Origin of the sequence: Azospirillum baldaniorum (assembly GCF_003119195.2) — a bacterium.
GTDB classification, from domain to species: domain Bacteria; phylum Pseudomonadota; class Alphaproteobacteria; order Azospirillales; family Azospirillaceae; genus Azospirillum; species Azospirillum baldaniorum.
Map to the genome: position 1 here is coordinate 1,252,725 of NZ_CP022253.1, position 55,602 is coordinate 1,308,326.

At 68.7% G+C, this 55,602-nt stretch carries 54 protein-coding genes and 2 tRNA genes (2 of these 56 running past the window's edge); 33 read left to right on the forward strand and 23 right to left on the reverse strand.

What is annotated here, in order from left to right; translation table 11 throughout:
- The 5 genes from Sp245p_RS05860 to Sp245p_RS05880 all read left to right on the forward strand — a co-directional run.
- Positions 1–737 carry the 3' portion of an N-formylglutamate amidohydrolase gene (locus Sp245p_RS05860; protein ID WP_014241016.1) on the forward strand. The gene continues 136 nt to the left of window position 1, outside the view, so the window shows 737 of its 873 coding nt (coding positions 137–873); the start codon falls outside the window, past its left edge; the stop codon is at positions 735–737.
- Between the two features lie 6 nt (positions 738–743).
- On the forward strand, positions 744–1,874 hold the full coding sequence (locus Sp245p_RS05865; protein WP_014241015.1) for a carboxylate-amine ligase: 1,131 nt from the start codon (positions 744–746) through the stop codon (positions 1,872–1,874).
- A gap of 172 nt (positions 1,875–2,046) precedes the next feature.
- The gene (locus Sp245p_RS05870) at positions 2,047–3,357 is read left to right on the forward strand and encodes an O-acetylhomoserine aminocarboxypropyltransferase (protein WP_014241014.1); all 1,311 of its coding nucleotides are present in this window, start codon (positions 2,047–2,049) and stop codon (positions 3,355–3,357) included.
- 10 nt (positions 3,358–3,367) lie between these two features.
- The gene (locus Sp245p_RS05875; protein ID WP_014241013.1) at positions 3,368–4,165 is read left to right on the forward strand and encodes an alpha/beta fold hydrolase; all 798 of its coding nucleotides are present in this window, start codon (positions 3,368–3,370) and stop codon (positions 4,163–4,165) included.
- 98 nt (positions 4,166–4,263) lie between these two features.
- The gene (locus Sp245p_RS05880; protein WP_275042712.1) at positions 4,264–6,156 is read left to right on the forward strand and encodes a sensor histidine kinase; all 1,893 of its coding nucleotides are present in this window, start codon (positions 4,264–4,266) and stop codon (positions 6,154–6,156) included.
- Between the two features lie 115 nt (positions 6,157–6,271).
- Here the strand turns inward: Sp245p_RS05880 and Sp245p_RS05885 are convergent, their stop codons facing one another.
- The gene (locus tag Sp245p_RS05885) at positions 6,272–6,733 is read right to left on the reverse strand and encodes an Hsp20 family protein (RefSeq protein WP_014241011.1); all 462 of its coding nucleotides are present in this window, start codon (positions 6,731–6,733) and stop codon (positions 6,272–6,274) included.
- A 279-nt stretch (positions 6,734–7,012) separates the two neighbouring features.
- Here Sp245p_RS05885 and Sp245p_RS05890 point away from each other — a divergent pair, with 279 nt between their 5' ends.
- Entirely contained in the window at positions 7,013–7,420 is a 408-nt protein-coding gene (locus tag Sp245p_RS05890) for a DUF1465 family protein (protein WP_041811155.1), read from the forward strand.
- Between the two features lie 83 nt (positions 7,421–7,503).
- Here Sp245p_RS05890 and rpmE read toward each other — a convergent pair whose 3' ends face one another.
- Positions 7,504–7,728, reverse strand: a complete 225-nt coding sequence (rpmE, locus tag Sp245p_RS05895) for a 50S ribosomal protein L31 (RefSeq protein WP_014241009.1) — start codon at positions 7,726–7,728, stop codon at positions 7,504–7,506.
- 323 nt (positions 7,729–8,051) lie between these two features.
- Here rpmE and Sp245p_RS05900 point away from each other — a divergent pair, with 323 nt between their 5' ends.
- Together Sp245p_RS05900 and Sp245p_RS05905 are read left to right on the forward strand one after the other, a co-directional pair.
- Positions 8,052–9,884 (forward strand): ABC transporter transmembrane domain-containing protein, encoded by a 1,833-nt coding sequence (locus Sp245p_RS05900; RefSeq protein WP_244947629.1) that lies wholly within the window; start codon positions 8,052–8,054, stop codon positions 9,882–9,884.
- A gap of 57 nt (positions 9,885–9,941) precedes the next feature.
- On the forward strand, positions 9,942–10,739 hold the full coding sequence (locus Sp245p_RS05905; RefSeq protein WP_109138403.1) for a DUF2243 domain-containing protein: 798 nt from the start codon (positions 9,942–9,944) through the stop codon (positions 10,737–10,739).
- Positions 10,740–10,754: 15 nt separating this feature from the next.
- On the opposite strand, the gene Sp245p_RS05910 is transcribed toward Sp245p_RS05905, so the two are convergent.
- A complete protein-coding gene (locus Sp245p_RS05910) occupies positions 10,755–12,281 on the reverse strand; it encodes a class I SAM-dependent methyltransferase (RefSeq protein WP_014241004.1) in 1,527 nt (508 codons plus the stop codon).
- Positions 12,282–12,590: 309 nt separating this feature from the next.
- Here Sp245p_RS05910 and Sp245p_RS05915 point away from each other — a divergent pair.
- Together Sp245p_RS05915 and Sp245p_RS05920 are read left to right on the forward strand one after the other, a co-directional pair.
- Positions 12,591–12,666 (forward strand) — tRNA-Lys (locus Sp245p_RS05915).
- A 74-nt stretch (positions 12,667–12,740) separates the two neighbouring features.
- A tRNA-Lys gene (locus Sp245p_RS05920) sits at positions 12,741–12,816 on the forward strand.
- A gap of 86 nt (positions 12,817–12,902) precedes the next feature.
- On the opposite strand, the gene Sp245p_RS05925 is transcribed toward Sp245p_RS05920, so the two are convergent.
- From Sp245p_RS05925 to Sp245p_RS05955, 7 genes are all read right to left on the reverse strand, one after another.
- Entirely contained in the window at positions 12,903–13,358 is a 456-nt protein-coding gene (locus Sp245p_RS05925) for a MaoC family dehydratase (protein ID WP_014241002.1), read from the reverse strand.
- A gap of 220 nt (positions 13,359–13,578) precedes the next feature.
- On the reverse strand, positions 13,579–13,941 hold the full coding sequence (gene sciP / locus Sp245p_RS05930) for a CtrA inhibitor SciP (RefSeq protein WP_425321498.1): 363 nt from the start codon (positions 13,939–13,941) through the stop codon (positions 13,579–13,581).
- A 175-nt stretch (positions 13,942–14,116) separates the two neighbouring features.
- Positions 14,117–14,845 carry a flagellar hook assembly protein FlgD gene (locus Sp245p_RS05935; protein ID WP_014241000.1) on the reverse strand — a complete coding sequence of 243 codons (729 nt, stop codon included), beginning with the start codon at positions 14,843–14,845 and terminating at the stop codon, positions 14,117–14,119.
- A gap of 40 nt (positions 14,846–14,885) precedes the next feature.
- On the reverse strand, positions 14,886–16,928 hold the full coding sequence (locus Sp245p_RS05940) for a flagellar hook-length control protein FliK (protein WP_014240999.1): 2,043 nt from the start codon (positions 16,926–16,928) through the stop codon (positions 14,886–14,888).
- 224 nt (positions 16,929–17,152) lie between these two features.
- Positions 17,153–17,668, reverse strand: coding sequence for a hypothetical protein (locus Sp245p_RS05945; protein WP_014240998.1), 516 nt, complete (start codon positions 17,666–17,668; stop codon positions 17,153–17,155).
- Positions 17,661–18,068 (reverse strand): rod-binding protein, encoded by a 408-nt coding sequence (locus Sp245p_RS35460; protein WP_014240997.1) that lies wholly within the window; start codon positions 18,066–18,068, stop codon positions 17,661–17,663. The genes Sp245p_RS05945 and Sp245p_RS35460 overlap by 8 nt, the downstream gene beginning before the upstream one ends.
- Complete coding sequence (locus Sp245p_RS05955) at positions 18,068–19,201, reverse strand: flagellar basal body P-ring protein FlgI (protein WP_041811896.1); 1,134 nt, start codon at positions 19,199–19,201, stop codon at positions 18,068–18,070. The genes Sp245p_RS35460 and Sp245p_RS05955 overlap by 1 nt, the downstream gene beginning before the upstream one ends.
- A 297-nt stretch (positions 19,202–19,498) precedes the next feature.
- Between Sp245p_RS05955 and Sp245p_RS05960 the strand changes: the two genes are divergently transcribed.
- Positions 19,499–19,915, forward strand: coding sequence for a flagellar assembly protein FliX (locus Sp245p_RS05960; protein WP_014240995.1), 417 nt, complete (start codon positions 19,499–19,501; stop codon positions 19,913–19,915).
- A gap of 189 nt (positions 19,916–20,104) precedes the next feature.
- A complete protein-coding gene (dksA, locus tag Sp245p_RS05965) occupies positions 20,105–20,524 on the forward strand; it encodes an RNA polymerase-binding protein DksA (protein ID WP_035675009.1) in 420 nt (139 codons plus the stop codon).
- 78 nt (positions 20,525–20,602) lie between these two features.
- Here the strand turns inward: dksA and Sp245p_RS05970 are convergent, their stop codons facing one another.
- On the reverse strand, positions 20,603–23,221 hold the full coding sequence (locus Sp245p_RS05970) for a tetratricopeptide repeat protein (protein WP_052584284.1): 2,619 nt from the start codon (positions 23,219–23,221) through the stop codon (positions 20,603–20,605).
- 517 nt (positions 23,222–23,738) lie between these two features.
- On the opposite strand from Sp245p_RS05970, the gene Sp245p_RS05975 reads away from it, so the two are divergent.
- Positions 23,739–24,248 (forward strand): hypothetical protein, encoded by a 510-nt coding sequence (locus Sp245p_RS05975; protein ID WP_014240992.1) that lies wholly within the window; start codon positions 23,739–23,741, stop codon positions 24,246–24,248.
- A 171-nt stretch (positions 24,249–24,419) separates the two neighbouring features.
- Here Sp245p_RS05975 and flgH read toward each other — a convergent pair whose 3' ends face one another.
- The 4 genes from flgH to flgF are packed head-to-tail and all read right to left on the reverse strand — an operon-like array spanning position 24,420 to position 27,576.
- Positions 24,420–25,205, reverse strand: coding sequence for a flagellar basal body L-ring protein FlgH (flgH, locus tag Sp245p_RS05980; RefSeq protein ID WP_014240991.1), 786 nt, complete (start codon positions 25,203–25,205; stop codon positions 24,420–24,422).
- Positions 25,206–25,218: 13 nt separating this feature from the next.
- Positions 25,219–25,998, reverse strand: a complete 780-nt coding sequence (gene flgA / locus Sp245p_RS05985; RefSeq protein WP_014240990.1) for a flagellar basal body P-ring formation chaperone FlgA — start codon at positions 25,996–25,998, stop codon at positions 25,219–25,221.
- A gap of 44 nt (positions 25,999–26,042) precedes the next feature.
- Positions 26,043–26,828: a flagellar basal-body rod protein FlgG gene (flgG, locus tag Sp245p_RS05990; protein WP_014240989.1), complete on the reverse strand. Its 786-nt coding sequence runs from the start codon at positions 26,826–26,828 to the stop codon at positions 26,043–26,045.
- Positions 26,829–26,853: 25 nt separating this feature from the next.
- Positions 26,854–27,576 carry a flagellar basal-body rod protein FlgF gene (flgF, locus tag Sp245p_RS05995; RefSeq protein WP_014240988.1) on the reverse strand — a complete coding sequence of 241 codons (723 nt, stop codon included), beginning with the start codon at positions 27,574–27,576 and terminating at the stop codon, positions 26,854–26,856.
- A 487-nt stretch (positions 27,577–28,063) separates the two neighbouring features.
- Here flgF and Sp245p_RS06000 point away from each other — a divergent pair, with 487 nt between their 5' ends.
- From Sp245p_RS06000 to Sp245p_RS06045, 10 genes are all read left to right on the forward strand, one after another.
- Positions 28,064–28,585 carry a flagellar basal body-associated FliL family protein gene (locus Sp245p_RS06000; RefSeq protein ID WP_014240986.1) on the forward strand — a complete coding sequence of 174 codons (522 nt, stop codon included), beginning with the start codon at positions 28,064–28,066 and terminating at the stop codon, positions 28,583–28,585.
- Between the two features lie 18 nt (positions 28,586–28,603).
- A complete protein-coding gene (fliM, locus tag Sp245p_RS06005; protein ID WP_014240985.1) occupies positions 28,604–29,686 on the forward strand; it encodes a flagellar motor switch protein FliM in 1,083 nt (360 codons plus the stop codon).
- On the forward strand, positions 29,683–30,399 hold the full coding sequence (locus Sp245p_RS06010; RefSeq protein WP_014240984.1) for a DUF6468 domain-containing protein: 717 nt from the start codon (positions 29,683–29,685) through the stop codon (positions 30,397–30,399). Before fliM ends, Sp245p_RS06010 begins: the two co-directional genes overlap by 4 nt.
- Positions 30,396–31,334, forward strand: coding sequence for a MotE family protein (locus tag Sp245p_RS06015; protein ID WP_014240983.1), 939 nt, complete (start codon positions 30,396–30,398; stop codon positions 31,332–31,334). Before Sp245p_RS06010 ends, Sp245p_RS06015 begins: the two co-directional genes overlap by 4 nt.
- A 202-nt stretch (positions 31,335–31,536) precedes the next feature.
- Positions 31,537–31,875 (forward strand): con-10 family general stress protein, encoded by a 339-nt coding sequence (locus tag Sp245p_RS36415; protein WP_014240982.1) that lies wholly within the window; start codon positions 31,537–31,539, stop codon positions 31,873–31,875.
- Between the two features lie 461 nt (positions 31,876–32,336).
- Positions 32,337–33,053 (forward strand): protein phosphatase CheZ, encoded by a 717-nt coding sequence (locus Sp245p_RS06025; protein WP_014240981.1) that lies wholly within the window; start codon positions 32,337–32,339, stop codon positions 33,051–33,053.
- Positions 33,054–33,057: 4 nt separating this feature from the next.
- The gene (locus tag Sp245p_RS06030; protein ID WP_244947631.1) at positions 33,058–33,744 is read left to right on the forward strand and encodes a hypothetical protein; all 687 of its coding nucleotides are present in this window, start codon (positions 33,058–33,060) and stop codon (positions 33,742–33,744) included.
- Positions 33,741–34,478 carry a flagellar motor protein MotB gene (locus Sp245p_RS06035; protein WP_014240979.1) on the forward strand — a complete coding sequence of 246 codons (738 nt, stop codon included), beginning with the start codon at positions 33,741–33,743 and terminating at the stop codon, positions 34,476–34,478. Before Sp245p_RS06030 ends, Sp245p_RS06035 begins: the two co-directional genes overlap by 4 nt.
- A gap of 5 nt (positions 34,479–34,483) precedes the next feature.
- Positions 34,484–37,954, forward strand: a complete 3,471-nt coding sequence (locus Sp245p_RS06040; RefSeq protein WP_014240978.1) for a membrane protein — start codon at positions 34,484–34,486, stop codon at positions 37,952–37,954.
- Between the two features lie 79 nt (positions 37,955–38,033).
- Positions 38,034–38,219: a hypothetical protein gene (locus Sp245p_RS06045; RefSeq protein WP_014240977.1), complete on the forward strand. Its 186-nt coding sequence runs from the start codon at positions 38,034–38,036 to the stop codon at positions 38,217–38,219.
- Between the two features lie 84 nt (positions 38,220–38,303).
- Here Sp245p_RS06045 and Sp245p_RS06050 read toward each other — a convergent pair whose 3' ends face one another.
- From Sp245p_RS06050 to Sp245p_RS06070, 5 genes are all read right to left on the reverse strand, one after another.
- Entirely contained in the window at positions 38,304–40,202 is a 1,899-nt protein-coding gene (locus Sp245p_RS06050) for a potassium transporter Kup (RefSeq protein ID WP_014240976.1), read from the reverse strand.
- Positions 40,203–40,424: 222 nt separating this feature from the next.
- Positions 40,425–41,180 (reverse strand): flagellar type III secretion system pore protein FliP, encoded by a 756-nt coding sequence (gene fliP / locus Sp245p_RS06055; protein ID WP_165359978.1) that lies wholly within the window; start codon positions 41,178–41,180, stop codon positions 40,425–40,427.
- A 14-nt stretch (positions 41,181–41,194) separates the two neighbouring features.
- Positions 41,195–41,545 carry a FliO/MopB family protein gene (locus Sp245p_RS06060; protein ID WP_014240974.1) on the reverse strand — a complete coding sequence of 117 codons (351 nt, stop codon included), beginning with the start codon at positions 41,543–41,545 and terminating at the stop codon, positions 41,195–41,197.
- 8 nt (positions 41,546–41,553) lie between these two features.
- Complete coding sequence (locus Sp245p_RS06065; RefSeq protein ID WP_109138405.1) at positions 41,554–41,922, reverse strand: hypothetical protein; 369 nt, start codon at positions 41,920–41,922, stop codon at positions 41,554–41,556.
- Positions 41,919–42,245, reverse strand: coding sequence for an EscU/YscU/HrcU family type III secretion system export apparatus switch protein (locus Sp245p_RS06070; RefSeq protein WP_014240972.1), 327 nt, complete (start codon positions 42,243–42,245; stop codon positions 41,919–41,921). The genes Sp245p_RS06065 and Sp245p_RS06070 overlap by 4 nt, the downstream gene beginning before the upstream one ends.
- A 225-nt stretch (positions 42,246–42,470) precedes the next feature.
- On the opposite strand from Sp245p_RS06070, the gene flgB reads away from it, so the two are divergent.
- The 7 genes from flgB to Sp245p_RS06105 are packed head-to-tail and all read left to right on the forward strand — an operon-like array spanning position 42,471 to position 48,474.
- Positions 42,471–42,875, forward strand: a complete 405-nt coding sequence (flgB, locus tag Sp245p_RS06075) for a flagellar basal body rod protein FlgB (RefSeq protein ID WP_014240970.1) — start codon at positions 42,471–42,473, stop codon at positions 42,873–42,875.
- Between the two features lie 49 nt (positions 42,876–42,924).
- Positions 42,925–43,335 carry a flagellar basal body rod protein FlgC gene (flgC, locus tag Sp245p_RS06080; RefSeq protein ID WP_094302992.1) on the forward strand — a complete coding sequence of 137 codons (411 nt, stop codon included), beginning with the start codon at positions 42,925–42,927 and terminating at the stop codon, positions 43,333–43,335.
- Positions 43,336–43,373: 38 nt separating this feature from the next.
- The gene (gene fliE, locus Sp245p_RS06085; protein ID WP_014240969.1) at positions 43,374–43,673 is read left to right on the forward strand and encodes a flagellar hook-basal body complex protein FliE; all 300 of its coding nucleotides are present in this window, start codon (positions 43,374–43,376) and stop codon (positions 43,671–43,673) included.
- 45 nt (positions 43,674–43,718) lie between these two features.
- Positions 43,719–44,039: a flagellar biosynthetic protein FliQ gene (locus Sp245p_RS06090; protein ID WP_014240968.1), complete on the forward strand. Its 321-nt coding sequence runs from the start codon at positions 43,719–43,721 to the stop codon at positions 44,037–44,039.
- Positions 44,036–44,806, forward strand: coding sequence for a flagellar biosynthetic protein FliR (fliR, locus tag Sp245p_RS06095; protein WP_014240967.1), 771 nt, complete (start codon positions 44,036–44,038; stop codon positions 44,804–44,806). The genes Sp245p_RS06090 and fliR overlap by 4 nt, the downstream gene beginning before the upstream one ends.
- 15 nt (positions 44,807–44,821) lie before the next feature.
- Positions 44,822–45,898, forward strand: a complete 1,077-nt coding sequence (gene flhB, locus Sp245p_RS06100; protein WP_014240966.1) for a flagellar biosynthesis protein FlhB — start codon at positions 44,822–44,824, stop codon at positions 45,896–45,898.
- Positions 45,899–45,948: 50 nt separating this feature from the next.
- Positions 45,949–48,474 carry a hybrid sensor histidine kinase/response regulator gene (locus Sp245p_RS06105; protein ID WP_014240965.1) on the forward strand — a complete coding sequence of 842 codons (2,526 nt, stop codon included), beginning with the start codon at positions 45,949–45,951 and terminating at the stop codon, positions 48,472–48,474.
- Between the two features lie 27 nt (positions 48,475–48,501).
- Here the strand turns inward: Sp245p_RS06105 and Sp245p_RS06110 are convergent, their stop codons facing one another.
- On the reverse strand, positions 48,502–49,005 hold the full coding sequence (locus Sp245p_RS06110; protein WP_014240964.1) for a class I SAM-dependent methyltransferase: 504 nt from the start codon (positions 49,003–49,005) through the stop codon (positions 48,502–48,504).
- 268 nt (positions 49,006–49,273) lie between these two features.
- On the opposite strand from Sp245p_RS06110, the gene recA reads away from it, so the two are divergent.
- Both recA and alaS read left to right on the forward strand, forming a co-directional pair.
- Positions 49,274–50,353 (forward strand): recombinase RecA, encoded by a 1,080-nt coding sequence (gene recA / locus Sp245p_RS06115; RefSeq protein WP_014240962.1) that lies wholly within the window; start codon positions 49,274–49,276, stop codon positions 50,351–50,353.
- A gap of 447 nt (positions 50,354–50,800) precedes the next feature.
- Positions 50,801–53,470, forward strand: a complete 2,670-nt coding sequence (gene alaS / locus Sp245p_RS06120; protein WP_014240960.1) for an alanine--tRNA ligase — start codon at positions 50,801–50,803, stop codon at positions 53,468–53,470.
- A gap of 23 nt (positions 53,471–53,493) precedes the next feature.
- Here alaS and Sp245p_RS06125 read toward each other — a convergent pair whose 3' ends face one another.
- On the reverse strand, positions 53,494–53,892 hold the full coding sequence (locus Sp245p_RS06125; RefSeq protein ID WP_014240959.1) for an Mpo1-like protein: 399 nt from the start codon (positions 53,890–53,892) through the stop codon (positions 53,494–53,496).
- 116 nt (positions 53,893–54,008) lie between these two features.
- Here Sp245p_RS06125 and Sp245p_RS06130 point away from each other — a divergent pair, with 116 nt between their 5' ends.
- Positions 54,009–54,854, forward strand: coding sequence for an AAA family ATPase (locus Sp245p_RS06130; protein ID WP_014240958.1), 846 nt, complete (start codon positions 54,009–54,011; stop codon positions 54,852–54,854).
- Positions 54,855–55,009: 155 nt separating this feature from the next.
- On the opposite strand, the gene Sp245p_RS06135 is transcribed toward Sp245p_RS06130, so the two are convergent.
- A protein-coding gene (locus tag Sp245p_RS06135) for an NlpC/P60 family protein (RefSeq protein WP_109138407.1) crosses the window boundary here: on the reverse strand, positions 55,010–55,602 show its 3' portion. Its footprint extends 103 nt past the window's final position; 593 of the gene's 696 nt are visible here — the last part of the coding sequence; its start codon lies off the right edge, out of view — the gene reads right to left on this strand; its stop codon occupies positions 55,010–55,012.

Consider the following 55,602-nt stretch of genomic DNA (forward strand, 5'->3'; position numbering starts at 1 on the left):
CGGACAGCCCGGTCCTGCTGCTGTGCGACCACGCTTCGCGGGCCATTCCGAAGGCTCTGGGAACGCTGGGGCTGGACGAGACGAATCTGTGCCGGCACATCGCCTACGACATCGGCGCGGCGGAGGTGACGCGGCGGCTGTCGGAGCGGTTCGGCGCCACGGCGGTGCTGTCCGGCTATTCCCGGCTGGTGATCGACCCGAACCGTGCGCTGGACGACCCGACGGCGATCCCGGTGGTCAGCGACGACGTGGTGATCCCCGGCAACCGGGCCCTGGACCGGGCCGAGGAGGAGCGCCGGATCGACGCCATCTTCCGGCCCTATCACGAGGCCGTCGCCGCCGAGGTCGCCCGGCGGCGCGAGCGCGGGCAGGTGCCGGTGCTGCTGTCGATCCACAGCTTCACGCCCGCCATGCGCGGCGTCGCCCGGCCCTGGCATGTCGGCATCCTGTGGGACCACGACCCGCGCATCCCGATCCCGATGATCGCGCGGCTGCGCGCCGACGGGCGCTGGTGCGTCGGCGACAACGAGCCCTATTCGGGCCGGACCACCCTGGGCGGCACGGTGGAAAGCCACGCGACGCCCGCCGGGCTGCCCAACGTCCTGGTCGAGGTGCGCCAGGATTTGATCGCCACGCCGGAGGGGGCGGCGCTGTGGGCAACGGTGCTGGGCGACGCGCTGGAGCCGATCCTGGCCGACCCCGGCCTCTACCAAATCAAACTGTTCCCGCGGGAGTGAGCGTACATGGAGCCAGCCTTCACGCTGGGGCTTGAGGAGGAGTATCTGCTGGTGGACCGCAACTCGCGGGACATCGCGCGCAACCCGCCGGACGAGATGCTGGAGGCCTGCCAGGAGCAGGCGCCGGGCCAGATCCATCCGGAATTCCTGCGCTGCCAGATCGAGGTCGGCACGCCGGTCTGCTCCAGTCTGAAGGAGGCACGGGCGGAACTGGCGCGGCTGCGCGCGACGGTGGCCGGGGTGGCGCGCGCCCATAATCTGGCGCCCATCGCCGCCTCCACCCATCCCTTCGCCGCGTGGGAACCGCAGAAGCACACCAACCGCGACCGCTACAACATGCTGGCCCGCGACCTGGGCGCACCGGCGCGGCGCCTGATGATCTGCGGCATGCACGTCCATGTCGGGATCGAGGACGACGACCTGCGCATCGACCTGATGAATCAGGTCCGCTATTTCCTGCCGCATCTGCTGGCGCTGTCCACCTCCTCGCCCTTCTGGCGGGGGCAGGACATGCAGCGGAAATCCTACCGGCTGGCGGTGTGGAACGAGTTGCCGCGCACCGGCATGCCCGACAGCTTCCAGAGCTTCGGCGAGTATCAGCAGCAGGTGAATGTCCTGGTCAACGCCGGGATCATCGAGGACGCGAGCAAGCTGTGGTGGGACATCCGCCCGTCCCAGCGCTTCCCGACGCTGGAGATGCGGATCACCGACGTCTGCACCCGCCTCGACGACGCGGTGACGGTGGCGGCGCTGTTCCGCTGCCTGCTGCGGATGCTGTGGCGGTTGCGGCTGACGAACGTGACGTGGCGCCCCTACAAGAACCTGCTGATCGGCGAGAATCGCTGGCGCGCCCAGCGCTACGGCCTCGACGAGGGGCTGGTCGATTTCGGGCGCGGCACCATCGTTCCCTACGCCGACCTGATGGAGGAGCTGATCGAGTTGACCCGCGAGGACGCGGAGCGATTCGATTGCGTGGCGGAGGTCGCCAACGCCCGCGACATCATCCGCCGCGGCACCAGCGCCCACCGGCAGGTGGCCATCTACCGCGAGGCGCTGGAGCAGGGCGCCACCGGCTGGGAGGCCCTGGCCCAGGTGGTCGATTGGCTGGCCGAGGAGACGATGGTTGGGGTGGAATGAATTGCTTCGAATTCTGAGGCAACTTTCGGAAAGCCACTACTTGACCTTTGCGTCATCCAGCCATACCCTCCCCGCAAATCAGCTCACCGAGTTGAGCAGGGCAGGCAAAAAACGAAGCAGCAGAGGGCCGCTCGCACCACGGGCGGCCCTTACCTTTTTCAGGGGGAAGGGAATGGCCGACGCCAAGTTCCTCAAGTTCGACACGCTGAGCCTGCACGCCGGCCAGCGGCCCGATCCGGCCACCGGGGCGCGGGCGGTGCCGATCTACCAGTCCACGTCCTACGTCTTCGACGACACCGACCACGCCGCCTCGCTGTTCAACCTGGAACGGCCGGGGCACATCTACTCCCGCATCTCAAACCCCACGGTGGCGGTGCTGGAGGAGCGGCTGGCGGCTCTGGACGGCGGTGTCGGCGCGGTCTGTACGGCCAGCGGCCAGGCGGCGTTGACGCTCGCCATCATGACGCTCATGGACGCGGGCGGGCACATCGTCGCCTCCTCCTCGATCTACGGCGGCAGCCGCAACCTGCTGGCCTACACGCTGCCGCGATTCGGCATCACCACGACCTTCGTGAATCCGCGCGACCTCGACGGCTTCCGCGCGGCCATCCGGCCGGAGACGCGGCTGCTGTTCGGCGAGGTGCTGGGCAACCCGGGGCTGGAGGTGCTGGACATCCCCAGCCTGTCGGCCATCGCGCACGAGGCAGGGCTGCCGCTGATGGTCGATGCGACCTTCGTCACGCCCTATCTGTGCAAGCCGCTGAGCGTCGGCGCCGATCTGGTCATGCATTCCTGCACCAAGTGGCTGGCCGGGCACGGCGTCGCCATCGGCGGGGTGGTGATCGACGGCGGCACCTTCGACTGGGAGGCGTCCGGCAAGTTCCCGACCCTGACCGAGCCCTACGCCGGCTATCACGGCATCGACTTCGCGGAGGAATACGGGCCGGCGGCCTTCGTCATGCGCGCCCGCGCGGAGGGCCTGCGCGACTTCGGCGCCTGCATGAGCCCGATGAACGCCTTCCAGATCCTCCAGGGCGTGGAAACCCTGCCGCTGCGCATGAAGGGCCACATCCACAACACCCGCAAGGTGCTGGGCTTCCTCGAATCGGAGGCCTACGCGGAGAACGGCAGCGTCGCCTGGGTCACCCATCCCGAACTGCCCGACCATCCCGATCACCGGCTGCGCGCCCAGCTTTTGCCGCACGGCGCCGGCTCGATCATTTCCTTCGGGATCAAGGGCGGGCGGGAAGCCGGGCGGCGCTTCATCGAGAAGCTGGCGCTGTTCTCCCACCTCGCCAACGTCGGCGACGCCAAGTCGCTGGTCATCCATCCCGCCAGCACCACCCATGCCCAGCTCGACGCCGAGGCGCTCGCCGCCGCCGGGGTGGGGGAGGACATGATCCGACTGTCCATCGGGCTGGAGGATTGCGACGACCTGATCGACGATCTGCGCCAGGCGCTGCGCGCCGCGACGAAGGCGTGAGGAGACTGCCATGGAACTGACCGTCAACGGCCAGACCGTCTACGCCCACACCGGCGGGCGGCCCTTCGACCCGGCCCGGCCGGCGCTGGTGCTGATCCACGGCGCCGGCATGGACCACACGGTGTGGAGCCTGCAAAGCCGCTACCTCGCCCATCACGGGCGGTCGGTCCTGGCGGTGGACCTGCCGGGCCACGGCCGCTCCGGCGGGGCCCCGCTGCCGTCCATCGAGGAGTTGGCGGACTGGATCGTGGCGTTGCTGGACGCGGCAGGGGTGGCGAAGGCGGCGCTCGCCGGCCACTCCATGGGCGCTCTGGTGGCCCTGGAAACCGCGGCGCGGCATGGCGACCGCGTTGAATCGCTGGCCCTGCTGGGGGTGGCGGAGACGATGCCGGTCCATCCCGACCTGCTCGCCGCCGCGGCGCTGAACGACCCGTCCGCCATCGAGCTGGTCATCGGATGGGGGCATGGGCCGCGCGGGCATGTCGGCGGCGCGGCGGCCCCTGGACTGTCGCTGCTCCCCGGCGGGCGGCGATTGATGCAGCGGGCGCGGCCCGGCGTGCTGGGCGTCGATCTGGGCGCCTGCAACGCCTATATCCGCGGCGGCGCGGCGGCGGCGGCGGTGTCTTGTCCGGCGCTGTTCCTGCTGGGTGGAGTCGACCGTATGACCCCGGCGAAATCCGGCAAGGCTCTCGCCGCTAAGGTTAGGCATTCCGAAGTCATCCAGCTGTCCGGCATAGGCCATATGGTTATGACGGAAGCACCGGACGCAACCACAGATGCCTTTTCGGCGCAATTCTCCGCGCGCTAAGCCTGTTGTTTCTTCGTTGATTACAAGGACGTCATGAATCGTTAACGGATTGGCGTCTTACTGTTCTGCATTGGAGCGGCGATGCGGAATGGTGTTCTGTGCGGAGTCTTGAGCGGTATGTTCATGCCCTGATGGCCAACGCCGGCGACATCGTCGCCGTGCTGTCGTCGGACGGTCGGTTCATCGATGTGGGAAGCGCGTGCCTTCGCGTGCTTGGCACCCCTGCGGAGGCGCTGCTGGGGACACCCGTACTGGAACACGTGCATCCGGACGACCGGGAGGAGGCTGTCCGACGTCTCGCCCGCTGCGGCCATGGCGCATCCGTCGAGGACGGCGGTCCGTTCCTCTGCCGGGTGCGCCACGCGGCGGGCGGGTGGCGCCATATGGAGACGACGGCGTTCAACCGGCCGGACGATCCCAAAGTCCGGGGAATCGTCATCCACGCCCGCGACGTGACCGACCGGGTGGAGACCGAACAGCGGCTGCGGGCGAGCGAAGCGCTCTACCAGACGCTGGCCCGCTCCGCCCCGGTCGGCATTTTCCAGACGGATCGGGACGGCGGCATCGTCTTCGCCAACCCGCGCTTTGCCGCCATCGCCGGGTTGTCTCCCGATGCCCTGTCCGGCCATGCCTGGCGCGCGTCGCTGCATCCGGACGACCGCAAGCGGCTGGAGGCGGATTGGGCGCAGGCCGTGGCGGCGGGGCTGCCGGTTCTGCTGAATCTGCGGTTCTGCGCAACCGACGGCACGGTCACCTTCGCCCTATGCCAGGGCTCGCCGCTGACCGATGCGGACGGGCGGGTGCAGGGCTGCGTCGGCACGCTGACCGACATGACCGAATATGTGCGGACCGCCGACGCCCTGCTGATGGCGGAGGCCCGGACCAACGCCATCGTGGACGCCGCCGCCGACGCCATCGTCACCATGGACGGGGAGGGCATCGTCCACAGCTTCAACCCGGCGGCGGAGGCGATGTTCGGCATCCCGGCGGCGGACATGCTGTGGAGCCGGATCGACCGGCTGATCCCTGACATGGTTGGTCTGCTTCAGGATGGCGGGCTGGCCGTCTACCAGCCCGGCGGCGAAGCGCATGGCGCCGGGGCCGTACGGGAGGCCGTGGCGGTGCGGGGCGGTGACGGCGATCGCTTCCCCATCGAGGTGTCGGTGAGCGCGGTCGAGACGGGCGGGCGCCGCGTCTTCACCGGCATCATCCGCGACATCACCGCCCGCAAGCGGAGCGAAAGCGACCTGATCGCGGCGAAGGAAGCCGCCGAGTCCGCGGACCGCGCCAAATCGACCTTCCTCCAGGTCATGAGCCACGAACTGCGGACCCCGCTGAACGCGGTCATCGGCTTCGCCCAGGTGATCGAGATGCGGCTGCTTGGGACGGGGGAAGTCGACCGTTACATCGACTATGCCGGGTCGATCCGTCAATCCGGCGAGCATCTGCTGGCGATCATCGACGACATCCTGGACATCACGACCATCGAGGCCGGCGGGCTGCGGCTGAACGAAACTCCCGTCGAGCCGTCCGCCCTGGTGGGGGAGGCGCTGAACCTCGTCGCCATCCAGTCGGGCAAGCGCGGCGTGCCGATCCGCATCGATCTGGAGGATGGCCTGCCGACGCTGTTCGGCGACGCGCTTCGCCTGCGGCAGGTGCTGGTGAACCTGCTGTCGAACGCGGTGAAATTCTCCAATCCCGGTGGGACCGCCGTCGTCCGCGCGCGCTGCGGGAGCGACGGCGGGGTGGAACTGTCGGTGACGGACACCGGCATCGGCATCGCGGCGGAGGATCTGCCGACGGTGATGACGCCCTTCGCCCAGGTCGACCAGTCGATGGCGCGGCGCTACGAGGGAATGGGACTTGGCCTGTCCATCTCGAAGCGGCTGGTCGAGGCGCATGGCGGCACGCTGCGCATCGACAGCGCGCCGGGGCAGGGGACCACGGTGACCGTGGCCTTGCCGCCGAGCCGGGGAATGGACGATGCGTGACGGGGGCGGCGACGGATCGCTGCGAACGCAAAAACGGCGCCCCGGTTTCCCGGGGCGCCTTGTCGACGCGTGATGCGCTGGTGCGTGATGCCTTGCGGTTACGCAGCCTGCGCGGTTACGCAGCCTGCTGGGTCAGCGCGGGCTTCGCCGTACCGGTGGTGCCGATCTGAATGGTCCGCGGCTTCATCGTTTCCGGCACCTCGCGCACCAGATCGATATGGAGCAGCCCGTTCAGCAGATTGGCGTTGCCCACCTTGATGAAGTCGGCAAGCTGAAAGCGGCGCTCGAAAGCGCGGCCGGCAATACCCCGGTAGAGGAATTGGCCGGTCTCCTGTTCCTTCTTAGCTTTCCCTGTGACCACCAAAGAGTTCTGCTGAGCGGTGATCTCCAGATCCTCCGGGCCAAAGCCGGCGACGGCCATGGTGATCCGGTAAGCATCGTCGCCCGTCTTCTCGATGTTGTAGGGCGGGTAGGACGCGGCGGCCTCGTCGCCGGTCATCGCGTTCTCCAGGAGACGCGAGAGGCGGTCGAACCCGACGGTCGAACGGAACAGGGGCGAAAGGTCGTAGGAGCGCATGACATATCCTCCAAAAGAGCGATACAGCGATCGGGGACCACGATCATCGTCGGTCCCTCGGCTTGCGGATCCGGCGAACCCCAACTGGGCGTCCGCCGATACCGCGACAGATAAGCGAGCGTTCTTCCCGTTCAAGAGCGCGCTTTTCGAAATTCACCGGACCGCGCCGTCCCCGGCCATAGGGCGGAAGGCGGGGCTCCACATCCACAAACCGATTGTTAATCAGTTGCGGCGAGGCTCGGAATCGGGCCATCCGGCCGCGGGAGGGGTACGGCCGTGATGGAAACACCGACCTTCTTCAACGGGACTTATGATGAGACGATGGCGCTGCTGATCGAGGCGCGCAATTACATCGCCTATCATGACGCCGCCAGCCATCGGGCGCTACCGCCCCATGTCCGGCTTCAGATCTCGTACGAATCGATGCGGGTGACCAGCCGGCTGACCCAGGTCATGGCTTGGCTGCTGGCGCAGAAGGCCGTCCATGCCGGGGAAATGACCCGCGAGCAGGCGGCGAGCGACGATTTCGCCCTGTCGGGAGGGGACATCTGCACCGATCCCTCCGGCCCCGACAACGAGCAGCTTCCGGAAGGCCTGCGCAGCCTTCTGGAGCGCAGCCACCGGCTCTACATGCGCGTCGCCCGGCTGGACGAGCGCGCCCGCGACGCGGTGGCTCTGGCCAGCTGACGGTCGGCTTTCTCAAAAGCCGCAAACGCGAAAAGGGCGTCCGGCGAACCGGACGCCCCTTTTCGTTTTGCGGACGAAGAAGATTACTTCTTCAGGCCGAAGCTCGCGAAGCGCTTGTTGAACTTGGCGATCTGGCCGCCCGTGTCCAGCAGCTTCTGCACGCCGGTCCAAGCCGGGTGCGACTTCGGGTCGATGTCGAGGCGCAGCGTATCGCCCGGCTTGCCCATCGTGGAGCGGGTCTTGAACGTGCTGCCGTCGGTCATCACCACGTTGATCTCGTGGTAGTCGGGATGGATATCAGTCTTCATGGCCGGGGTTCCTGCAAAGCGAGCGCGGTCTATAGCAAAGCATGCGGCATGATGCAACCGCGTTCCTGCGCCGGAAAGGCGGGTGGTTCCAAACCACCGCCGCTTCGCTCTGCCACCCCCATCCTTCACCACGGAGACACCGGGGCACAGAGGATTCGAGCGTTTTCGGAACGCGGCGGTCACGGCGGGTTCTCCACGTCTTTGTGACTGTATGGTTCAATCGGGTGGCCACACCATACCTTGTTCATAGGCCCACCCCTTGCTATATGCCGGGTTTGCCCCCGTGCACCGCCTGCACATCGTCCTGCCGCTGGGGAGCCCCGGTGTCCCGTCATTCGTCGAAATCCGATCCGGTGTCCGAAGGGGCGCCTTCCTCCGCGTCGCGCCGGCGCAACCTGTCGCCGCTGCGCCGGCTGTTTCCTTTCCTGTGGCCATACCGGTTGCAGATTCTGGGCGCCATGCTGGCCCTGACCGTTGCCGCCGGGACCGTGCTGGGGCTGGGGCAGGGGATGCGCGTCCTGGTGGACCAGGGCTTCGTCGCGGGCGATTCGGCCCTGCTCGACCGGGCGCTCCTGGTTCTGCTGGTGGTCATCGTGCTGATGGCCGCCTCGACCTTCGGGCGCTTCTATCTGGTGAGCTGGATCGGCGAGCGGGTGGTGGCCGACATCCGCCGCGCCGTCTACAGCCATGTGGTGAAGCTCTCCCCCGGCTTCTTCGAGACCACCAAGACCGGCGAGATCCTGACGCGCCTGACCACCGACACCGAGGTGCTTCAGACCGTGGTCGGCTCCTCCGTCTCGATCGCGCTGCGCAACACGCTGATGTTCGTTGGCGGCACGGCGATGCTGTTGGTGACGTCGCCGAAGCTGGCGGGGCTGGTGTTCCTGGGCGTGCCGGTGGTCATCCTGCCGATCATCATCCTGGGGCGGCGGGTGCGCGCCCTGTCGCGGGCCAGCCAGGACAAGATCGCCGACCTCGGCTCCTTCGTGGAGGAGACGCTGGGCGCCATCCGCACGATGCAGGCCTACACGCATGAGACCATCGACCGCAGCCTGTTCGGGGCGCGGGTGGAGGACGCCTTCGCCACCGCCCGGCGGCGGGTGACGGTGCGCGCCATCATGACGATGATCGTCATCGTGCTGGTGTTCGGTTCGGTCGGCCTCATCCTGTGGATCGGCGGACATGACGTGCTGGCCGGGCGGTTGACCGTGGGGCAGCTCTCGGCCTTCGTCATCTATTCGGTGGTCGTCGCCGGTTCGGTCGGGGCGATCAGCGAGGTGGCCGGCGACCTTCAGCGCGCCGCCGGCGCCACGGAGCGGCTGTTCGACCTGCTGGACACCGAACCGGAAATCCGCGCCCCGGCCAACCCGCGCGCCCTGCCGGAACCGGCGCAGGGGGCACTGTCGTTCCGCGACGTGCGTTTCCATTACCCGTCGCGCCCGGACTGGGCGGCGCTGAAGGAATTCTCCCTGGAGATCGAGCCGGGCGAGACGGTGGCCCTGGTCGGCCCGTCGGGCTCCGGCAAATCCACGGTGTTCCAGCTTCTGCTGCGCTTCTACGATCCGCAGGCCGGAGCGGTCACCCTGGACGGGGTGGACGTCCGCGACGCCGATCCGGTGGAGGTGCGGCGGCGGCTCGGTCTCGTGGCGCAGGACCCGGTGGTCTTCTCCGCCAACGCCTGGGAGAACATCCGCTACGGGCGTCCGGACGCCAGCGACGCGGAGGTGCTCGCCGCCGCCGAGGCGGCCCACGCGCTGGAGTTCCTGCAGGCGTTGCCCGAGGGGCTGGACACGTTCCTGGGCGAGAAGGGCGTGCGGCTGTCGGGCGGCCAGCGCCAGCGCCTGTCCATCGCGCGGGCCATCCTGCGCGACCCGCCGGTTCTGCTGCTCGACGAGGCGACCAGCGCGCTCGACGCGGAGAGCGAGCGCATGGTGCAGGACGCGCTGGACAAGCTGATGACCCGGCGCACAACGATCATCATCGCCCACCGGCTGGCGACCGTCCTGAACGCCGACCGGATCGTGGTGATGGAGCAGGGGCGCGTCGTCGCCACCGGGCGCCATGCCGATCTGGTCCGCGAGGGCGGCCTCTACGCCCGCCTTGCGGCGCTCCAGTTCGACCGTGCGGCGGACGAGGCCGGGCTGGTCAGCGGGTAAGGAGCCCCTCGGGCGCCTCATCCGGAACCCGTCCGCGCTTGCGGCGGTTGTCCGGCCATGTCCTCAGACACGACGCATTCTCCTTCACCGGCGCGGGCGGCCGCGGGGTTTCCCTGGGCAGGCTACCTGCTGGGCTTCGCGCTGGGCGGCTTCTTCGACGGAATCCTGCTGCATCAGGTGCTGCAGTGGCATCACCTGCTGTCGGCGGTCGAGTCCTCCGCCGTCCAGGACATCCGCGTCCAGATCCTGGCGGACGGCCTGTTCCACGCCGCGATGTACGTCGTCGCGGCCGGCGGCCTGTGGCTGCTCTGGCGGAGCCGGCACCGCTTCGCCGAGCCCGGGGCGGACCGCCAGATGTTCGCCAACGCGCTGATCGGCTTCGGCGCCTGGCACCTGATCGACGGCGTCCTGTCCCACTGGATTCTCGGCATCCACCGCATCCGCATGGATTCGGCGAACCCGCTGCTCTGGGACCTGCTGTGGTTCGTCGTCTTCGGCGTCGCCGTCGTCGCGGCGGGCTGGCGGCTGCGGCGTGGCGGGGGAGGAGGCAACGGTGGCCGCGCGGTGCCCGTCGTCCTGACGCTGGTGGTCCTGATCGCCGGGCCGGTCGCCGCTCTGCCGCCGCCGGGCGTGACGACGGTGATGGTGCTGTTCAAACCCGGCACGACGGCGCCGGACGTCTTCGCCGCCGTGGCGGCGGTGGACGGGCGGACGGTCTGGCAGGACCCTTCCGGCCAGCTCTGGGCCATCGACCTGGGCGAGGCCGGCAGCCCGACGGCGCTGTACCGGCACGGCGCCCTGCTGGTCAGCAACACGTTGCTGCCGACCGGCTGCCTCGACTGGTTCCGGACCTGACGCGCCGCCTCCCGGTTACGCCACGCCGAGGCGGCGCAGGGTGGGCAGGCGCAAGCGGGTGAAGCGGTCGAACCGGGCGCGCAGCTCCGCCAGATTCGCCTCCTCTCCGTCGAGCCGCGCGCCATCGCGCGACAGGACGAGCCCATCGGCCGACAGCGCTTCCCAGGCGGTCGCCGCGGGGTCGGCGCCGCGGCGCCGGGCCAGCAGGAACAGCGCCTCCAGCCGCGACACCGCGACGCCGGAGCCGAGAACGGGCGACGCCAGCGTGTCCAGCGTGTCGTCGCGGCGGTTGCGCTCCAGGATGGCTGCGTTGAAGCGGTCGCTCTGGAGCGCGCGCGCCACCTGACCGGCCTCGGGCAGGGCGGGCGCCGCCAGCGCCAGGCTGGTCAGGATCATCAGCGCGCGCAGCACGGCCTCCTCGCCATAGCGGGCCAGGGCGGGAAGGGCCGACAATTCGGCCAGCGTGGGCGTGCCGGCGGCCAGCGCCTCGGCCAGCGGGCCGTGGAGGTCCTGCGGCAGGGGCACGCGCCCGACCGGGGCCAGGATCACCTCCGGCAGATCGTCGGGTGGCACCAGAAGGGCGAAGCGGGTGGCGCGCAGCCGGTCCCGCCGTTCCGCCGCGGTCAGCCGCCCGGCGCCTTTCACAAACAGGTCGCGGCGGAAGGCGCGGTTGGTCAGCAGGTCGCGCAGCGTCTCGCGGTAGGCTGGGTCGCGCGCCTCGGCCAGCAGGGGCAGGGCATCCGGCGGCAGGGACAGCTCGTCCATCTGCTCCATCGGGACGGCGGGACCGGCGAAGTCCAGCTTGGCCGCCGCCAGTTCCCGCGCCACGTTGGCGTGGTAGAAGGCCGTCCAGTCGCGGTTCAGATATTCATGGGCGATGTAGTTGGGCGATTTGCGCTTCAGCGAGTCCAGCCGCGCCGGCAGCGCGTCGGCCTGGGCGAACCAGCCGGCGTTGAGGGCGGTCAGGCGGCTGGCGAAAGCCACGGCCTCCTCGATCCGCTCCGGCAGCGGGCCGGTGCGGTCGGCGCAATGCTCGACCAGGACGCGGCGCAGCGGCATGTAGGCGAGCGTGCCGGGCAGGGCGTTGTAGCTGACGAAGGCCAGCCCGCCGGGCTTCAGCCGCCGCTTCAGCAGGTCCACCAGAATCGCCCGGTTCTCCGCGCTGACCCAGGACCAGACGCCGTGCAAAGTCACGATGTCCAGGTTCTTGGCCCCGCCTTCGGCGTATTCGGCGAAGCTCTCCTCCAGGAAGGCGGCGTTGCCCAGCCCGGCCTCGGCGGCGAGGCGCTGGGCGCCGGCGATGTGGCCGGGGTTGAAGTCCACCGCCTCGAACCGGGCGTCGGGATGGCAGCCGGCCAGGACGGCGCTGCTCACCCCCTGGCCGCAGCCGATCTCCGCGCAGGTGAAGGACCCGGCGAGGTCCATCGGCGACCGCCAGCCGCGCAGGGTCAGCGCGAAGGACAGCAGCGCCGGCGACAGTTCCCGATAGAAGGCGTGGATGTAGCCGATTCCGCCCACATAGCCCTCGGTCCAGCCCTGCATCGTCTCCACTCCCTCCGTCCACCGGTCCTGCCGTCCGCTGGGGAAGGGTGATACCGCCGGGCTTGGCCGGCTGTCAAAGAAGGCGGCCGAAGAGGGCGGTTTTGAGGGGTGTGTGCGGAGCCGGAATGAGCCCCGCAAAAAAATGCGATCCTATCCATTTTGGTATCGACAAGCCTCGGACCCTTCGTTATAAACCGCGCCACACCGGCCGGGACGACGGCTTGGCCGGACAGGAACCCTAGTCGATACGGTCAGGCACCCCCTGACGCAGAGACGAAGGCTCCGGTGCCGGTGTGAACGAGAAGTGATGGGCGCATAGCTCAGTTGGTAGAGCAGCTGACTCTTAATCAGCGGGTCCAAGGTTCGAGTCCTTGTGCGCCCACCATCACTTTCCGGATCGAAAGGGATCGTTCCCAGGACTCCTTTCACGCCGCCGGATGCTTCGCTCCGGATGGGAATGGGCGCATAGCTCAGTTGGTAGAGCAGCTGACTCTTAATCAGCGGGTCCAAGGTTCGAGTCCTTGTGCGCCCACCATTCCCGAGACAACGGCACGACAGCGACGCACACAAAAGGGCTGCCCTCGGGCGGCCCTTTGTGCGTTTGGGGCTCTGCTTACGCTATCAACCCTTATCGGTGCCGGGGCGGCGGGGGACGAGCAGGTTCGCGGTCATCTGCTGCACGGTCTCGCCGTCCTGGTTGAGGGTGATGGTGCGCACGCGGGCGATGCCGCGGTCGGGGCGCTTGGCCGACACGCGGACCTCCAGGATCTCGCTCTCGATGCGCAGAACGTCGCCGGGGCGGGTGGGCTTGGGCCAGCGGATGTCCTCCACCCCCATCCCGACGAAGCCGCCGGCGAGCGCGCCGTCTCCCGTGACGATCATCCGCATGGTCAGCCCGGCGGTGTGCCAGCCGCTCGCCGCCAGCCCGCCGAAGACGCTGTCCCGCGCCGCCTCGGGGTCGAGGTGGAAGGGCTGCGGGTCGAACTGCCGTGCGAAGGCGACGATGTCCTCCTCCGTCACGGTCACCGGGCCGCCGTTGAAGCGGTCACCGGGGGTCAGGTCGTCAAGATAGCGCATCGGTCGGCGGACTCCCGTGGGTGGCGGCACCGTCGCTTTGCGTTAACCTTTGCGGGGCGGGAATGAAAGCGATACCTGCCACGTAAAAATTGCAAAGCAGCCGGGACGCAAAATGTCGGGGCGGAAAATGCCTGCCGACAAAGCGCCGGGACACAAAACAACGACGCCGCAGGGCGGGCCTGCGGCGGTCTGGTCCGGTCGGACGGCGACCGAAAGTCGCTTATTCGGCGGCGGTGCTGGCCATGCGGCTGCGCACGGACGGTGGCGGCTGGTTCCCACGATAGTCCTGCAGCCGCGTGGCGCGCAGGCCCCGCATGCCGTGGCTGTCGATCAGCCGCTGCCAGGACAGGAATTCCTCCACGGACAGGGTGTAGCGGCGGCACGCCTCCTCGAGGCTGATCAGCCCCGAACGCACGCCGGCCACGACCTCCGCCTTGCGCCGCATGACCCAGCGCTTGGTGTCCGGAGGGGGAAGATCATTTTCTGTCATCGGCCGTCCTGCTGGACCGATGACCGACGCTCCACTGGAGCCATCGTCGCTCATTTCAAGCTCGCGAGATGACATGCGCGGACGCTCCACCATCAGCAGTGTATTCCACGATTTGGTGGTAACCTACCCCTTCTCCGCTTAACAAAAGCCTAAACGATAGGGTTAATGTTTTAAGCATAAAAGGCATGGCGCATAGGCCCGTCCGGACCCATGCCCATGCCTTTTTCCAGGCGTTTGGACGACCCCTATGAGGGTGAGGGCGAGACCCTCAGTACACCTTGGAAAGCTTGGACAGCGGAACCTCGACGCTGCCGACGGAGACCACGGTTTCGCCGTCCTTGTTCGATCCGATGCCGTTGACCGTGCCGAAGGTGAAGGGGGTCGCCTTGATGATGTCGTCCTTCTTCTCGGACACCGGGGCGATGTTCAGGCGGTACTGGCCCGGCTGGACGGCGTTGCCGCCGTCGTCCCTGAAGTCCCAGTTCACGACATGCTTGGTGCCGGCGGTGGTCTCGCCGGTCATCGACCGGACGACGCGGTTCTTGCTGTCCAGGATGTCGACGCGCACCGACTTGGCGGACTTCTCCAGCTCGTAGGCCAGCGGGGCCGCCGTCATGCCCTGGGTGTAGTCGAAGCTGTCGCCCTCGAAGGTGACCGTGCGGCCCAGATAGGCGAGGTTGGTCGAGTTGGTCGAGGCGTTCTGCAGCTTCAGCAGCTTGTCCAGGCGGCTGTTGCTCCCGATGTTCTGCTCCACGTTCGCGAAATCGACCAGCTGCTTGGTCATGTCGTTCGTGTCCATGGGCTTCAGCGGGTCCTGGTTCTGCATCTGCGTGGTCAGCAGCTTCAGGAAATGCTCGAAGTTATCGCCCAGCCCCTTCACCGCGGTGTCGAGCTTCTGCTCGTCGGCGGTCTTGGTGGTCTTGGTGGAGGTGTCGGTCTTCGTCTTGGCCTGGTTCAGGTTCCAGCTGCTGCCGTAGTCGGTGTTGGTGGTGGCCATGGTCGTCGTCCTTCGCTGGAATGGCTGCGGCTGGTCTGAATCAGGCTTGGATGTCGACGCGGCCCGGGGCCAGCGTCAGGGTGTAGGCAGCCTGAGCATCCTCCACTTCGCCCGTGCCGCCGCCGAGGCCGCGGCCCCGCCGGCCAGAGCCGCCTTGCCGTCCCGAGTCCTGGAACGATTGGCCGCCTTCGCCGCGCAGGCTGAAGTTGAGGCTGTTGCTGTCCGCCTTCAGCCCGGCATCTTGCAAGGCGCGTTCCAGATTGCGGCTGTCCCGCTGGAGCAGTTCGAGGGTTTGGGCCTTTTCCACGGCGACCGACGCGGTGACCCGTCCGTCCTGGCCGATTTCCAGCTTGATGTCGATGCGGCCCAGCTCGGCGGGGCGCAGGTTGATGGTGAAGTGGTCGTTGCCGTCCGACACGTTCTTGCTGATGTGGACGGCCACCTGATCCTGCACGCCCATCGGCAGGCCGGCGGACCCGCGGGACGGGCGAAGCTGGGCGGTGGTCAGCCCTGCCTCCACGCCGCTCGCCGTGTGCACCCCTTCGATCCCGGCGAAGACCGGGTGGGTCGGGGTCGCGGGGTGGGGCGTGCCGTCGGCCGGCGGCGGCGTGTCCGCGGCGGCCGCCGCAGCGGCGGCGGTCAGGAACGCGCTTTGCCCGGCAGGCTTTGCCGGGTCGGCAACCGGTGCCTGGGGGGCCGGCGGCTGCGCCAGGCCGGCGTTGCCGTTCGGGTCCGGGTTGCCGCGGTTGCCGGCGTTGGCCCCGGCATCGCCGTCCGCCCCGGTCCGGGTCGAGCCCTTGGCCTTGGCCGCGGCGAGATCGGTCAGGGATTGCGGCAGCGGCGCGCTGTCGTCGTTCGGCAAGTCGGCAACGGGGAGGGCGCCGGGGGACAGCGCGTCGGCGGCCTTCGCCGGCTTGTCCTTGGCGGCGGCGTCCTTGGCCTCGGCGTGGGGTGCGAGGATCTCGGTCTGCGGGCCGCCCGCCGGGCCGGCCGGTGCCGGCACGGCGTCCGCCATCGTCGGGGACGCTTCCGCGACCGGCTTGGCCGCCGCGGCGGCCTTCACGGATTCGTCGGAGGTGACCTTGACCTTGCCATCCTGATGAGGAGCGGCGGCGGTTGCCAAGGCGGCGGCCAAGGCTGCAGCGGTCTCGGCGGTCTCGGCGGTCTCGGCGGTCGGGGCGGCGGAAGGAGCATCCGCGTCGTCAGGAGTCGGAGCGCCGGGTGATGTGGCCTCGACCGCACCGTCTTCCGTCGTCGTGTTCGCCGCTTCGTCATCCGGCGTGCCGATGGCAAGCGGGGCGACGGCCAGCGACAGGGCGGCATCGATGCCGGTCAGGGTGGTGGACTGGTCGGCGGTCACCAGTTCCACGGTGGTCTCGGTTACGGTGACGGTCAGATCGAGGATCACAGCCTTGCCATTCCCGTCCTCCGCGGGCTGATTGCCGGCCCCATCCTGTGTGGTGCCGTCATCCATCGCGCCGTCGGTCTGGTCCAGCGAAACGTCCTCCGGCGTGTCGGCGCGGACGGTGGCATCGGCGAGCGCCGGCTGTCCGGCGGTGTCGTCCCGTGCCGTCTTGGCGCCGGCGGCCTTCGCATCCTTGGCAGCGGCGTGGTTCGCGACGGCAGCCTCGCGCCGTTCGGTGCGCGCTGCGTGTGCGTCATCCCCGGCCTTGGCCGCGTCGGACGCGCGGGCGTCCTTGCGTTCGGCGGCGCGTTCGGCGGCGCGCTGTGCTGCGGCCTGGGTGGTGGCGTCGGGGGACTGGCGCGGCTTGGCGGGCTCCGCGCGGATGGGTTCGGGGCGGGGGGGCGGGCTCCGCTCCGTGGCCTTGCGCTCCGCGGCCCGGTTGGCGGCGTCCCGGTTGGCGGCGGCCTGTTCGGCGGCACCCGCCGCGACGTTGCGCCGTTCCTGGGCGGTGGCCTCCGCCTGGACCTGATCGCGCTTGCGGGTGGAGGCCTCGCTGATCAGCCGGTCCATCATCGAGGCGAACTTGTCGCTTCGCGGGGCCGTGTTCTGGCTGGAGGAGGTCTGGCCCCGGACCAGGCTTTCGAACGCGGAGGGCGCGGAGTTCGTTTGGATGGCCATGGAACGGTTTCCCCGAAGCGGACAGGTGCACCCCATCCGGAAGCAACTAACGGGCCAGTCTCAGGCCGGCGCTGGCGGGTCCGATCGCGATCCCGCGCCCGGCAGTTCCGTCCGCCAGCCGGCAAAATCCGCCGGGTGGCCGGCGCTTCTTGCCGGACCCGGCAACGCCGAAGGGCCGCCCGGTCGGACGGCCCTTGCGGCGGATTGCGGTGACGCCGGCGGCGTCAGAGCCGGGTGTTCAGGGTGGCGGAGGTGGACGGCCCGTGGCTTGGCGTGACGTAGGTCGCGCGGGGCGGAACCGGGGCGGTGCCATAGGCGGGGGTGGTGGTCTGCCGGGCGCGGTTGATGGCGCCGACCACGGTGTCCACCAGGATCTTCTGCGCCGCGCTGTTCCGCCGGAGCGCGTCGGCGTTGGCGGCGGACGCCTCGTACAGGCCGCGCGTGGCCTCGCGCAGCTGGGCCTTGGCCTCGTCGGGCAGGGCGGCCATGCCGTCGCGGTCCACGCGCAGCAGGCGCGACACCTCCTCGTAGACCAGCATCATCGGCTGCTTCTCGCGCCCCAGCCGGGCCAGCTCGGCGCTGGTGCAGTGCCGCATCACGGCTTCGGTCTCGCGCGCCAGATGGACGCTCAGCCGGTTCATCAGCTCGACCAGAGCGGCGGCGCGTTCCTCCGCGTTCTTTGGCAGATTGGCGGCGGGAGCCTTCGACGGCTGCGGGAAACGGACGTCGACCTTATCCATGGTTGCCCTCCTGTGCGCGCAGAAGCTCGCGGTAAACCTGATCGGCGATGCCGAACCCGCCGCTGCGGGACACCTGCTTGCCGTATTCGTTGGTCAGCATGGAGCGGAACATTTCCTCGGCATGGCCGCCGCCGAAGTTCTGGTCCACTTCGATCCCGTCGAACATGTGGCCCAGCATCTGGGAGACGAAGACGCTCTCGAACTCGTTCGCGGACTGGCGGATCTTGGCGCGGATCGCCGGGTCCACCTTGCTCTCCGCGCTTTTGGGATCGACCAGATCGGTGCGCACCGCCGTCCGGAAGCTCGCCTGGGCGCCGGACGGCCCGCCGTTCTGGACGCGCTCGGCGGCCGCGGGCAGGCGCGGGGGCGGAAGGCCGGGAAGGGAAAGCGTCGTATCCATCAGATCACCTCGATCTCCGCCTGCAAGGCTCCGGCGGCCTTGATCGACTGAAGGATGGCGATCATGTCCCGGGGGCCCACGCCAAGCGCATTCAAGGACTGTACCAACTCCTGGAGCGTCACCCCGGAATTCATCACGGCGAGGCGGTTGTTGGACTGGTCGTCCACCTGGATGTCGGTGCGCGGCACCACGGCGGTCTGCCCCTGGCTGAAGGGGCCGGGCTGGCTGACCTGCGGCGTCTCGGTGACGCGGATCGTCAGGTTGCCCTGGGCGATGGCGACGGTGGAGATGCGGACGTTCTCGCCCATCACGATCACGCCAGACTTCTCGTCCACCACCACGCGGGCGACCTGATCGGGGGTGACGCGGAGCTGCTCGATCTCGGTGATCAGGCCGACGATGTCGCCGCGCCGGGCCTCCGGCACGCTCAGGAGGACCGAGGAGGGGTCGGTGGCCTGCGCCCGATTGCCGCGGAGCTGGATGTTGATGGCGGTCGCCACGCGCTGGGCGGTGGTGAAGTCCGGGTTGCGCAGCGACAGGCGCAGCACCGGCAGCTCGGCCAGCGAGAACTGGATCTCACGCTCGACGATGGCGCCCGAGGAGATGCGGCCCGAGGTGGGGACGCCGCGGGTCACGCTGGCGCCCTGGCCCTGGGCGGAAAAGCCGGACACCGCGATCGGCCCCTGGGCCACGGCGTAGACCTCGCCGTCGGCGCCCAGCAGCGGGGTGACCAGCAGCGTGCCGCCGAGCAAGCTCTTCGAATCGCCCATCGCCGACACGGTGGCGTCGATGCGCGTGCCCTGGGCGGAGTAGGGCGGCAGGGTCGCCGTCACCATCACCGCCGCCACGTTCTTGGTGCGCAGGTTGGTGCCGCGGGTGTTGACGCCCATCCGCTCCAGCATGCCCACCAGGCTCTGCTCGGTGAAGGGCGAATTGTTGAGGCTGTCGCCCGTGCCGTTCAGGCCGACCACCAGGCCGTAGCCGATCAGCATGTTGTCGCGCACGCCCTCGACGTCCACCACGTCCTTGATCCGCGCCGAGGAGGCCGAGGCCGGCGCCGACAGCGCGAGCAGCGCCGCGGCCAGCGCGGCCAGCATCGCGACCGCGCGCAGCAGGACGGCGGCGCGGGGCATGGCGGCATGGCGCAGGGCGGCGCGGGGCAGGGCGGTGGCGGTCATGGCGGGGACACTCCTCAACGGCTGTCCCTTCCTATACAAACGGCGTGCCAGAGCCGCGGATGGCAGGCAAAGCGCAGGACCGGCAAGGGGAAGCGGCGACGCCGGATGAAAAGGCCGGAAATTGGCACCGCGCCCGACCGCTTTATGTCACGGAAGCGGGGCAATTTTTGCCCGATTGCGGCAAACCTTGACCGGATGTTAAGGTGCTTCCATCTAGAGTATCGCGCTTTTCCGAAACCGGTTGCACGGAACATGAAAGTCGAAGGCCCCGGAAAACTTCGCGGCAGCAGCTCGGTCCGGCGCACGGGGAAGGCCGAAGGCTCGTCCGGTGCGTCCTTTTCCAAGCAGCTCGTCGGCGAGACCAACACCGCGCAGGGCGTCCACGCCGCGGCGCCGCTGGCCGGCATCGCCAGCGTGCTGGCGTTGCAGGAGGTGGACGACGCCACGGCCCGTGCGTCGCGTGGCAAGATGCGCGCCGAGGAGATGCTCGACAAGCTGGAGGAGATCCAGCACGGGCTTCTCGCCGGCACGCTTCCGGCACAGAAGCTGATGGACCTCGTGAAGGTGGTGCAGTCGCGCCGCGTCCATGTGGACGATCCGCGGCTGGCCGACATTCTTGACCAGATCGATCTGCGCGCCCAGGTCGAGCTTGCGAAGCTCACCCCCTGAGCGCGGTTTCCGGCCATAGGACCGGCTTTTCGGCATCGGCCGTACGGCCATCGCCGAACCTTTCACAAAACTTTGCTTCTCCAAGGGCTTGTTCGCGCTTCGATAGGCGAAGCGCAGGGTTGCGGTTGCCGATGCGCCTACCTATACTCCGCGCCGCCCGGATCACCCTTTTGCGTTGGATGCTCTCGGATGTCGTCTCCGCTTCTGCCTAAGAACTACACCCCGTCGGAAGACGAGGAGTTCATGAATCCCGTGATGCGGGAATATTTCCGCCAGAAGCTGCTGCGCTGGCGCGCGGAGCTGCTGGCCGAATCCAGCGAGACCCTGAGCAGCCTTCAGGAAGGCGGCATCCAGGAACCGGACATCGCCGACCGCGCGTCGGCCGAGACCGACCGGGCGCTGGAACTCCGCACCCGCGACCGCGAGCGCAAGCTGATCTCCAAGATCGACGCGGCGCTGGAGCGGTTGCAGGATGGGTCCTACGGCTACTGCGAGGAAACGGGGGAGCCCATCTCCGTCCGCCGCCTCGACGCCCGCCCCATCGCGACGCTGAGCCTGGAAGCCCAGGAGCGGCACGAGCGCATGGAGCGCACCCAGCGCGACGACTGACGCGGCGGCTATCCTCGCTGTCTCGGGCCTCGCTGTCTCGGGCAAGCCCCCACCGATCCCGGCGGGGGCTTTCGTCCGTCAGGAGGTGCCGTCGCGGCGGTGGATCACCGCCAGACCGGCCATGCGCTCCGCCCCGACCAGTTCGCTGAGGCTGTCGTACAGCTCCACGCGGCCCATCGCCGATTCGAGGGCGCGGCACTCCGCCGCCGCGATGTGCGGGCTGTCGATCCGGCCGTTTTCCATGAATCCGCGCAGGACATCGAGCGTCAGACGGTCCTCGGGGCGCTCGACGTCCGGGGGCTGCCAGTTCAGATCCTCGATGACGTAAACCCCGCCGGGGCGCAGCCGTCCGAACAGGGCAGCCAGCGTCATCTGCTGATGGCGCGAGGCGTGCGAGCCGTCGTCGATAACGATGTCGAAGGGGCCGTCCTCCTCGGCCAGACGCCGCAGGCCGGCGGCGTCGCCCTGATCGACGCGCCGGGTCGTCACCCGCCCGCCATCGAAGGCCGAAAAGTCCTCGATGTCCGCGCCGACGAGGGCGGCGTTCGGGAAATAGCGCTCCCACATGCGCAGGCTCGGCACGTCGTCCTGCTTCCAGCCCTCGACCCGGCCGCGGCACAGGCCGATCTCCAGGATGCGCAGAGCCTCGAACCGCCGCGGCGCGAACAGCGCGTCATAGACCCGTGTGTAGTGATGCCCCAGCCGCTCGCTGCCCAGGCGGGGCCCCTTGTCGGAATGAAAGCGCATGGCGAGGGCCGACAGGGAGGCGTCCGCGTCGTGCAGGGCGGCCAGCCGGCCCAGCACCGACTCCGCGTCGGCGTCCTCCGCCGGCGGTCCGCCGGGACCCCACATGCCGTTCCACAAATGCACCCCGGCGACCCGCTCGTCCGACAACAGGGCCAGCGCCCGTCCGCCGGGTTCGGCCAGCCAGGAATGCTCCGTCCAGTCGACGGCGTTGAAGACCGTCGGGGGCAGCACGCGGTCCAGCAGGTCCCGGCCCGGCCCGGTCAGCACGTAGCGGCTGAGCAGCAGCGGGCCGACCGCGCCGAAGCGGCGGTCGCTGCCGCTCATCAGGATGCGCATCGACTCCTCGAACAGCCGGCGCATGTGGACCGAGCCCCGCGGCGCGCGGATGGCGTCGCCGACCAGGGCGTGGCCGGCGTCCAGGCCGTGCCATTGCGAGCAGAACAGGTGGCCGGTGCCGAAGCTCAGCGGCTTCAGCAGGACGACGTCGGTGTCCAGCCACCAGCCGCCGAAGGCGTGCAGGGCGGCATAGCGGAAGATGTCGCTGAAATAGCGGATCTCGGCGCTGCGGACGCACAGGTCGTAGACATGGTGCGGCACCACCGTTCCGGCGTCCTCCACCCGCACGCCATCCGGCACCCGGCCGAGCAGGGCGGGGTCGCCGTAGCTGTACAGATGCACCGGGTGCCCCTGCGCCACCATGGAGCGCAACGCCAGCCGTGCCCCGGCGTTCAGCGGCGCGCCCGACCAGAAGGTGGTGATGCGGTCACGGGTCTCGGTGTCGTGGTGGCGGACGCGCAGATGCGGGTTGAAACTCCGTGCCGCGGCGTTCCGCCGCTCCGGATGGGAGGCTTCGGCCAGGAAGGGCATGGCTTCGGCGGTCGCCCGGATCAGCGCGTCCAGATCATCGTCGCCGGCCGGCGCGGAGCCGTTCGCCAAACGGCGCATCCGGCGGTGCAGAAGGCCGGCGGCGAACGGGTCGCCCCGCCGGCTCCGCAGGACGGACAGGGTGGCCAAAGCGCCCTCCGCCGCCGGGTCGAGCGCGAGGGCGCGCCGGCCGTCGGCTTCGGCCGACTCCGTGCCGCCGGCGTCCATGCGGCAGACCGCCCGCGCGCTCCAGCCCGCGGAGTCGGCGGGAGCGCGCTCCAGATGGGCGGTGTAGAGCGCGTCGGCCTCCGCAAGGCGTCCTTGGCGCAGGCGGGTGGCGGCGAGGTTGCACAGCGGCTCGGGCCGCTGCGGTTCGAGCGCCCGCGCCCAACCGAGCCGCCGGGCGGCTTCGTCGGGATCATCCCCGCTGTCCGGCGCGCGGGCCAGGATGCCGAAGAAGGCTGGGGACAGCGCCAGGGCGCGGCGTCGCGCGGCCTCGGCCCCGCGGACGTCTCCCGACCGTGCACGGGCGTCCGCCAGATGGTACCAGGATTCCAGTGCGGTGGAGTCGGCCCGGACCGCGCCCTCCAGGACGATCGCGGCTTCCGCCGCGTCGCCGCCGGCCAGCAGCAACCGGCCGAGATGGGTGGCGGCGCGGGCGTCGCCGCCGTCGGATGCGCCGTCCGACGTCAGGGCCGTCCGGTAGGCCTCCCGCGCCTCCGCGTGGCGTCCAAGCCGTTCCAGCAGGATTCCGGCGTTGAGCGCGGCGTCGGTCAGCGCGGGGGCCAGGCGCGCGGCCTCCCGGTAGTCGGCGACCGCGCCCTCCAGGTCGCCGGCTTCCTGACGGGCCATGGCGCGGTGCCGGAGCAGGTCGGCTCCCGGCGCGCGGGCCAGCGCCTCGCCGAGCAGGGCCGCGGCTTCAGCGAAGAGCCCGGCCTGCGCGTGAATGATGCCCAGCAGATGCCAGGCGGTTGCCTGCTCCGGGTCGGCATCGAGGATGCGCCGGCACAGAATTTCCGCCTCCGCCGGGCGTCCAGCCTGGTGGTGGTCGAGCGCGATGGTCAGCGCTTCTTGAATGGTTGCCATGACGCCAGTGGTCTTCAACCGCATGGCCTTGTCAACAGGAGAGTGGCGGGACGGAGGGGAGCCCGGAGCCGGCGCGTTCCGGTCATGGAATGAGAAATGGGCGGCCTGCCCCTCTGTCGGAGCTTGGTTCGCTCGGGCCGGCCGCGAGCCCGCTGCAAGGAGCCGTCAACCTACCGGCCCCGGCTGGTTCCGGCCAGCCGGGGAAACGGGCTGCCACTCCCTGTCGCTCCCCCTATCGAACGAAGGACGTCGTCCGATGGCCGCCTCGCCCTTCGGCGTGGCGCTTTCGCGCGTCTCGCCGCAAACCCGGCTCGGCCTCCGACAATCCCGTGGTGCAGGTTGTCAAAACGGCCTGTTGACGGTGAAATGGACATCCTGAAGCGGATCGAGACATTGCAGGCCCTGGTCCATGAGACGCAGGCACGCAGGAGGCGCCTCCTGGACCGATCCTATAAACGCCTGTGTTCCGCTGAAAAGGCGTTGGAAGAGTCTCATCGCCTGTTGAAAGGAAAGCCCCATGGCCCAGGCACATCATCCGGTGAACCGCGCTGAGGCGCGGAATGCTGATGCGGAGGATTGGCGTCGCCGCAGCGAGGCTCGGCGCGGCAAGGCCGAAGAGGCCCGGGCCGGGGCGGAACGGCTGCGCGCGGAGGCCGAAGTGGAACGGTCCTCGAATTTCCAGCGCCATGCCGAGGCGGAGGGCGCACGACTCATGGCGGAGGAGGTGCGGATCACCGGCGAGACGCAGCGGCAGGAAGCCGAGGAAACGCGAGCGTTGGATGAGGAAGCGCGCCGATCCGCCGAGATGGCCAGGCTTGCGGCGGAGGACGCGCGGCGCGTCGGGGAGGAGGCGCGGCTGCTCCATGAAGCCACCCGGCGTTACGCCGAGGAAGCTCGGCTTCATGCCGAGCAAGCGCGTGCCGACGCGGAGCGCACGCGGGCGGTGAACGAGGAACAGCGCCAGATCCTGGAGGAGATGCGGGACACCGTCCGGCGTTACGAGGCTCTTCTGGCCCGGAACGGGTGACGGGGCACCAACGGAGGCAAGAAGGGAGCGGCAGATCCAGCCGGGCGGCAGAAACTTCCCGGCCAAGCGCGTGCGAGCCGGCTGCGGTTCCCCGCGACCGGCCAGAAGGGGGACGCTGCCCCCTTCCGTGTTGGTCCCTGGCGCGTTTCGGTCCTGGTCCCCGAAACGTCCTTAGAAGGGCATGATGATGTCGAAGAGCTGCTGGCCGTAGCGCGGCTGCTGCACGTCGGTGATCTGTCCGCGTCCGCCGTAGGAGATGCGGGCCTCGGCGACCTTCTCGTAGCTGATGGTGTTCTGCGCGGTGATGTCCTCCGGCCGGATCACACCGGTGATGATCAGGTCGCGCACTTCGTAGTTCACCCGGACCTCCTGCCGGCCCTGGATGACCATGTTGCCGTTGGGCAGGGACTGGGTGACCAGGGCGGCCACCTTCAGGGTGATCTGCTCCTTGCGGTTGATGGCGCCCTTGCCGTCGTTGGAGGTCGAGCTGTTGAGGTCCACGAGGCTGCCGGCGTTCACCCCGTCGGGCAGCGCGCGCTGGAGCGCCTTGCCTTCGAAGCCGAAGATGCTCGGCATGCCGGCCTTCTCGCTGTTGCCGCGGGTGCGGGTCGTCTGGTTGTTCATCTGCGCCTGATCGTTGATCTGGATGTCAACGGTCAGCAGATCGCCGACCTTGGCGGCGCGCTGGTCCTTGAAGAAGGCCTTGGCGCCGGTCCGCCACAGCGAGTTCGGGTTGCGCTCCGTCGGCAGGGGGGTGGGCATCGGCAGGCTGACCGGCTGGTAGCCGGGCTGGGCCTGCGGGTCCTTGATCTTGGTGAGTTCCGGAGCGGAGCCGATGTCCGCCACGCGCGACATGGCGTTGCAGGCGGGCAGGCCGGCGGCGACGGCGGCGAGCAGCGCGAAGCGGAACGCCATGCGGACCGTGTGCCTGGGGGCGGTCGTCTTGAGGGCGGGCATGGGAGCTTTCTCCTTACTTCGCGGTGAGGCCGGGCTTTGCCACGGCGACGATGTTGGGGCCCGCGACCGTCGCTTCGAGGATGCGGTTCGATTGGGTGTTGATGACGCGGATCACGTCGCCCCGGCCGCCGTCCTGCAGGGCCTTGCCCTGGGCCGACAGGGTCAGGTTCTCGGTGGCCAGCGTGATGGTGACGAGCGAGCCCTTGTCCACGACCCGCGGCGACTGCAGGTCGCGCAGCCGGACCGGCTGGTTCACCGGGACGCCACGCCGCGGCGTTAGGCCGATGAGCTGGGCGTCGGTGGCGGCGATGTCGCTGCCGGCGAGGTCGGCGCGCACGTCCTGCCAATCCACGTCGCCGGGGCCGATCACGTCGCCGGGCGCGATGCGCCGCGACAGCACCGGCACCTGCACCACGCCATAGGCGCGGCCCGACACCGGGAGGCGCACGACCGGACGGGTGTCGGCCACGATCATCTCCGCGGCGAAGCGGCCCTGCACCGGGTTGTAGTAGAGGTTCTCCACCGTCAGGCTGCCGGCGCCCGCCGGGGCGCGCAGCTCCACCGCCCGGTTGTCCAGCTCCATCTGCAGCCGGCCCGTGGTGATCTGGCGGGACAGCGCGTCGGACAGCACCGCCTCGACATGGGCCGGGCTGTAGACCACCGCCTGTGCCGCCACCGAGGCGCCGCCGTCCGTCGTCTGGGCAAAGGCCGTCTGGGCAAGGACCGTCTGGCCGCCGGCGAGGGCGGCGGCGAGAAGGGCGGTGCCGAGGATGCGCAGGGCGGGGCGGGACATGGCGGGGATTCCTTGCAAAGACGAGCCTTACGGCGGTGCCGTGATCAGCGGAGCTGCGAAGCCTGCTGCATCATCTCGTCGGTGGTCTTGATGACCTTGGAGTTCATCTCGTAGGCGCGCTGGGCGGAGATCAGGGTGGTGATCTCCTGCACGATGTTGACGTTGGAGGTCTCCAGCGCGCCCTGCACCACGCGGCCGAAGCCGGGAGCGCCGGGGTTGCCGCCGACCGCCTCGCCAGACGCGCCGGTCTGCAGGAACAGGTTGTCGCCGACCGCTTCCAGGCCGGCCGCGTTGGCGAAGGTGGCGAGCTGGAGCTGGCCGACATTCTGCTGCGCCACCTGGCCGTCCAGCTTCACCATCACCTCGCCCGACGCGTTGATGGCGACGTCGACCGCTTCCGCCGGGATGGTGATCGCCGGCTGCACCGGATAGCCGTCGGCGGTGACGATGATGCCCTCCGGCGACAGCTTGAAATTGCCGGCGCGGGTGTAGGCCGTGTCGCCGCTGGGAAGCTGCACCTGGAAATAGCCGGAGCCGTTGACGGCGACGTCCAGCTTGTTGTCGGTGACCGTCAGGTTGCCCTGCTCCAGCACGCGGGCCACCGCGGCGACGCGCACGCCGGCACCCACCTGCACGCCGGTCGGCACGATGGTGCCGGCGTCCGACGAGGTGGAGCCGATGCGGCGGAAGTTCTGGTAGAGCAGGTCCTGGAACTCGGCCCGCTGCTTCTTGAAGCCGGTCGTCGTCGCGTTGGCGATGTTGTTCGAGATGGTTTCGACGTTCAGCTGCTGGGCGATCATGCCGGTGGCGCCGATGGCGAGGCTGCGCATGGTTCTTGCTCCTTTACGCGGTCGATCAGGCCGTGCGGCCCAGCTTCTGGATGGCGCTGCGGATGCGCTCGTGCTCGTTCTCGATCAGCTTCTGGTTCGACTGGTACTGGCGCTGGATCTCGATCAGCGCCGTCATCTCGACCACCGGCTTCACGTTCGAATTCTCTAGCATTCCCTGTGCCACCTTCGTGTCGGCGGGGGCCGCCTGCGGCTCCTCGTCGCTGACGTAGAGGCCGGCCCCGACCTCGGTCATCAACTGCTCGTTGCGGAAGGTGACGATGTTCAGCCGGCCGACCTGTCCCAGCTCGGTGGAGACGGTGCCGTCGCCGGACACCATGATGTCCTTGGTGCCGTTCGGGATGGCGAGCGGCTGGCCGTTGTCGCCCAGCACCGGCAGGCCGCCGCCGTCGACGATCTGGCGCTGATCGTTCAGGCGGAAGTTGCCGGCGCGGGTGTAGCGCGGGCCGCTCGCCGTATCGACCGTGAAGTAGCCGTGGCCGGTCAGCGCCATGTCCAGCGGGTTGCCGGTCTGCATCATCCCGCCGGCCGAGAGGTCGCGCACCACGGCGCGGTCCTGCACGAAGCTGATCTGCTCGTGCATGCCCGGACGCTCCAGGAACTCCGTGAACAGCATGCGCTGCTGCTTGAAGCCCGTGGTGTTCATGTTCGCGATGTTGTTCGAGATCACGTCCAACTGGCGGCGCAGGGTCATCTGGCGCGACAGGGACACGTAGATCGGGTTTTCCATCGGCGGCCTCTTTCCATTCGGACCGGGGGAGCGTCCCGACCGGCGCAAATGGCAATGCACGGCGCGTGCCAGCGTCGAAAACGACCAGGATGATTGGAATGGCCGCGGATGCCGCCGCCGGGGAAGCGCCTGCCGGGCAAGAACTGCCGGTGGGCTGGCAAGGGCTGCCGCCCGACGCCGGGCAAAAGCGTCCCGGTGCCGCGGCGCGGACGGCGCGCGGATCATGGCAGCTTCCTCCGCCGGAGGCGGCGGGCATGGGAAGGCGGGGCAGGGTGGTGCGGACGGGGATGGCGGGCGTGGTTCGGGCGTTCGCTCCTCGGTTGACGGGGATTTCCGGCGATGCCCCAATCAAGAACCGTGCCGCTGTCTGTGGTTGCGCTTCTGTCACAGCCCCGGACTGTGCCTGAAAGGCTTTGTTAACTATCCGAAAGATAGGGTTGCTGCGCTGGTAAGGCCACGCTCCGCCACCGCTCGCGCTTAGGATTCCATGACCGCGCACGCTGAAGACGACGTTTCGACCGATGGCCTGCCGCGCAAGAAATTCAGCGGCAAGAAGCTGGTCCTGTTCGTCATCCTGCCGCTGGTGCTGCTGATCGGCGCCGGGGCGGGCGTGTATTTCAGCGGCCTGCTCGACTCGCTGCTCGGCAAGAAGGAGGAGCACGCGGAGGTGCCGGCGGAGCCGGCGCAGCCCGATCCGCACGCGGCACCGGTCTTCTACGACCTGCCGGACATGCTGGTGAACCTGAACAGCAGCGGCAAGCGCCCGGCCTTCCTGAAGATCAAGATCTCGATCCAGCTTGCCAAGGGCGAGGACATCCCGGCGATCGAGCATGTGCTGCCGCGCATCATCGACAACTTCCAGGTCTATCTGCGCGAACTGCGGCTGGAGGACCTGAAGGGGTCGGCCGGCATGTACCGCCTGCGCCAGGAACTGCTGATGCGGATCACCGCGTCCGCCCATCCGGTGAAGGTCAAGGACGTTCTGTTCAAGGAAATGCTGGTCCAGTAGGGGCGGCGGAAACGGGCCATGAGCAACACCGAGGAACTGAGCGAAGAGGAACGCCTTGCCGCCGAATGGGCCGCCCTCGCCGAAGACGGCGGCGACATGGGCGAGATGGCGGACATGGGCGGTGGCGGCTCGACCCGCGTCCTGAACCAGGACGAGATCGACAGCCTGCTCGGCTTCGACCAGGGCGGGGCCGGGGACGGCGACAACTCCGGCATCATGGCGCTGGTCAACTCGGCGCTGGTCAACTACGAACGCCTGCCCATGCTGGAGGTGGTCTTCGACCGCCTCGTCCGCATGATGTCCACGTCCTTGCGCAACTTCACCTCCGACAACGTCGAGGTGAGCCTCGACCAGATTTCCTCGGTGCGCTTCGGCGACTATCTCAACTCCATCCCGCTTCCGGCGATGCTGTCCGTCTTCAAGGCGGAGGAGTGGGACAACTACGGCCTGATGGTCGTGGACTCGGCGCTGATCTACTCCATCGTCGACGTGCTGCTGGGCGGGCGGCGCGGCACCGCGGCGATGCGCATCGAGGGCCGGCCTTACACGACCATCGAGCGCAACCTCGTCGAGCGCATGGTCCATGTGGTGCTGTCCGATCTGTCCGCCGCCTTCGACCCGCTGTCGCCCGTCACCTTCCGCTTCGACCGGTTGGAGACCAACCCGCGCTTCGCGACCATCGCGCGCCCGGCCAACGCGGCGGTGCTGGTCAAGCTGCGCATCGACATGGAGGATCGCGGCGGCCGCCTGGAGCTGATGATCCCCTACGCGACGCTGGAGCCGGTGCGCGAGCTTCTGCTCCAGATGTTCATGGGCGAGAAGTTCGGCCGCGACTCGATCTGGGAAACCCACCTCGCCTCGGAACTGCTGGTCACAGACGTGGACATCTCCGCGGTGCTGGACGAGGTGACGATGACCCTGCACGACGTGCTGAACTGGCGCGTCGGCACGCGAATCCTTCTGAACGCCACGCCGGATGGCACCATCGAGCTGCGCTGCGGCGACGTTTCCATGTTCCAAGGCCGCATGGGCCGCAAGGGCGGGCACATCGCCGTGCGGATCGAGCGGGAGCTGCCCAAGCAGGAGGTCATGCGGCTATGAGCCCGACCCTCACGCTCGTCCTCGATCTGGTGATGGTGGGGCTGCTCGCCGCGACCATCGCCTACGCGATCATCCTCAACCGGCAGATCATCAAGCTGCGCGAGAGCCGCGGCGAGATGGCCGAGCTGGTGCGCGGCCTGAACGAGGCCATGTCGCGCGCCGAAACCGGCGTGCGTGGTCTGAAGAAGACGGCCCACGACACCGGCGACGATCTGCAGCGCACGGTCGCCAAGGCGCAGACCCTGCGCGACGAGCTGGAATTCATGATCGAGGCCGCCGACGCCATGGCGAACCGGCTGGGCAACGTTGGCGGGGAGCGTCCGAAGCCGGGCCCGGCGGCGCGTCCGGCGGTACGCCCCGGCCTGTCCGCCCGTCCGCCCGTCGCGTCGCGCCCGGCCGTCGCCCCGCGCCCGATCGTCGAGGACGATCTCGGTCACGACGATCACGATCACGACGATCATGATCTCCACGGCCACGATCTCCACGACGGCGGTCACATCGATCACGACGATCTGCCGCCGCTGCGTTCCGCCGCCTTCCGGAACGAGCCGCTGCGCGCTGATCCGCTGCGGGCCGATCCGTTGCGGGCCGATCCATTGTCGCGCCGCCCGGCGCCGTCGTCCGATCCCATCCTGCGCGAGGGCGAAAGCCTGTCCCGCGCCGAACGTGAACTTCTGCAAGCCATCGAGAACGCCGGCAAGGGGGTCGGATGAGCGACGCCACCACCACGAAAGGCGCATCCGCTGCCGTCGGCGGCGGGGAGCCCAAGGTTGTGATCCGCCCGGCCGGGGCCACCCCGACCGGCGTCCGCACCATCCCGAGCGTTGCCGGCCAACCGCCGGCCCAGAACATGGCCCAGGCCGCTGCCAAAGCGAAGCCGAAGGCCAAGGTGAAGGCGAAGCGCAAGCCCGCCGTTCCGCGCCGCCCGCTGTCGGAGCGGATGCGCGAGAAGATGAAGGCGTGGCGGTTCCGCATTCTGCCGCTGACCATCTTCGTCGCCGTCCTGATGCTGGGGGTGCGCGTCGGCGATCTGTGGCGGATCACCACGCGCGATGCCCGCCTGCCGGAGTTCCCGGCGACCCTGGCCCAAGGGCAGAGCGCCGTTCCGGCGCCACCCATGCAGCTGGCCGCCAACGGCGCCAAGCCCTCACCCGAACCGGCACCGGCCCAGGGCGGATCGAGCAACGGTGCACCGCCCAACCCGACGCCGCCGGACAACGCCGCCCTCGGCCCGGTGAAGAACGAGGAGCTTCTCCAGCATTTCGCCGAGCGGCGCGCCGAGATCGAGCGCCGCACCAAGGAGCTGGAGCAGCGCGAAGCCCTGCTGACCGCCGCCGAGAAGCGCATCGATCAGAAGGTGCAAGAGATGGACAAGGTCCGCTCCGACATCCAGAAGCTGATGCGCCAGGGCGATGAGAAGCAGGCCGCACAGCTCGAAAGCCTCGTGAAGATCTACGAGACGATGAAGCCCAAGGAAGCTGCACGCATCTTCGAGGAGCTGGACATGCCCGTCCTCCTGGGTGTGGTGGAGAAGATGAAGGAAACCAAGACGGCGCCGATCCTGGCCGCGATGGACCCGCTGAAGGCCAAGGAGCTGACCTCCGCCCTCATCGAGCGGCGCGGGGTGCCCGCGTCACCGAAGAACTGAATACGCTCTTTGGTTGAGGTGACGGCAAGACGGGTATGACCGTGCGGTTGGTCATACCCGCCGCCGGCGGCGCCTCTACTGAATATACGTACACGTACTGTCAGGATGGTAGAAGGCCTGCAACGGTCGGCTTCGGTTCATGTTGGCTCCGGCGTGTTCGGGCAGCGCAAGTTTGCCCAACAACAAGAAGGAAGGAGACAAGATGAACGACCAGAACCAGGGCCGTAGCTCGGGCGGTCAGCACTCCGGCGGCAACTTCAAGAACGATCCGGAGCGCGCGGCGGAAGCCGGCCACAAGGGCGGTCAGGTTTCCGGCGGCAACTTCAAGAACGACCCGGAGCGCGCCTCCGAAGCCGGCCACAAGGGCGGTCAGGTTTCCGGTGGCAACTTCAAGAACGATCCGGAGCGTGCGTCCGAAGCCGGCCACAAGGGTGGGCAGGCGTCCGGCGGCAACTTCAAGAACGATCCGGAACGCGCATCGGAAGCGGGCCGCAAGGGCGGCGAACACAGCCATGGCGGCGGGCGGGGCAGCGGCAGCTGACCACCGGGACTGTCTTACCGGAATGTTTCACCCCTGACTGTTTCACTGGCGCACCAGCCTGACGAAACAGTCGCACGGCGCAACGGTGAAGAAGGGCCGCCCGCAAGGCGGCCCTTTGTCCGTTTGCGGACTTCGATTGAAACAAATTGCCGCAGCTTTCTTTAAAGTTCGACAGTGGCGAGCGTTGGTCGAAGGCGGACGGGCGCAGAACAACGCTTCCGCTTTCTTTCCAGCAGGGCGATTCCATGCCGTCTTTGCGTTGCGACGTTTCAGGCGCTTAACGGCGTGTTAACCGAGCGAAATTAGGGTTGGAAAGGCTGACGAGGCTCCGAGTCGGCGGCGGCCGTGCGAGGACGCGAGGTCGGGTCGAACCCGCTTCGGGCGTCTGCGTCCGGGCCGGCCGACGCACCCGATCGCACGCAGGCCGGACAAGACCACGGAACGCTCACATCGGAACGCACATGGCCCCGCCCGTTTCCACCTCGCTCGCCGACCAGAAGCTCCTGCGCCAGCAGCTCGACGCCGCCCATGCCGAAGCGGCCCAGCCGCTGAGCCGCGAAGAGGTGACGGACATCGTCCGCTCCATCCTCGGCAGCATGGACGGCGACATCTCCGCCACCGACCTGCGCCTCTACAAGGAGGTGGTCGACCTCGCCCGCTTCATCGAGAGCGCCAAGCAGGAACTGGCGGCGCTCCAGCCCGCGGAAATCCGCGACCAGCACATCCCCAACGCCACCGATGAGCTGGACGCCGTCGTCGGCGCGACGGAGCAGGCCACCTTCGCCATCTTCGACGCCTGCGACGTCATCACCGGCATCTCGGGCCAGATCGACCCGGAGAATTCCGCGAAGCTGACCGAACAGGTGACCAAGATCTTCGAGGCCTGCAACTTCCAGGACATCACCGGCCAGCGCATCTCCAAGGTCGTGCGCACGCTCAAGCACATCGAATCGAAGGTGGACATGATCGTCGCGGCCTTCGGCGACGAGGTGCGGCAGAACCACACCCGCCCCGCCGCCGCGGTCGCCGCGGCCGATGTCCACACCGATCCGTCGCCGAACTTCGCCACCGACCGCCCGGCGGACGACCCGGAGGCCGGGCTGCTGCACGGGCCGCAGATGACCAGCGCCGCCATGGACCAGGACGAGATCGACCGCCTGCTGGCGAGCTTCGATTAATCCCATGGCTGCGCCCGGCCACAGGAAGCCGGACCTGTCGGGCAGCCGGCCGAACCCGAACAACGGAAGCATCGTGCTTCTGCTGTCGCTGTTCCTGCTGCTGCTCGTCTTCTTCATCGTGCTGAACGCCCAGTCCGTGCAGACCGCCCAGCGGGTGCGCACGGTGCTGGTGTCGCTGGAGCGCAGCTTCCCCGCCTTCTACATCGACCCCCGCCTGCGCGAGCCGGCCGACCCGCTGGCCTCGCGCGCCGGCACCGTCTTCGCGGTGCAGCGGCTGGACGGCTTGGGCAACCTGTTCGCCACCGCCATCGCCGTGGCGAAGGTCGACAGCGTCACGCCGGGCCGCCTGCTGGAAGTGCGCCTGCCCGCCGACGAGCTGTTCCTGCCCGGCACCGCCGACCTGCGACCGGACCGCATCGGCCTGATCGACCGGGTGGCCGACGCGCTGTTGCAGAACCGGCCCGGCGAGCGGATCGAGCTGGACGCGCTGCTGTCCATCGGTGCCGCGGGCGGCCCCAGCCAGCCGCCCGGCCCGGTGGTGCGGGCCGGCGCGCTGGCCCGGCTGCTGATCGCCGACGGGGCGCCGGCGGACGCGGTGACGGTGGGCATCGAGCGCGGCGCGCCGGGAGCCGTCCGCCTGTTGTTCAGCCTGCGCGCCATGGACGATGCGCCGGGGGGAGGGCGCCGATGATCCGCCTCCCCAAACTGCCCAAGGCCGAGGACAAGAGCGGCGGCCACAACCGGACGATCTGGCTGATCAGCTTCACCGACCTGATGTCGCTGCTGCTCGCCTTCTTCGTGCTGATGTACTCGATGAGCGAACCGGAGGCCCAGCGTTGGACCGGGCTGGTCAAGTCGCTGTCGTCGGCCCGCTCGACCGCGGTGACGCCCTCCGCGACGCCGCCCGAGCCGAAGGCCGCCTTCAACGCCGCCACGGTGGAGTCATATTCGGCGATCAACCTGGATTATCTCAGCGCCCTGCTTCGTACCCAGACCGCGGCCAACGAGGATCTGGCGGCGGTGGAGGTGCGGCGGGAGGACGACCGTGTGGTGATCGGCCTGCCGGCCCATGTGATGTTCGACCCGACCGGCGGCAGCTTCACCGACCAGGGGCGGCGCGTGCTGTATCTGCTGGGTGCGGCGGTGGGCCGGATCGGCAACCGGATCGAGGTGGTCGGCCACGCCGAGCGGGAGGACCAGTCCGCGGGGCTGGCCTGGGAACGCGCCCTGACGCGCGCGGTTGCCGTTGCGGCGCTGCTGCGCGAAACGGGCTACAAGCGCGACCTCGTGGCGCGCAGCCTGATGAGCGAAGCGCCTGGCGTTGATCCGGTGCCCGGCGGTGCGCGGGTCGATGTGGTGGTGCGTGAGGAGACGGCGGGCCCGCCGGTGTCCGGGGCGGCCACCGATGCGGAGCCGGAGGAGTGAAACGGATGGGGCGGGGCAGGGCATACCGGCGCTGGCTGAGCGGCTTCGTGGCCGCCACGGCTCTGCTTGCCGCCCAGATCGCCGTCACCCCGTCTGCCTGGGCCGTCGACGTTCCGGTGCGCGCCGCCACCCACAAGACCTTCGGGCGCATGGTCTTCGACTGGCCGCGCCAAACCGGCTACAGCGCGTCGGTGGAGGGCAACACGCTGGTCGTCCGCTTCGACGAGCCGATCAACGCCGCGCTGGACCGCACCGTGGCGGCCTTGCCCGGCTATCTGTCCGGTGTGAGGATCGGCGGCGACGGCAAGACGGTGACATTCGACCTGAAGCGGCCGGTGACGCTGAAGAGCTTCCGCAACGGCAACGCCGTGGCGCTCGACCTGACCCCCGCCGTGGAGGCGCCGGTCCAGAGCCAGACCCAGACCCAGACGCCGGCCCAGGCTCCCGCTCCAGCGGCCAAGGCCGAGACAGCGGCCGCACCCGCTCCGGCGCGCTCCGCGGGACGGGTGACGGTCAGCGCGGCCGACACGCCGGAGCAGAGCCGCCTGTCCTTCACCTGGCCGGAGGGCGCCAACTACACGCTGCGCCGCGACGGCGCATCGGCCACGCTGCTGTTCGACCGCAACGGCAATGCCGATCTGGCGCCGGTGACGAGGATGGCGCTGCGCAACATCCAGAACGTGGAGCAGTTCCGGCAGGCCAACGGCGCGCTGGCGGTGACCTTCGCGGTGCCGCAGGACGCCGAGATCAAGGACAGCAAGTCCGGCCGGTCCGTGGTGATCGACGTGCAGAACCCAGGCACGCGCGCCGGTCTGTCGGCGGGCGAGGCGGCGGGTGCGCCGCCGCCCGGCGCCACCACGACCACGGTGCGTCCACCCTCGGCCGAAGCCGCAGCCCCGCAACCCGCGACACCCCCGTCCGCCGCCGCAAGGCCGGTTGCGGCGCCTGCTCCGGCGAAGGAGGTCGCGGCGGTTTCTGTGCCCGCCAAAGCCGAAGCCGCCAAAACCGACCCCGCCAAACCCGATCCCGCCAAACCCGATCCCGCCAAACCCGATCCGGCGAAGGCCGAGCCGCAGGGGCCGACGCTGGTCTTCGACGCGGGTGGCCCGGCGTCCATCGCCGTCTACCCGCGCGCCGGTCATCTCTACATCGTGTTTGACAAGCCTCTGCCCATCGGCGCCGGAAAGGCCATCGGCGGGGCTGGGACGGTCGGCGCGATCGAGCCGGTCCCGGCCACCGGCGGCAGCGCCTTCCGCACCAAGATCGGGCCGCTGGTCTGGCCGAAGATCGAACGGCAGGGGACGAGCTGGAAGATCATGCCGTCCAGCCGCCTGACCGGCACGCCGCCCTTCGAGCTGAAGATTGATCCGGAACCGGATTTCCTGCTGGGCGCCCGTCTGCTGGTGCGCGCCGCGGACGCGGCGACCGTGGTGACGCTGTCCGACCCCGACGTCGGCGACCGCCTCCAGGTCGTTCCGCTGCCGGCTCCCGGCAACGCCATCCCCGAATCGCACCGCTACGCCGACCTGGAACTGCTGCCCAGCTACCAGGGCGTCGTCGTCCGGCCCATCGCCGACGCCATCACCGTGCGCCCGGTGAAGGAAGGGGTGGAGGTGACCGCGGCGGGTGGCCTTCACCTGTCGCCCATGGCCGACGCCGGAAACCGCCCGGCGGCATCGGCGCAGACGGCCTCGCTGCCGCCGAAGCCGTCCCCCGGCGGCGCGTCCAACACGCTGACTCCGCCCACAGACCCGAAGCCGGTTCCCTCCGGGCGCCGCCTGTTCGACCTGCCGGCCTGGAAGAAGGGCGACCTCGACCATTACACCGAGGCGCGGCAGAACCTTCAGCTCAACATCGTCAACGCGCCGGATTCCGAACGGCCCCGCGCCCAGCTCGACCTCGCCCGCTTCTATCTGGCGAACGGCTTCGGGCAGGAGGCCATCGGCATGATGGATGTGCTGCAGGAGGCCCAGCCCGATCTGGAGGGCTGGCCGGAGTTCCGCGCCTTGCGCGGGGCCGCGCGTTTCCTGGCCGGAAACACCGACGCCGCGGCGGAGGATTTCGCCCATCCGAACCTCGCCAACAACGGCGAGGCCGCGCTGTGGCGCGCCGCCATCGCGGCGGACCGCAACGACTGGCCAGCGGCGCAGGCCGGTTTCAAGGCGGCGGCGCCGATCCTGAACTCCTACCCCGACCCGATCCTGACGAAGCTGGCGACCCGCGCCGCCGAGGCTGCGCTGAAGACCGGCGACGCGCCGTTCGCCAAGCGGCTGCTCGACCGCATCGTCGAGCGCGGCGGCACGGACGCCGAGGAGCGGCCCGACGTCCAGTATCTCCGCGGCCTCTACTACGCCCAGACCAACGAGCCGGAGCGGGCGCTGGAGCAGCTGACCGCCTCCTACAACAGCCTCGACCGCTATTACCGGGCCAAGGCCGGGCTGGCGCTGATCAACCTGCAACTGGCGGAAGGCCGCATGTCGCCGCCCGCCGCGGCGGAGCGGCTGGCCGGGCTGACCTTCACGTGGCGCGGCGACGAGCTGGAGATGCAGATCCGCCAGCGCATGGGCGAGGTGCTGATCGCCGCCGGCCAGTACGCCGACGGCTTCAACGCCATGAAGGAGACCGCCGCCCTGGTCGCCGACACGCCGCGGGCGGAGGAGATCACCCGCGAGATGTCGCGCATCTTCGCCGATCTTTACAAGGACGGGGCGCAGAAGCTGCCGACCATCGAGGCGCTCCAGCTCTACGACCAGTTCCGCGAGCTGACCCCGGTGGGCGAGGCGGGCGACGAGGTCATCCGGCAGCTCGCCGAGCGGCTGATCTCGGTGGACCTGCTGAACCGGGCCGCCGACCTGCTGCAGCATCAGGTGGAGTACCGCCTGTCGGGCGAGGACAAGGCGCAAGTCGGCACCCGGCTCGCCTCCGTCCGCCTGCTCGACAACAAGCCGGAGGACGCCCTGCGCGCGCTGGAGCTGTCCAACGTGCCGAACCTGCCGGCGGATCTGGTGGGCGAGCGCCGCCTGATGCAGGCCAAGGCGCTGGCCGAACTGGGCCGCGGCGACGAGGCGCTGCTGCTGCTCTCCGAGGACGACAGCAAGCCGGCCAACTCGCTGCGGGTGGACATCGCGTGGCGCGCCCAGAAGTGGGAGGCCGCGGCCTTCGCCCTGAACAAGCTGATCGGCCCGCCGCCGCCGCCGACCCAGCCGATCAACCCGGCGACCTCGCAACTCGTCCTGAACCGCGCGGTGGCCCTGGCCTTGGCCGGGGATGGTACGAACCTGAACCTGCTGCGCAAGGAGTTCGGCTCGGCGATGACCAACGGTCCCGACGTCGACGCCTTCCGCGTGCTGACCCGGCCGGAGCAGGCGCTGGGCCTGATCGACGTCAACACCGTGCGTTCCCGCGTCGCCGAGGTGGACGTGTTCCAGAAGTTCCTGAAGAACTACCGCGGCAAGCAGAGCGCGGCGATCAACTAGGTCCTTCTCCGTATTCAACCGGGGCGGGAAGTTGTGGTAGGTTTTGCATCGGAATGCATGCTTTCGAGGGGATTCGGTGATGGATCGCGAATCGGAAATCCTGTCGAAGCTCGATCAGCTCATCGATATGCAGCATGCGACGCAGGGCGACATCCGTGAACTGAAGGGGCAGATGTCCGTCATGCTGATGTGGCTGCAGTCCATGGATCAACGTTTTTCGGCGCTGATGGCGCCGGTCAATCCACCGCGCAAGCCGGCAGCCTGACCTTGCTCTCTCGCGAAAAAGCCCCTCTCCATCGGAAAGGGGCTTTTTGATTGGCGCGGCGGCAAAGCGTCCGAGCGAGGCCCTTCAGAGCTGGACCTGGGTGCCCAGCTCGACCACGCGGTTTGGCGGGATCTTGAAGAAGTCGGTGGCGCTGACGGCAGTGCGCGACATCACGACGAACAGCTTCTCCCGCCACTGGGCCATCTGCGGGTTGATGCGGGGGATCAGCGTCTCCCGGCCGAGGAAGAAGGAGGTCGTCATTACGTCGAACTCCAGCCCGAACGCCTTGCACAGCCGCAGCGCCTTGGGGATGTTCGGCTCCTGCGAGAAGCCGTAGCGCACCGTCAGGCGGTAGAAGCCGTCGGCCAGCCCTTCAAGGACGACGCGCTCCTTGGCCGGGACGCGGGGCACGTCCTCGACCATCACGGTCAGGAAGACGATGCGCTCGTGCATCACCTGATTGTGCTTGAGGTTGTGCAGCAGGGCGATCGGCACCGTGTCGGCGCTGGAGGTCAGGAAGATCGCCGTGCCCTTCACCCGCTGGATGTCGGAGGACTTGGCGTGGCGCTTGACGAAGCCGTCCAGCGGCAGGGAATCCTCGGCCAGCCGGCGGTTCAGGACGGCACGGCCGCGGCGCCACGTCGACATCAGCCCCAGAGTCACCGCGGCGATGACCAGCGGCACCCAGCCGCCGTGCGGGATCTTCACCGCGTTGGCGAGGAACAGCGCCAAATCGACGCTGAGGAACAGCGCGCCCAGCGCCAGACAGGCCGGAAGGCTCCAGTTCCAGCGGCGGTGCGCCACGACCAGCGCCAGGATGGTGGTGATGACCATGTCGCCGGTCACCGCGATGCCGTAGGCGGTCGCCAGCCGGCTGGAGGATTCGAACCACAGGACCAGCCCGATGACCGCGAACAGCAGGCCCCAGTTGGCGCGCGGGATGTAGATCTGCCCGCCTTCCTCCTGCGAGGTGTGGCGGATGTCCAGCCGCGGGCACAGGCCGAGTTGCACCGCCTGCCGGGTCAGCGAGAAGACGCCGGAGATCACCGCCTGGCTGGCGATCACCGCCGCGCAGGTCGACAGCAGGATCATCGGATAGAGGCCCCATTCCGGCACCAGCAGGTAGAAGGGGCTGCGCACCGCCGTGGGATCGCTCAGCAGCAGGGCGCACTGGCCGAGATAATTCAGCAGCAGGGCGGGCAGCACCACGGCCAGCCACGCCACCTTGATGGGGCGGCGTCCGAAATGACCCATGTCGGCGTAGAGCGCCTCGCCCCCGGTGACGGCCAGAACGACGGCGCCCAGCACCAGGAAGCCGATCCAGCCGTTCGAGGCGAAGAAATGCACGGCGTGGCGCGGGTCGAGCGCGGCCAGGACCTGCGGCTCCTTGACCAGCTCGATCAGGCCGAGCAGGCCCAGTGTGGCGAACCAGGCGACCATGATCGGGCCGAACAGCCGGCCGACCTTCTCGGTGCCGCGGCTCTGGATTCCGAACAGGGCGATCAGGATGCCCACGGTCACCGGCACGACGACCCGCTCCAGCGCCGGCTGCGCCACCTCCAGCCCTTCGACCGCGGAGAGGACGGAGATGGCCGGGGTGATCATGCCGTCGCCGTAGAACAGGGCGGCGCCGAACAGGCCCATCGCCATCAGGCCGGACAGCCGCCCGGTGGAATCGGGCCGGCTGTTGGTCGCCAGCGCCAGCAGGGCCAGGATGCCGCCCTCGCCCTTGTTGTCGGCGCGCATGACGAACAGCACGTATTTCACCGTGACCACGAGCACCAGCGCCCAGAAGACCATGGACATGATGCCCAGGATGTTCTGCGGCGTGAGGGCGAGCCCATGCTCCGGCGAAAAGCATTCGCGCAGGGTGTAGAGCGGGCTGGTGCCGATGTCGCCGTAAACGACGCCAAGCGCACCGAGGGTGAGCGCGGCCAGCCTGCCCTTGTCGGGTGCCGCGGCTTTCAGGGTCGTGTCTGACATGTGGGACGTGGAGGGGGGTCCGTTGGGAGTCCGAGCGGGGGACGAAGAAGCCACAAGCTGCGGGTACGGCGGCGGTCGGTGCGCTCGCGCGGGCCGATCCTCTTACGCTCTTCCCGGATCCAATACTAGCGCAAGCCGATGCGCCCGTCCGCAGGCGGTTTCACCTGCGACGATCTGTGCCGAAGGCGAAGGGCAACCTGCGGAACCCCGGACGAAAAGCGCCTACAGCGTGCCGAAGCTGCGGGCCAGCGATCCGGCGATCAGGTACCAGCCGTCCACCAGCACGAAGAAGATGATCTTGAACGGAATCGCTACCATGGTCGGCGGCAGCATCATCATGCCCATCGACATCAGGATCGACGACACCACCATGTCGATGATCAGGAAGGGCAGGAACAGCAGGAAGCCGATCTCGAAGGCTCGCTTGATCTCCGAGATCATGAAGGCGGGGACCAGCACGTGCAGCGGGGTCTGCTCGGCGTCCGCCACGTTCTCGATGCGCGCCATGTCCATGAACAGGCGCAGGTCCTTCTCGCTGGTGTGCTTCAGCATGAACTCGCGCAGCGGGGCGACCGTGCGGCGGAAGGCCTCCGTCTCGTCGATGTCCTGGTTGATCAGGGGCTGGATGCCCTGGTTGTAGGAACGCTCGAACACCGGCGCCATGACGAAGAAGGTCAGGAAAACCGCCAGAGACATCAGCACCGTGTTCGGCGGCACCTGCTGGATGCCCAGCGCCGAGCGCAGGAAGGACAGAACGATGACGATGCGGGTGAAGGCCGTCATCATGATGAGGATCGACGGCGCCAGCGACAGCACCGTGATCAGCGCGACCATCTGGACGATGCGCCCGGTGGTCGATCCCCCGGCGTCGCCCAGGTCGAAGGTCATGCTCTGCGCCAGCGCCGGCCCGGCGGCCAGCGCCCCGGCCACCCCGATCGCCAGCGCCAGCAGCCCGGCGAACGCCAGCCGTCTGGTCATGCCCATGCCGGCTTTCATGACCGGGCCCCGGCGGGGGGCAGGGCGGTGGACGGTGTGGTTGTGGACGGTGGGGCGGCGGCCTCGGCCAGCGCGCCCTGGAAGCCGCCGCGCGGCGTCTGGTCAACCACTTGGTCGCCGAAGGCGCTGAGCAGCAGCAGATGCTCGCGGTCGTCGCGGCGGACCAGCACCAGCCGACGCTTGCCGTCGAGCGGCAGCACCTCGACGACGCCCAGCCGGCGCTGGCGCCCCGACGTGGCGGTCATGCCGCCGAAGCCGATGCGGCGCATCACCCAGGCCACCAGCACGATCAGCGCGATGACGAAGGCGAGGGCGAGAACGAATTGGATGTACTGGTCGAGGCCCATGGATCAGGTCAGCTCTGTCGGGACGGCGTGGCCGGCGGGTCGGACGGGAGGTCGGCGGGGGCGCTGCGGCCGTAAACGGCGCTGGCACGCTGGCGCGCCGAATGGGGATCGTGGCGTCCCTCGGCGGCGGCGGCCAGCGTTTCCCTCTGGCGGGTCAGCGCCGCGGCGACGGCGTCCAGCGTGGGGAGCAGGCGTTCCAGGGCGGCGGCCAGTTCGGCGTCACCGCGGGCGGACTGCGCCTCGGCGCACAGGGCGGCGACCCGGGTGTCGAGCCCGGTGAGGTCCGCCGTCAGTCCGGCCTCCATCTGGTCGCGGGTCTCCTCCAGCGCGGCGGCCAGAGCGTGGATGTCCCGGCGGAGCGTCGCGGTGTCTGTCACGGAGCCTCTCCGGTGGCCGGTTCCGCAGACGGCGGCAGCGTGCCGTTGGCGCGGTAGACGTAGGCGAGGATCTCGGCCACGGCGGCGATGGCCTCGATGGGGATTTCCGAGTCGATGTCCACCGCCGACAGGATCTGCACGAGGTCGGCGTCCTCGCGCACCTTCACGCCGTTGGCGAAGGCCAGCTCCAGGATCTGCTCGGCCACATGGCCCTTGCCGGTGGCGACGACGCGGGGCAGGGACTGGTCGCCCAGCTCATACTTCAGCGCGACCGCGACGGGCCGGTTGGGGAGAGGGCGGTGGTTGGGAGTCGGCTCGGACAAGGGGCTCCTGCCGGATGGCCTGTGTCGATGGGCGTATCCTGGCGGAACATGCTTAACGAAGCATGAAGCTCAAGCGTGGCGAGAAAGGGCGGAGCAATGCTAGGGGTGGGATTCACCTTTGATTAACTGAAACGGCGGAAGATCGACATGCTGTGATGCATCCCGCCCGCCCTGGTGCGCGCCTTCGCGCGTCCGGGCGGCAGGCCCTCAGACCGGAACCCGGCGATGAATCTCGAGAATCTCGGCCTCTTCAAGCTGATGTCGCGCAAGATGGGCTGGCTGACCGAACGCCAGAACGTGATCGCGCAGAACATCGCGAACGCCGACACGCCGGATTACAAGGGCCGCGACCTGAAGCCCTTCACCTTCCGCGACGCCCTGTCCGACAGCCGCCGCCTTCAGCCCAACGCCACCAACGCCTCGCACCTCCAGGGGACGCGCGGCACGGGCGGGCTGAACCAGGAGCAGCGCCAGCGCAATCCCTACGAGACGGCGCCGGACGGCAACAACGTGGTCCTGGAAGAGCAGATGCTGAAGCAGGGCCAGACCGGCATGGACTTTCAGACGATCACGAACCTCTACAAGAAGCAGGTCAACCTGATCCGGTCCTCCATCCGCAGCGGCGGTTAAGGAGCGGCGGGGTTCGGGGCGGCAGGGTTCGAGGAGAAGGAGGCGGAACATGGATCTCTACACGTCGATGGCGGTGTCCGCGTCCGGCATGAAGGCGCAGGGCACGCGCCTGAAGACCATTGCGGAAAATCTGGCCAACGCCAACACCACGGCGGAAACGCCGGGCGATCTGCCCTACCGGCGCAAGGTCGTGATGTTCCAGAACGCCCTGGACCGCCAGATGGGGGTCGATCTCGTCCGCGTCGCCAAGATCGACGTGGACAAGAAGGACTTCGAGCGGCGCTACGACCCTTCGCATCCCTCCGCGGACGCCGACGGCTACGTGCTGCTGCCCAACGTCAATTCGGTGGTCGAGGCGATGGACATGCGCGAGGCGCAGCGCTCCTACGAGGCCAACCTGTCGGCGGTGGACAGCGCCCGCCAGATGCTGACGCGCACCATCGACATCCTCCGCGCCTGACGCCGCGACGCTTTTTCTGAAGGAAGGACGCCCGTCCCATGGTCAACCCGATCAACGCCGCCGCGGCCTACGCGAACACGGCCGCCTCCACGACCGGGCCGGGCATGGCCCCGCGCAACGGCGTCAGCTTCGGCGACGTTCTGGAGCAGACCGCCAAGGAGGTCATCGGCGACCTGAAGCAGGGCGAGACGATGACCGCCAAGGCCGCCGTCGGGCAGGCCGACCTGACCGACGTGGTCCAGGCCGTCACCAACGCCGAGGTGACGCTGCAGACCGTCACCGCCGTACGCGACAAGGTGCTGTCGGCCTATCAGGAAATCCTGCGCATGCCGATCTGACGGCGGCTTGCGGATCCTGAGCACACGTGCCCTGAGCGAAGCATCATGAGCGAAACCGACGTCATCGAGATCTGCCGCACCTCCATCGTCACGCTGGTGTTCGTGGTGGCGCCGGTTCTGGTCGCCATGATGGTGGTCGGCACGATCATCTCGGTGTTCCAGGCCGTCACCCAGATCAGCGAGCAGACTCTGGCCATGGTGCCGAAGGTCCTGCTGGTCTTCGGCCTGTCGATCCTGCTGATGCCCTTCATGCTGGGCGAGTTGCGGTCCTTTTTCGAGCATGAGGTCGCCGACCGCATCGTCGCCATCGGCACCGGCGTGAACACGGTCCCCAACGCCGGAAACCTTCCCGGCGGCGGCGGATGAACCTGCTTCAGCAGTTTCTGGGCGACCAGATCTTCCTCTGGTTGCTGGTCTTCGCGCGCGTCGGGACAGCCTTCAGCATCATGCCGACCATCGGCGACGCCTTCGTCTCCACCCGCACGCGCCTTCTCTTTTCCGTTGCGGTCAGCGTTCTGGTGGCGCCGGTGCTGGGCGACCGCATGCCGCCGATGCCCGACAACATCTTCCGCCTGTTCGTGCTGATCGCCGGGGAGGTGACCGTCGGCATCTTCATGGGCACCGTCGCCCGCCTGCTGATGGGCGCCTTGGAGGTGGCCGGGACGATCATCGCGCTTCAGTCCGGCCTGTCGAACGCCCAGATGTTCAACCCGGCCATGGCGTCGCAAGGATCGCTGCCCGGCGCCCTGATGGGGTGGCTGGGGCTGCTGCTGATCTTCATCACGAACCTGCACCATCTGCTGATCATGGCGGTGGTGGACAGCTATTCCACCTTCGCGCCGGGGGCGGCGATCCCCATCGACGACATGGCGAACGTGGTCGGGCAGCTGGTCGGCAAGTCCTTCATGCTGGGCGTGCAGATGGCGGCGCCGTTCCTGATCTCCGGCATGCTGTTCGCGCTGGCGCTGGGTCTGCTGAACAAGCTGGCGCCGCAGATCCAGGTGTTCTTCCTGTTCACCTCGCTCCAGGTCGCGCTGGGGCTGTTCATGTTCGCCCTGACGCTGGCCGCGATGATGATGTTCTGGCTGACCCATTTCGAGGCCGCCTTCGTCGATTTCCTGAGACCGGGCTGAGCGGGGAGAGATCCGGTGTCCGAAGACGCGGATGAATCATCCAAAACAGAAGAACCGACGCAAAAGAAGCTCGACGAGGCCCACAAGCAGGGCCAGTTCGCGATGACCCAGGAAATCGGCAACTGGCTGATGATCGCCGCGGCGCTGGTGATCCTGGTCACGACCCTGCCCGGAACGCTGAAGGGCATGGTGCCCCGCCTGAACTTCTTCTTCGAGCATCTGGACCAGATCCCCATGGACCAGGGCGGGGTCGGCGCGGTGCTGATGCGGGTGATGAAGGACATCCTGTGGGCGCTGTGGCTGCCGATCCTGTTCCTGCTGTTCGCCGGGGTGATCGGCACCATCGGGCAGAAGGGCTTCAACGTCTCCTGGGAGCTGATCGCGCCGAAATTCAGCAAGCTGAATCCGATCTCCGGCATCGCCAACATGTTCAGCGCCCAGAAGGGCGTCGATCTGCTGAAGAGCCTGGCCAAGGTCGCGGTGGTCGGCATCGTCGCCTACATCGCGCTCCAGCCGATGATGCTCACCATCGAGCATTTCATCGGCATCGACATGATGCTGCTGCTCCGCGAGATGGATGGCCTGACCTTCCGGCTGCTCGCCGGCGTTCTGGCCATCCTGACCCTGATCGCCGGGGCCGACCTGTTCTGGCAGCGCCACAGCTTCGACAAGAAAATGCGCATGACCAAGCAGGAGGTGAAGGACGAACACAAGCAGGCCGAAGGCGACCCGCACGTGAAGGGACGCATCCGCCAGTTGCGGTTCGAGCGGGCGCGCAAGCGCATGATGGCGGCGGTGCCCGGCGCCGACGTGGTGGTGACCAACCCGACCCACTTCGCCGTCGCGCTGAAATACGACTCCACCACCATGGGTGCCCCGATGGTGGTGGCGAAGGGCGCCGACGCCGTCGCCTTCAAGATCCGCGAGATCGCCGAGGAGAACGGCGTGCCGGTGATGGAGAATCCGCCCCTCGCCCGTGCGCTCTATGCCGCATGCGATATCGACGAGGAGGTTCCGTCCGAGCACTATCGCGCGGTGGCGGAAGTCATTACCTATGTCTTCAAGCTGAAAGGACGCGCGGTGCGGAACTGAGGACCGTTCCCGGACCTTTCCTTGCGGCGAACGGCTGACCTGGAGTTCCGGTGGACGACACGACCTCTTCCTTTGCCGACAGCGCTCCCGCCGGCCACCGCCCCGATGGTGCCGCGGGGGTGGGGGAACGGCCCGGCGGCGGCTTCGCCACCGCGGTTCTGGCGGCCCTTCTTCTGGCCGGGCTGGTCGCTGCGGGGGCTGGGGTGGTTCTGGACCGCGATCCTGTGGCATGGGCCGGCCTGACCACCGCGGGAGCTGGAGCCTTGGCTTTGGCGATCCGCATGGTCCGCGCGCGGCGGCGGGTGGCCCGCGTCGGTTCCCTGCTGGGCAGCGCGCTGGAGGGGCTTCCCTCCGGCCAGCTCGTCTGCGACGGCGCCGGGCATGTGGTCTTCGTCAACAGCACCTTCCGCTCGCTGACCGGCTGGAGCGAGGGCGAGCCGCCGCTGCGTGCGCTCGAACGCCAGTTCGCCGACGATGCGGACAGCGCCGACGCCTTCCGCCGCCTGTGCGAGCGGGTCAAGGGCGGCTATTCCGGCTCCATAGAGCTGGCGGTCCGCCAGCAGGGGCGCGCCGCCGAATGGCGCCGCATCCAGGGCCAGCCCATCGACGGGCACGCCGGGGCGGTGATGTGGCGTGTCGAGGACATCACCGCGCGGCGCGAATTGGAACAGGTGACGCGGCGCGAGCAGACCCAGCTCGTCGATTTCATGGATCACGCGCCGATCGGCTTCTTCTCGGTGGACCAGGACGGGCACTTCCAGTTCGTCAACGCGACCCTGGCGAAGTGGCTGGGCTGCGCGCCGGAGGATCTGGTCGAGGGCGGGCGCCGCCTTCACGATGTGCTGGCCCATCCGCCCGCCTCCTCCGCTCCCTACGACCTCCTGGAGGGCGGCGGATTGGAGCAGCGCGGCGAGATCGCCATGGACGGGCTCCAGGGCCGCCGCTTCCAGGCCTATGTCGCGCAGAGCGTGGTGAGGGGCGAGGACGGGCGGATTTCGCACACCCGCTCCGTCGTGCGCGACCTGACGCCGGAACGCGAGTGGCAGGAGGCCCTGCGCCTGTCCGAGCAGCGCTTCCAGCGCTTCTTCGAGGACGCGCCCATCGGCATCGCCCTGGTGGATGAGGTTGGGCGGCTGGCCGAGTGCAACCAGGCCTTCCTGGCGCTGATCGGCAGCGAGGCCGGCAACGTTCTCGGGCGGGGCATGGCCGACCTGATCGTCCCGGCGGAGCGCGCCATGGTGACCGAGCGGCTGACCGCCGTGCAGGGCGGCTCCGACCCCGCCGCCCCGCTGGAGGTGCGGCTGACCGGCGGGCGCGAGCTGGTGGCCCAGCTCTACGCGCGGCGGCTCGGCGGGGTGGGGCCGGAAGGGGCGGCGGGGCTGATCCTGCATTTCATCGACATGACCGAGCGCAAGGGGCTGGAGGCCCAGTTCGCCCAGTCTCAGAAGATGCAGGCGGTCGGCCAGCTGGCCGGCGGCGTCGCCCACGATTTCAACAACCTGCTGACCGCGATGATCGGCTTCTGCGATCTGCTGCTGCTGCGCCACAAGCCGGGCGACCAGTCCTTCAGCGACATCATGCAGATCAAGCAGAACGCCAACCGCGCGGCCAACCTCGTGCGCCAGCTCCTGGCCTTCTCACGCCAGCAGACGCTGCAGCCGCGCATCCTCAGCGTGACCGACGTGCTGGCCGAGCTTGGCAACCTGATGCGCCGGCTGATCGGCGAGAACATCGAGCTGAAGATGCTCCACGGCCGCGACATCGGCTATGTGAAGGTTGACCAGAACCAGCTGGAGCAGGTGATCATCAACCTCGTGGTCAACGCGCGCGACGCCATGGCCGGAGGCGGGCGGCTGACCATCGTCACCTCCAACCATGTGGTGGAGCAGGCGCAGCGCCGCGAGCACGAGACCATTCCGGCCGGCGACTACGTGTCCATCGAGGTGATCGACACCGGCTGCGGCATTCCCAAGGAAAATCTCCAGCGCATCTTTGAACCCTTCTTCACCACCAAGGGCGTGGGGTCGGGCACCGGGCTGGGGCTGTCCACCGTCTACGGCATCGTTCGCCAGACCGGCGGATTCGTGCTGGTCGAATCGGAGAAGGGGGAGGGGACGACCTTTACCATCCTGCTGCCCCGCCACAAGGGCGAGGCCCGCCCCGACCAGGGCGAGCCGCGCGAGCGGCGCGGCAGCGACCTGACCGGCTCCGGCACCATCATGCTGGTGGAGGACGAGGACGCCGTGCGCGTCTTCTCCGCCCGCGCGCTGCGCAACAAGGGCTATCAGGTGCTGGAGGCCAAGAACGGCGAGGCGGCGCTGCAGCAGATCGGCACGGACGGCAGCCGCATCGACCTGCTGATCACCGACGTGGTGATGCCGCAGATGGACGGGCCGACCCTGGCCCGCCATGTTCGGCAGGTGCGGCCCGACATGCGGGTGATCTTCATCTCCGGCTACGCCGAGGACCGTCTGGGCGAGATCGACGGGGTCGAGGTCGCCCACTTCCTGCCCAAGCCCTTCTCCCTGAAGCAATTGGCTTCCAAGGTGAAGGAGGTCATCCGGGACGGCAAATAGCGGCGGCCTGGGAGGCTGCGGCGCCGTCTAGCCGACGCGCCAGCCGTGATAGGCCCAGCGTTCGGTTCCCGGAACGTCGAGAGCCTCCCACCCGTGACGCCCGGCGCCGATCGGGCGGTCCGACAGGACGAGTGCGCCCTGCGCCAGGAAGGGTTCGATCAGCCCGCCGATCCACTGGCGGATGCCGTCCTCGTCGTCTTCCTGCGCGCTGCCGATGTCGGCATGGGCCAGCCGCACCGCACCGCGGAAGAGCTCGGCCGCGGCGGGCAGCGTGTCCCGGAAATCGCCGAGGAGCAGCCGGTCCTCGTCCGGGCGCAGGGCGGTGGGAACGCGCGCCCACATGTCGAAGACCAGGATGTCGCGCGGCGGGAACAGGCTGCGCAGATGGTCGTAGGTGCGGCCCTTGCCCAGACCGATCTCCATCACCAAACCAGGGGTTCCCGCAACGCAGCCGGCGGCCCAGCCGAGGGCGACGCGCTGGGTGATGAGGCGGTCGATCATGCGGTCGAGCGTCGAGTGGACGGTCGTCATGCGTGGCTTTTCGGGGTGTCGTTGGCGGAGCATCTCCTCATGAACGCAGCCGCTGGAATTCCGTTGCATCGCCCTCGGACGGTCATGGTGCCAGAGGCGAATGGTCATTGCACGGCGCCGGATCGTTCCTAACTTGCGATGAGAACATTCGCGGAACTTAGGGCTTTGCGCAGGGGAACAAAGCTGGTACATTCCCTCTCACCGAATGACCGTTGGTGAGATCGTTGGCCCTGGGGCCGCGGATGTGATCTAACAAGGGGAGACGGGCATGTCGTCCGCACAGCTTCGTTTGGTCGAGAAGGATTCCATGGATAAGCAGAAGGCCCTGGATGCCGCTCTGGCGCAGATCGAGCGCGCCTTTGGCAAGGGCTCGATCATGAAGCTCGGCGCCCGCGAGAACACGGTCGAGACGGAGGTCGTTTCCACCGGCTCTCTCGGCCTCGATATCGCGCTGGGCATCGGCGGCCTGCCGCGCGGCCGCATCATCGAGATTTACGGGCCGGAAAGCTCGGGCAAGACGACGCTGGCGCTGCACGCCATTGCCCAGGCCCAGAAGGGCGGTGGCACCTGCGCCTTCGTGGACGCGGAGCACGCTCTGGACCCGTCCTACGCCCGCAAGCTGGGCGTGAATGTGGACGAGCTGCTGATCTCCCAGCCCGACGCCGGTGAGCAGGCGCTAGAGATCGCCGATACGCTGGTGCGCTCCGGCGCCGTCGACGTGCTGGTGGTCGACTCGGTGGCAGCCTTGGTGCCGCGCGCCGAACTGGAAGGCGAGATGGGCGACAGCCACGTCGGCCTGCACGCCCGCCTGATGAGCCAGGCGCTGCGCAAGCTGACCGGCTCCATCGCCAAGTCGAACTGCCTGGTGATCTTCATCAACCAGATCCGCCTGAAGATCGGCGTGATGTTCGGCAACCCGGAGACGACGACCGGCGGCAACGCGCTGAAGTTCTACGCCTCCGTCCGTCTGGACATCCGCCGCATCGGCGCGATCAAGGACCGCGAGACGGTAGTGGGCAACCAGACCCGCGTGAAGGTGGTGAAGAACAAGATGGCACCGCCGTTCCGCGTGGTCGAGTTCGACATCATGTACGGCGAGGGCGTGTCGAAGGTGGGCGAGCTTCTCGACCTCGGCATCCAGGCCGGCGTGGTGGAGAAGTCGGGCGCTTGGTTCAGCTACGACGGCACCCGCATCGGCCAGGGCCGCGAGAACGCCAAGAACTACCTGCGCAACAACCCGGCCACGGCCGACGCCATCGAGGCGAAGATCCGCGGCAACGCCGGCCTCGTCGCCGACGCCATGATGGGCACCCCGGAGGCCGACGGCGAGGCCGCCACACCGGAGTGATCCCGGACGGCAAGCCGGTTTCTCTGCGTGAAAGCCCCTCTCCGGTTTGCCGGGGAGGGGCTTTCGCCGTCTTGCCGGGCGGCTGGAAAGACCTTACATTCAGGCTGGGCGGACGGGTGTTCCAGCACCCGTCCGCCGGCCCGGTCCTAGCGGTTCAGGATCTCAAGCAGCAGCTTGAGCGCCCGCAACAGCAGGATCAGGAGTTCGAGGATCTTTCTCATCCGTCGAGCCTCCTTGCTGGCGGCGGGGCGGTGGCCGATTCCACCGCCCGTCCGCGCCGACGATCATGCAAATGTGTGGCGCTCCGTCCACGCGGCCTGTCGCCGCGCAGGGGAGTGGCGGGCACTCGGTGGACAGCCACCGCAAGTCACGTTAAAAGCACGGTTCGGCCGCGAACAAGGCCGCGCCGCCGATTGTAGCCGACCGTAGCCGGAGCCTGGACAGCTTATGAAGACCGCCAACGACATCCGCCGCACGTTCCTGGACTTTTTCGCGAAGAACGGCCACCAGATCGTGGAGTCGTCGCCGCTGGTTCCGCGCAACGACCCGACGCTGATGTTCACGAACGCCGGCATGGTGCAGTTCAAGAACGTCTTCACCGGGGCGGAGCAGCGGCCCTATTCGCGCGCCACCACCTCGCAGAAGTGCGTGCGCGCGGGCGGCAAGCACAACGACCTGGACAACGTCGGCTACACGGCGCGGCACCACACCTTCTTCGAGATGCTGGGCAACTTCTCGTTCGGCGACTATTTCAAGGACGACGCGATCGCCTTCGCCTGGAATCTCGTGACGAAGGAGTTCGGGTTGCCGGCGGACAAGCTGCTGGTCACCGTCCACAGCTCCGACGAGGACGCGGCGGGCATCTGGCGCAAGGTCGCCGGCCTGTCGGACGACCGCATCATCCGCATCCCGACCGATGACAATTTCTGGCGCATGGGCGACACCGGCCCCTGCGGCCCCTGCTCGGAGATCTTCTTCGACCACGGCCCGCACATCGCCGGTGGTCCTCCGGGCTCGCCCGACCAGGACGGCGACCGCTTCATCGAGATCTGGAACCTCGTGTTCATGCAGTATGAGCAGCGCGGTCCCGACGACCTGATCGCCCTACCGAAGCCGTCGATCGACACCGGCATGGGGCTGGAGCGTCTGGCCGCCGTGCTCCAGGGCAAGCACGACAACTACGACATCGACCTGATGCGGGCGCTGATCGTGGCCTCCGCCGAGGCGACGAAGACCGCGCCGGACGGCCCGCACGCCGTCTCGCACCGCGTCATCGCCGACCATCTGCGCTCCTGCTGCTTCCTGATCGCCGACGGCGTGCTGCCGTCGAACGAGGGCCGCGGCTACGTGCTGCGCCGCATCATGCGCCGCGCCATGCGCCACGCCCACATGATCGGCGCCCGTGAGCCGCTGATGCACCGCCTCGTCCCGGCGCTGATCCAGCAGATGGGCGACGCCTATCCGGAGTTGAACCGGGCCCGCGCCCTGATCGTCGAGACGCTGAAGCTGGAGGAGACCCGCTTCAAGCAGACGCTGGAGCGCGGCCTGCGCCTGCTGGAGGATGAGGTCGGCCGCTTGGGCGAGGGGCAGCCGCTGCCCGGCGACGTCGCCTTCAAGCTGTACGACACCTACGGCTTCCCGCTCGACCTGACCCAGGATGTGTTGCGCACCCAGGGCCGCCCGGTCGACGAGAGCGGCTTCAAGGCCGCCATGGACGAGCAGCGCCGCAAGGCCCGCGAGTCCTGGGCCGGCTCGGGCGAGGCGACGACCGAGAAGCTGTGGTACGAGCTGAAGGACGAGCTGGGCGCCACGGAATTCTTCGGCTACGACACCGAGGTCGCCGAGGGCAAGGTGACCGCCATCGTCAAGGGCGACGCCCGCGTCGAGCAGGCCACCGTCGGAGACGAGGTGCTGGTCATCGTGAACCAGACGCCCTTCTACGGCGAGTCCGGCGGTCAGGTCGGCGATGCCGGCGTGATCTTCTCCGCCGAGGGCACCGAGGTCGCCGTCTCCGACACCCAGAAGAAGCTGGGCGCCGTCTGGGCCCATGTCGGCACGGTCACCAAGGGCACGCTGAAGGTCGGCGACGTGGTGGAGCTGCGCGTGGACACGGAGCGCCGTTCGGCCATCCGTGCCAACCACTCGGCCACCCACCTGCTGCACGAGGCGCTGCGCCGCCGTCTGGGCGAGCATGTCACCCAGAAGGGCTCGCTGGTCGCCCAGGAGCGCCTGCGCTTCGACATCAGCCAACCGACCGGCCTGACCCCGGCGGACATCGCCGCGGTCGAGGACGAGGTGAACCGCCGCATCCTCGGCAACAGCGAGGTCGTCACCCGCCTGATGTCCCCGGACGAGGCCCGCGCCTCCGGCGCCATGGCCCTGTTCGGCGAGAAGTACGGCGACGAGGTGCGCGTCGTCTCCATGGGCGGCCCGCACGGTGAGCTGGACCGCGACTACTCGATCGAGCTGTGCGGCGGCACCCACGTCCGCCGCACCGGCGACATCGGCCTGTTCACGATCGTCGCCGAGGGCGCCGTCGCCGCCGGCGTGCGCCGCATCGAGGCGCTGACCGGCACCGGCGCGAAGGCGTGGCTGTCGGAGCGCGACCATCTGCTGACCGAGGCCGCGTCCGTCCTCAAGGTCCGTCCGGAAGACGTCCCGTCGCGCCTCGCCGCCCTGGTCGACGAGCGCAAGAAGATGGAGCGCGAGCTGGCCGAACTCCGCCGTCAGGTGGCCATGGGTGGCGGCGCCAAGGCGGACGGCGGCAACGAGGCCAAGGACATCGCGGGCGTGAAGTTCGCCGCCCGCGTGGTCGAGGGCCTGCCGGCCAAGGACCTGAAGCCGATGGCCGACGAGCTGAAGAAGCAGGTCGGCTCCGGCGTGGTCGTCCTGATCGCCTCCAACGAGGGCAAGGCGTCCATCGTCGTCGGCGTCACCGACGACCTGACGGCCAAGATCAGCGCCGTCGATCTGGTGCGCGTCGGCGCCGAGGCTCTGGGCGGGAAGGGCGGCGGCGGCCGTCCGGACATGGCCCAGGCCGGCGGTCCGGACGCCGCGCTGGCGCCCGCCGCCGTCGAGGCCATCGAGAAGGCGCTGGCGGCGAAGGCCGCCTCCTAACCAGCACCGGCGAAGGTCGCCTCCTAACCGCGCCTGTCGTCCGAGCGCACCGGCTCCAACACGGGTGCGCTCGGCGGATGCTGGCGAATAACGAGGCTGGGGCGGTCGGGAATGCCGTAGCGCCGGTATTCCCGCGCCAGCTGTCCCGTCAGGGCCAGCCCGGCCATGCGGACGTCCGCGGCCAGCGAGGCCAGCGGCGCGTCCAGCGTCTTGGGACGGTTGCGCTCCACCAGGAAATGGCCCAGCCACGCCGCGCCGTAGCCGACCAGCGGCGCCGCCACGAGCGCCCGCCAGTCCCGGCGGGCCAGTCCCACCCCAAGCAGGGTCGCCGCCGACAGCGTGCCGGCGACGTGCAGTGCCCGGTTCGTCGGGTTGCGGTGCTGTTCCAGATAGTCGGGCCAAAAATTAGGATCGGTCGCCATGGCGGACTCCTTCCGCGGGGGAACGCCGGGCGGCTCGCGGCGGTTCCGTCTTGCATGATGCCCGCCGTGCTGGAAGGATGCGCGGGTCAACGAACGATACCGCGGAACCGACTGGCATGCGCTTCACCGGCACCGACTCCTACGTCGCCACCGACGATCTGATGGTGGCCGTCAACGCCGCCATCACGCTTGAGCGCCCGCTGCTGGTGAAGGGGGAGCCGGGCACCGGCAAGACCGTGCTGGCCCAGGAGGTCGCCCGCGCCCTGAACAAGCCGCTGCTCGCCTGGCACATCAAGTCCACCACCAAGGCGCAGCAGGGGCTCTACGAGTACGACGCTGTCAGCCGCCTGCGCGACAGCCAACTCGGCGAGGAGCGGGTGCACGACATCGGCAATTACATCGTGCGCGGCAAGCTGTGGGAGGCGTTCGAGGCGCCGGAGCCCCCCGTGCTGCTGATCGACGAGATCGACAAGGCCGATATCGAGTTTCCCAACGACCTGCTGCTCGAACTCGACCGCATGGAGTTCCACGTCTACGAGACGCGGCAAACGGTCAAGGCGGCCCGGCGCCCCCTCGTCATCATCACGTCGAACAACGAGAAGGAACTGCCGGACGCCTTCCTGCGCCGCTGCTTCTTCCATTACATCCGCTTCCCCGACCGCGACACCATGGAGCGGATCGTGGACGTCCATTATCCCGGCCTGAAGCAGGACCTGCTGCGCGAGGCGATGTCGCTGTTCTACAGCCTGCGTGAGGTGCCGGGCCTCAAGAAGAAGCCGTCCACCTCGGAACTGCTCGACTGGATCAAGCTGCTGATGGTCGAGGACGTGGACCCCGAGACCCTGCGCGCCAAGGACGCCCGCAGTCTGATTCCGCCGCTGTGCGGTGCGCTCCTGAAGAACGAGCAGGACGTTCACCTGCTGGAACGGTTGGCTTTTCTCGCCAAGCGGGAAGGGCGCTGAAGCGAACTTCCGTTCGCTTTAGACTCATATCGCCTCATTCGCCGGCAGGCTCCGGTCGCATGTGCGACCGGGACCGCCGGCGCGGTCCAAAGCGGATTGCAATCCGCTTTAGGACGGCGGGCCGGTTCTCCCAACCCACCGTCCTCCAGTGGCTCCTAAACCTCGTTCTCGGACACTACGGCGTCTCCCAGGGCGGAGGCCATCAGCGTGCCCTGAGGCAGGTCGGGCGACGTCACCGGCCAGCGGGCATCGAGGAGACGATTTCTGGCGATCCTGGCGATGCTGACGCTGTTGGACTGGTTCCCGCCAAGAACGTGGAAGGCGTCCTTGTCCATGCCGGCGCAGAAGCCCACATGCCCCTCCCATCCGGTCTTCGAGCCCCGCCAGAACACCAGAATCGCTCCCCAGGACGGGATGCAGGTCTTTCCGGCCTTGAGCCAATTGCGAGCGCCGAGCGGGTTGTTGGGAAGCGCCTCCAACGGAAGGGTGGCGCCGATGCAATGCGCGACGAACAGGCCGCACCAGGGAACGTCGTCGTCCGGGTAGTGAAGGTCGAGGTCGTCGGCCCATTGCAGAATTTCCTTGTTCGATCCCCGGCCGGTCACTTCCCTGGTGCCCATCAGCCGCTTGGCTTCGTCCATCCAGACCAGCGTGTCGGTGACGCCGGGCGGGGCTGCGTTCATGAAGAGCGCCCGCGCCGTATGGGGACCGACCACACCGTCGGGGGCGAGCCCGCGCGCCTGTTGGA

Coding starts and splice junctions, on each gene's coding strand:
- Sp245p_RS05865 (WP_014241015.1), top strand. CDS start 744: ATGGAGCCAGCCTTCACGCTGGGGCTTGAGGAGGAGTATCTGCTGGTG.
- Sp245p_RS05870 (WP_014241014.1), top strand. CDS start 2,047: ATGGCCGACGCCAAGTTCCTCAAGTTCGACACGCTGAGCCTGCACGCC.
- Sp245p_RS05875 (WP_014241013.1), top strand. CDS start 3,368: ATGGAACTGACCGTCAACGGCCAGACCGTCTACGCCCACACCGGCGGG.
- Sp245p_RS05885 (WP_014241011.1), bottom strand. CDS start 6,733: ATGCGCTCCTACGACCTTTCGCCCCTGTTCCGTTCGACCGTCGGGTTC.
- Sp245p_RS05890 (WP_041811155.1), top strand. CDS start 7,013: ATGGAAACACCGACCTTCTTCAACGGGACTTATGATGAGACGATGGCG.
- rpmE (WP_014241009.1), bottom strand. CDS start 7,728: ATGAAGACTGATATCCATCCCGACTACCACGAGATCAACGTGGTGATG.
- Sp245p_RS05905 (WP_109138403.1), top strand. CDS start 9,942: ATGTCCTCAGACACGACGCATTCTCCTTCACCGGCGCGGGCGGCCGCG.
- Sp245p_RS05910 (WP_014241004.1), bottom strand. CDS start 12,281: ATGCAGGGCTGGACCGAGGGCTATGTGGGCGGAATCGGCTACATCCAC.
- Sp245p_RS05925 (WP_014241002.1), bottom strand. CDS start 13,358: ATGCGCTATCTTGACGACCTGACCCCCGGTGACCGCTTCAACGGCGGC.
- sciP (WP_425321498.1), bottom strand. CDS start 13,941: ATGGTGGAGCGTCCGCGCATGTCATCTCGCGAGCTTGAAATGAGCGAC.
- Sp245p_RS05935 (WP_014241000.1), bottom strand. CDS start 14,845: ATGGCCACCACCAACACCGACTACGGCAGCAGCTGGAACCTGAACCAG.
- Sp245p_RS05940 (WP_014240999.1), bottom strand. CDS start 16,928: ATGGCCATCCAAACGAACTCCGCGCCCTCCGCGTTCGAAAGCCTGGTC.
- Sp245p_RS05945 (WP_014240998.1), bottom strand. CDS start 17,668: ATGGATAAGGTCGACGTCCGTTTCCCGCAGCCGTCGAAGGCTCCCGCC.
- Sp245p_RS35460 (WP_014240997.1), bottom strand. CDS start 18,068: ATGGATACGACGCTTTCCCTTCCCGGCCTTCCGCCCCCGCGCCTGCCC.
- Sp245p_RS05955 (WP_041811896.1), bottom strand. CDS start 19,201: ATGCCCCGCGCCGCCGTCCTGCTGCGCGCGGTCGCGATGCTGGCCGCG.
- Sp245p_RS05960 (WP_014240995.1), top strand. CDS start 19,499: ATGAAAGTCGAAGGCCCCGGAAAACTTCGCGGCAGCAGCTCGGTCCGG.
- dksA (WP_035675009.1), top strand. CDS start 20,105: ATGTCGTCTCCGCTTCTGCCTAAGAACTACACCCCGTCGGAAGACGAG.
- Sp245p_RS05970 (WP_052584284.1), bottom strand. CDS start 23,221: ATGGCAACCATTCAAGAAGCGCTGACCATCGCGCTCGACCACCACCAG.
- Sp245p_RS05975 (WP_014240992.1), top strand. CDS start 23,739: ATGGCCCAGGCACATCATCCGGTGAACCGCGCTGAGGCGCGGAATGCT.
- flgH (WP_014240991.1), bottom strand. CDS start 25,205: ATGCCCGCCCTCAAGACGACCGCCCCCAGGCACACGGTCCGCATGGCG.
- flgA (WP_014240990.1), bottom strand. CDS start 25,998: ATGTCCCGCCCCGCCCTGCGCATCCTCGGCACCGCCCTTCTCGCCGCC.
- flgG (WP_014240989.1), bottom strand. CDS start 26,828: ATGCGCAGCCTCGCCATCGGCGCCACCGGCATGATCGCCCAGCAGCTG.
- flgF (WP_014240988.1), bottom strand. CDS start 27,576: ATGGAAAACCCGATCTACGTGTCCCTGTCGCGCCAGATGACCCTGCGC.
- Sp245p_RS06000 (WP_014240986.1), top strand. CDS start 28,064: ATGACCGCGCACGCTGAAGACGACGTTTCGACCGATGGCCTGCCGCGC.
- fliM (WP_014240985.1), top strand. CDS start 28,604: ATGAGCAACACCGAGGAACTGAGCGAAGAGGAACGCCTTGCCGCCGAA.
- Sp245p_RS06010 (WP_014240984.1), top strand. CDS start 29,683: ATGAGCCCGACCCTCACGCTCGTCCTCGATCTGGTGATGGTGGGGCTG.
- Sp245p_RS06015 (WP_014240983.1), top strand. CDS start 30,396: ATGAGCGACGCCACCACCACGAAAGGCGCATCCGCTGCCGTCGGCGGC.
- Sp245p_RS36415 (WP_014240982.1), top strand. CDS start 31,537: ATGAACGACCAGAACCAGGGCCGTAGCTCGGGCGGTCAGCACTCCGGC.
- Sp245p_RS06025 (WP_014240981.1), top strand. CDS start 32,337: ATGGCCCCGCCCGTTTCCACCTCGCTCGCCGACCAGAAGCTCCTGCGC.
- Sp245p_RS06030 (WP_244947631.1), top strand. CDS start 33,058: ATGGCTGCGCCCGGCCACAGGAAGCCGGACCTGTCGGGCAGCCGGCCG.
- Sp245p_RS06035 (WP_014240979.1), top strand. CDS start 33,741: ATGATCCGCCTCCCCAAACTGCCCAAGGCCGAGGACAAGAGCGGCGGC.
- Sp245p_RS06040 (WP_014240978.1), top strand. CDS start 34,484: ATGGGGCGGGGCAGGGCATACCGGCGCTGGCTGAGCGGCTTCGTGGCC.
- Sp245p_RS06045 (WP_014240977.1), top strand. CDS start 38,034: ATGGATCGCGAATCGGAAATCCTGTCGAAGCTCGATCAGCTCATCGAT.
- Sp245p_RS06050 (WP_014240976.1), bottom strand. CDS start 40,202: ATGTCAGACACGACCCTGAAAGCCGCGGCACCCGACAAGGGCAGGCTG.
- fliP (WP_165359978.1), bottom strand. CDS start 41,180: ATGACCAGACGGCTGGCGTTCGCCGGGCTGCTGGCGCTGGCGATCGGG.
- Sp245p_RS06060 (WP_014240974.1), bottom strand. CDS start 41,545: ATGGGCCTCGACCAGTACATCCAATTCGTTCTCGCCCTCGCCTTCGTC.
- flgB (WP_014240970.1), top strand. CDS start 42,471: ATGAATCTCGAGAATCTCGGCCTCTTCAAGCTGATGTCGCGCAAGATG.
- flgC (WP_094302992.1), top strand. CDS start 42,925: ATGGATCTCTACACGTCGATGGCGGTGTCCGCGTCCGGCATGAAGGCG.
- fliE (WP_014240969.1), top strand. CDS start 43,374: ATGGTCAACCCGATCAACGCCGCCGCGGCCTACGCGAACACGGCCGCC.
- Sp245p_RS06090 (WP_014240968.1), top strand. CDS start 43,719: ATGAGCGAAACCGACGTCATCGAGATCTGCCGCACCTCCATCGTCACG.
- fliR (WP_014240967.1), top strand. CDS start 44,036: ATGAACCTGCTTCAGCAGTTTCTGGGCGACCAGATCTTCCTCTGGTTG.
- Sp245p_RS06110 (WP_014240964.1), bottom strand. CDS start 49,005: ATGACGACCGTCCACTCGACGCTCGACCGCATGATCGACCGCCTCATC.
- recA (WP_014240962.1), top strand. CDS start 49,274: ATGTCGTCCGCACAGCTTCGTTTGGTCGAGAAGGATTCCATGGATAAG.
- alaS (WP_014240960.1), top strand. CDS start 50,801: ATGAAGACCGCCAACGACATCCGCCGCACGTTCCTGGACTTTTTCGCG.
- Sp245p_RS06125 (WP_014240959.1), bottom strand. CDS start 53,892: ATGGCGACCGATCCTAATTTTTGGCCCGACTATCTGGAACAGCACCGC.
- Sp245p_RS06130 (WP_014240958.1), top strand. CDS start 54,009: ATGCGCTTCACCGGCACCGACTCCTACGTCGCCACCGACGATCTGATG.